This is a genomic window from Sphaerisporangium sp. NPDC049457, assembly GCF_055586705.1.
Genome location: NZ_JBVJHR010000011.1, coordinates 57,672 through 114,814 on the forward strand (window position 1 = coordinate 57,672; position 57,143 = coordinate 114,814).

Genomic DNA, 57,143 nt, shown 5'->3' on the forward strand with positions numbered 1-57,143 from the left:
TGGTCCATGTAGAAGTCGAGGAACACCGGGCCGCGGTGCGGGGCGACGGCCGTGCGGAAGGCCATCTCGACGTCCTGGCCGATCGAGTCGGCGCCGCCGGCCGTGAAGGCCAGCTTGGTGATCGTCTCGAACAGCGGAGGGTGGTCCATCTCCTGGAGCGCGCCGGACCCCCACCGGGAGGCGGGGGCCCTGCCGCCCATCACCACGACCGGCGAACCGTTGAAGTGGGCGGTGGCCACGCCGCTGACGCCGTTGGTGATGCCGGGGCCGGCGGTCAGCACGGCCAGGCCCGGCCGCCGCGTCAGCCGGGCGGTGGCCTCCGCGGCGAACACCGCGCTCTGCTCGTGCCGCACATCGACGATGCGCATACCCTCGTGGACGGCCCCGTCGTACAGGGGAAAGACATGGCCGCCCGACAGGGTGAACATGACCTCGGCGCCATACGCTCGTGAGACGGCGACCGCGACGTCGCCGGCGTGCTTTGCAGACTCCATGCGGTGAACCTACCTGTTCTCGCCCCGGTCAATCCTTGGAGCCCCATCTCTGCCGATCACCGGGACCGGGCTGGAGTCACAGAGCCTGCGACAGCGCCTTGATCGGCATCTTGAGGTCGGCCAGCAGCTCCAGATCCTGTTCCGGGGAGCGGCCCAGCGTCGTGAGGTAGTTGCCGACGATGATGGCGTTGACGCCGCCGAGCATCCCCTCGCGGGTGCCGAGGTCGCCGAGCGTCAGCTCGCGCCCGCCCGCGTAGCGCAGAATCGTGCGCGGCAGGGCCAGGCGGAACGTCGCGACGGTCTTCAGCGCCTCGCGGCCCTCGACCAGGGGGTAGGAGGCGAACGGCGTGCCGGGGCGCGGGTTGAGGAAGTTCAGCGGCACCTCGTCGGGCCGCAGCTCGCCGAGCTGGCCGGCGAACTCGGCGCGCTGCTCCCGGCTCTCGCCCATGCCGATGATGCCGCCGCAGCACAGCTCCATGCCGGCCTCGCGGACCATCTCGCAGGTCTGCCACCGCTCTTCCCAGGTGTGGGTGGTCACCACGCTGCCGAAGTGGGAGCGCGCGGTCTCGAGGTTGTGGTTGTAGCGGTGCACGCCCATCTCGGCCAGCTCGTCGACCTGCGCCTGGGTGAGCATGCCGAGCGAGCAGGCCACGTTGATCTCGACGGCCTCGCGGATCGCCTTGACGCCCTCGCGCACCTGGCTCATGAGCCGCTGGTCGGGCCCGCGCACGGCGGCCACGATGCAGAACTCGGTGGCGCCGGTGGCCGCCGTCTCGACGGCGGCCTCGACCAGCGAGGGGATGTCCAGCCACACCGACCGGACCGGGGAGGTGAACTGACCGGACTGCGAGCAGAAATGGCAGTCTTCAGGGCATCCGCCGGTCTTGAGGGAGATGATGCCCTCCACCTCGACCTCGGGCCCGCACCAGGCCATGCGCACCTCGTGCGCGAGCGCCAGCAGCTCGGGCAGGCGGTCGTCCGGCAGTTCCAGGCAGCTCAGGGCCTGCCCCGCGGACAGTCCTTGGCCCTGTTCGAGCACCTGGACCCGGGCGATGTCGAGGATGTCCTTGCTCATCTGCTCTGCTGCTCCCTCATCGGCTGCGTCACAGACTAAGGGTTGCCCGGAACTCGGCGGCGTCGAACCCTCCGCCGAGGAGGGGCCCGAGCCCGTCATGGGCGACCCGGGCGAAGTCGGCGCGGCCGAGCGCGGCGGCGCCCTCGGGCAGCGCTCCGGCGAGCGGCCGGGCGGCCAGGGTCTCCAGGTCGGTGACGTTGCTGCACTCCGCGAGCCCGGGGTCGCGGGGCCAGGACCCGATGACCACGCCCGCCAGGTCGAGCCCGCGGCCGGCGAGCGCCTCCAGGGTGAGCGCGGTGTGGTTCAGCGTGCCGAGCCCGGCCCTGGCGACCAGCAGCACGGGGGCGCGCACGAGGCGGGCGAGGTCGGCGATCGTGGCGCCGTCCTCGTCGAAGCGCACCAGCAGCCCTCCCGCGCCCTCGACGACGACCAGGCGGTGGGTGTCCGCCAGGTCGGCGACGCGCTCGGCGACCGACACGAGCGAGACGGGCGGCAGGCCGGAGGCGCGCGCCGCGGCGGCGGGGGACAGCGGGTGCGGGAAGCGGCCGAACTCGAAGGTCGTGGTGGCGCCGCTCAGCCGGATGACCTCGTCCAGGTCTCCCGCCTCGCCGGGCGCAACTCCGGTCTGCGCGGGTTTCACCACCGCGACGGAGGCCTGGCGTCCCAGCGCCAGGGCGGTGACGGCGGCGGTCACCACGGTCTTGCCCACGCCGGTGTCGGTGCCGGTGACCACGAGGATGCTCACCGGCCCAACCTTAGGACCCCGGCCTGGTCGGCCGGTGGAGTCGTGTGACGAACTTGTACCGGTCGCCCCGGTACAGCGACTGCGCCCACTCGACCGGGTGGCCCTCGGCGTCGAAGGCGTGCCGGGTGAGCAGCAGCATCGGCAGGCCCACGTCGACGCCGAGCACCTGCGCGTCGTACGGGGTGGCCAGCACGGTCTCTATGGTCTCTTCGGCGTCGGTGAGCTGGACGTTGTAGGCGTTGTGCAGGGTCTCGTACAAAGAGGAGTGCATCTCGAGCTCGCGACGCAGCCGCGAGAAGCGCCGGGCGGACAGGTGGGTGGTGTCGATCGACATGGGTTCGCCGTTGGCCAGGCGGAGGCGGTGGATGCGCAGCACGCGCCCGCCGGGGTTGATGCACAGGCGGCGGGCCAGGGCCTCGTCCGCCGTGACGTAGTTGATCTCCAGGATCTTGGTGTCCGGTTCCAGGCCCACCGTCCGCAGGTCGCCGGTGTAGGACGTGAGCTGCAGCAGCTGGGCGACCTTCGGCTTGGCGACGAAGGTGCCCTTGCCCTGGATGCGCAGCAGGCGTCCTTCGACGACCAGTTCGGTGAGCGCCTGCCGCACGGTGGTGCGGGAGGTCTCGAAACGCACGGCGAGAGCGCGTTCGGGCGGCAGCGCCGCGCCGGCCGGCAGAGACTTGGTGAGTTCCAGCAAGTTCCGTTTGACGTCGTAGTACTTGGGAATTCGGGGAGAGTCTTCCGTCACACGTTCACCTTCATCTCGGCCACGGCGGTGAGCGCGCGTCCGATCACCGCGAGATCATCCGAACCAAGATTGGCCCGAGCGGTCAATCTCAGACAAGAGCGGCCTGGTGGCACCGAGGGCGGGCGGAAGCACCCGGCGCGCACTCCATGCTCCGCGAAGATCGCGGCGGCGCGGAGCGCGGCCTGCGGAGGGCCGAGGACGACCGGCACGACGGCGGCCGCGGGGTCGGTGGCGGGGAGACCACGATCAGCGACCGCGCCGGCCAGCGCCGACGCGTGCCGCCGGGCCTGTCCAGGCAGGTCAGGATGGTCGCTCACGATATCAAGCGCCGTGAGCGCCGCCGCAGCGGAGGACGGGGCGAGCCCGGTGTCGAAGATGAACGCCCGCCCGGCGTCGACCAGCGTCTCCACCACCTCGGGCGCCGCGAGCACGGCCCCGCCCTGGGAGCCGAGGGCCTTCGACAGTGTGACGGTTATCACAACCGACGGGTAACCCGCGAGGCCGGCCGCGTGCACCGCTCCCTGCCCCCGCTCGCCGGCCACCCCCAGGGAGTGGGCCTCGTCCACCAGCAGCAGCGCGCCGTGCCGGACGGCGACCTCGTGCAACTCGCGCAGCGGGGCGAGGTCGCCCTCGACGGAGAACACGGCGTCGGTCACCACGATGGCGTGCTCCTCGCCGCGGTCGGCGAGGGCCTTCTCCACCGCGTCGACGTCCTTGTGCGGGGTGACGACGACGCGCGCCCGGGACAGGCGGCATCCGTCGATGATCGAGGCGTGGTTGCCCGCGTCGCTCACCACCAGCCCGCCGGCGCCCAGCGTCGCGACCGCGGCGAGGTTGGCCAGGTACCCGGAGGAGAACACCAGGGCCCGCGCGGCGCCGGTGAAGGCCCGTAGCCGGTCTTCGAGGTCGGCGTGCAGCGTCGTCGTCCCGGTCACCAGCCGGGACCCGGTGGAACCGGCGCCCCACTCGCGGGCCGCGCGCGCGGCGGCCTCGGCCAGCCGTTCGTCGCGGGCGAGCCCCAGGTAGTCGTTGGACGCGAGGTCCACCAGGCCGTCGTGGTCGGGCGTGCGCGGGCGCAGGACGCGGCCGAGCCCGGCGGCCCGGCGGGCCGCCGTCGCGGCGCGCAGCCGCGCCAGGGGATCGGGCGGCGTCGCGCCTCCCGGACGACCCTCGCCGCCGGCCGCGCCTGCGTCCATGCCTGTGGCCGGGCCTGTGACCATGTTGATCGGGCGGTCCATCGGGCGCTCCACGGGTCGGCGGGCACTTCTGTGTGCCTCATTAGGGGAATCTTCCCAGTGTGGCCGCCCGCGATTCGCTTTGAGGCAGGGTTAGCACGCATGATGCACAGGTGCCGACTCTCAGCGAACTGGTGGCCCGTCACACCACCTGCGACCCCGCCGATCTTGAGTGGATGCACTCGCTGGTCTCCGACTGGCAGCTCCTCGCCGACCTCTCGTTCGCCGACCTGATCCTGTGGATCCCCCTGCGCGACGAGTCCGCGTGGGTCGCGGTCGCCCAGATGCGCCCGACGACCGGTCCGACCGTCTACCACGACGACGTGGTCGGCTCCGTCGTGGCGGCCGGTGAGCGCCCGCTGATCGACACCGCCTGGCGCGAGCACCGCATCTGCCGCGAGGGCGACCCCGACTGGTCCAGCGGCGTGCCCGTCCGCGAGGAGACCATCCCGGTGCGGCGCGCCGACCACTTCGTGGCGGTCATCCAGCGATCCACCAACCTGTCCTCGGCGCGCACCCCGTCCCGGCTGGAGCTCACCTACCTGCAGAGCGCCTCCGACCTGGCGCAGATGGTCGCCGAGGGCCGGTTCCCCTTTCCCGACGAGGGGCCCATCCTGGTGCGCTCGCCGAGGGTCGGGGACGGCCTGCTGCGGCTCGACCGGGCCGGGCGGGTGACCTACGCCTCCCCGAACGCGCTGTCGGCCTACCGGCGGCTCGGGCTCCACGCCGACCTGGTCGGCACCGAGCTGGGCAAGACGACCGCCGCGCTGTGCTACTCGGGCGAGCCCATCAACGAAGACCTCATGCTGGTGGCCAGCGGCCGCACGCCGCGGGAGACCGAGGTGGAGGCGGGCGCCATCGTGGTGCAGCTGCGCGCCATCCCGCTCATCGTCGGCGGCGGGCGCATCGGCGCCCTGGTGCTGGTCAGGGACGTGACCGAGCTGCGCCGCCGCGAGCGCGAGCTGCTCACCAAGGACGCGACCATCCGCGAGATCCACCACAGGGTCAAGAACAACCTGCAGACGGTCGCCGCGCTGCTGCGGCTCCAGGCGCGGCGGCTGCGCGTCCCCGAGGGCCGCGAGGCGCTGGAGGAGGCCGTGCGGCGGGTCGGGTCCATCGCGATCGTGCACGAGACCCTGTCCCACACGCCGGAGGAGATCGTCGACTTCGACGACATCGCCGACCGCGTCATCGCGATGACCGGCGAGGTCTCCGCGGCCAACGTGGCCGTCCGCCGGGTGGGGTGCTTCGGCGTGCTGCCGGCGATGATCGCCACTCCGGTCGCCATGGTGCTGACCGAGCTGCTGCAGAACGCCGTCCAGCACGGCTTCTCGTACGGCAGCGGCACCATCAAGGTGATCGTGTCGCGCACCGAGGAGCGGCTGGACGTGGTCGTGGCCGACGACGGCCAAGGGCTGCCCGAGGGGTTCGACCTGGAGGCCTCGACCAGCCTGGGGCTGCAGATCGTGCGCACGCTGGTCGTCGGCGAGCTCTCCGGCCGGCTGGCCGTCAGGCCGGGTCAGGAGGGGGGCACCGAGGTCTCGGTCGCCATCCCGGTGCAGCCGGCGTAGTGGCGGGGTGACCGGCGGCGTAGACTGCTACGCCCGGCCGTCGCGCGTGGCGACGCCGGGCGTTCCTCGTTCTGTACGCCGCGACCGCGCGTGGCGGCGCCGACGTATCCTGTGCGGTCCGCCGCGACGCTGGGGCGGTCCGGAAGGCGGGTGAGTGGGGGATGCTTTGCGGGGCGAAGTGCGGTGAGCAGGGGGGTGCGTGGCTGTTTCAGACGCCCGCACGGGCGCGAGCACGGGCGGTGCGGCGCTTGAGCGCCCGACGCTCGTCCTCGCTGAGGCCGCCCCACACGCCGGCGTCCTGGCCCGACTCGATGGCCCACTTCAGGCACGGGTCGCTGACCGGGCAGCTTCGGCAGACCTGCTTGGCCTCTTCGATCTGCATGAGTGCCGGGCCGGTGTTGCCGATCGGGAAGAACAGCTCGGGGTCCACGTCACGGCAGGCAGCGCGGTGGCGCCAGTCCATGCGTTCCACTCCTTCGTAGGTGGAGCTCGCGGCTCCTGTCCGGAGACTGACGGTGTTTGTGAAGGATTTCACTAACCAGAGCGAGCTTTTGCCCGGACCTTAAGGGTGGGGACCGGGAAGCTCCCGCCATGAGCGCAGACCTTTAAGGACCAGGGTCAATCCTCAAACGTCCTACGTTCCGACGTCACGATGAGCTTTTCAGGCGTGCCCAGGTCACGCAAGAGGTTTGGGAGAACGTTTTGCCGGTTATGCATGTCGGATGCATCACACTATGACGGGCTTGTAACAATCTAGACCAGCACTTGTAACGCAGATGGGATGGACCGGAAGGTCACTCTCTCGCGCTCGCCCAGATAGTCGCCGTCGAGCTGGAACGCCGTGGGACGCCGGGCGACCAGCGTGAACTCCTCCTCGTCGTGCAACTGCACCAGGTTGCGGCCGCGCGGCAGGCCGACCGGCTCTCCGATGATCTGCCGGGTCAGCCCCATCATGGTGACGACGCCCATCTTGCGCAGCCCGAGCAGGTCGAGGCCGGTGTCGAACCCGGCCCACGGCGTGGGGTTGATCGGCCGGCTGCCGGCGTAGGTCCACGGGGAGGTGTTGGAGATGATCGCCAGGAAGATGCCGTCCACGGCCGGCTGGTGCGGGCGCTCCAGCCGAAGCGCGGGATGGCGGCGGTCGGTGATGAGGTAGTGCCGCAAGGTCGTGTTGATATAGCGGCTCGGCGACGCCTTGTACCCGGCGCCCCGCAGGCCCTCGACCGCGCGCACGACCTCGGCGTCGTACCCGAGGCCGGCGCAGAAGGTGAAGTAGCGGCGGTCGCGACCCCGCCCCGCCGGCGCGGGCTCGTCGCCGAGCACGCCGTCCTCCCAGATCGCCTGGCCGAGGTTGAGCGTACGGCGGCGGCCCTCGCGAATCGCCTCCAGCACCGCGCCGGTCGCCTCCACCGGATCGTTGGGCAGCCCGAGCGACCGGGCGAAGACGTTGGCGCTGCCGCCGGGGAGCACGATGAGCGCCGGCGCCGGGCGCTCACCGTCCATCATGCCGTTGACCGCCTCGTTGATGGTGCCGTCGCCGCCGAGGACGGCGACGACGTCGAACCCCTTGGCGCGTGCGGTGGCCGCGAGCACGGTGGCGTGCCCGCGATGGCCGGTCTCCTCCACCGACAGATCGACGGCCGCGCCGAGCGCGCGGACGAGGACGTCTCTGGTGCGCCGGTTGGTCGACGTCGCCGCGGGGTTGATCAGGAGGAGTGCGCGCATGCCGCCCAGCGTATCCACCGGCCGCGGACCCGGGACCTGGGTCAAGTAGGGTGACCGGATATGTCGAACCGTCCGGTGACGCTGACCGTCGCCGCCAGCATCCTCGCGGTCGAGGGCGCCGCCGCCTTCGTGCTCGGCGGGTACGTCGGGGTCGAGACGATAGTCGGATCCCCCGACGACGTCACCAGTTCCTTCTTCGTCGCCGCCTTCGGCCTGCTGGCGGGCGCGGCGCTGCTGTGGGTGGCCTGGGGCGCGCTGAAGGCGGCCCGATGGAGCCGGGCCCCCGGCGTGGTCACGCAGATCTTCGCGCTGCCGGTGGCCGTCTCGCTGGTCCAGTCGGACCAGGTGGTCATCGGCGTGCTTCTCGGCCTGCTCGCGCTGGCCGGGCTCGTCGCGCTGCTGGCCCCGCCCACGACGCGCGCCATGATCGGCGAGTGACCGGGCCGGCGGACGGTCGCCGCGGACGGCGCGCACCGGCGTGGTGCGCGCGCTCGGCGGGGCGGGGTGCGCGAGATCGGCGGGATGCGCGAGATCGGCGGACGGCGTCGACCGGAGCCGGGCCGGTCACCGGCCCGGGGCTACGGCCGCGGGCCGCGTCGGGCCCGCTGTGGTTCAGTCGTCCGCGGTGAGGCCCTCGCGCAGCTGCGCCAGGGTGCGGGCGAGCAGACGTGAGACGTGCATCTGCGAGATGCCCAGCTCGGTGGCGATCTGCGACTGCGTCATGTTGCCGAAGAAGCGCAACAGCAGGATGCGCTTCTCACGGGGCGGCAGGCGTTCGAGCAGCGGTTTGAGCGACTCGCGGTATTCGACGCCTTCCAGGGACTCGTCGACGATGCCGAGCGAGTCGGACACGGCGGGCGCGTCGTCGTCGCCGGAGTCGGGGGCGTCCAAGGAGACCGTCGAGTAGGCGTTGGCGGACTCGAGGCCTTCGAGCACCTCTTCCTCGGACATCTGCAGATGGGCCGCGAGTTCGGCCACGGTCGGGGCCCTGCCCTGACGCTGGGACAGCTCGCTGATGGCCTTGGTGAGCGAGAGCTTGAGCTCTTGCAGGCGGCGCGGTACCCGCACCGCCCAGCCCTTGTCGCGGAAGTGGCGCTTGATCTCGCCGACGATGGTCGGCGTGGCGTAGGTGGAGAACTCGACGCCGCGCTCAAGGTCGAACCGGTCGATCGACTTGATCAGGCCGATGGTGGCGACCTGGGTCAGGTCGTCGAGCCACTCGCCCCGGTTGCGGAAGCGGCGGGCGAGGTATTCGACCAAGGGAAGGTGGAGCTCGACAAGCTCGTCTCGGATGCGCTGGCGGCGCGGGTCGTCGGGGGCCAACTCGGCCAGCTCGCCGAACAGCCCACGGGCCCGCACCCTGTCGGGAACGGTGCTGTCACTGCCGGCCACGGCCCGGGTCCTCTCCGTCACGGCAGCCTCGCAGACCCTCGGCGCTTACGCAGCACGATCGCCATGCGGTCGGGGGAGTCGGTCACGGCGTCCACGTCGTCGGCGAGCGCGGTGAGCACCATCCACGCGAAGTCGTCGCGCTTGGGCTCGGCCTGGCCCACCGTGCTCACCTCGACCCGGACGATCATCTCTTGGCCGGTCAGCTCGAACTCGGCGATCAGGTCGGTGCCGGGCACGGCGTGGCCCAGCAGCATGGCGCACGCCTCGTCCACCGCGATGCGGAGGTCTTCGATCTCGTCCAGAGTGAAGTCGAGCCGTGCCGCCAGCCCGGCGGTCGCCGTGCGGAGCACGGACAGATATGCGCTGGCGGCGGGCAGGCGCACGCTCACAGCGTCACGGATCCCCGAGAGGCCACCGGGGATGTCGTCCGCGCGCGTCGCTGTCTCGTCGGTCACGTTCCTCCTCGCACAGAGCTGCTGATTAGCAACTTACCGCCCCGTGCCCCATGGTGCAGGACTGGGACGCGCCGATAGTCGTGATCTTGTGGAAATGCGGCCGGTTTCCCTGACGTCCCGCTGCCCATTCCTTGACATACCGGTGCCCTGGCGGGCTCGCGAGGGCGCGAAAGGCCTCTGGCCTCGCGCGCGGAACCGCCGCGCGAGGCCAGAGAACGGGTTCGCAAGGCTCAGGCGGCCTTGGTCTCCCAGAAGATCTTCGAAATCTCGTCGATTTTCCCGAGAAGGCCCTCGGCCTTGCCCACGTCGACCGTGCCCTTGGCGCCGGCGGCGCCGGCGAGCTTGGTCGCCTCCCAGAACAGCTGGTGGAGCTGGGGGTACTGCTCAAGGTGCGGCGGCTTGAAGTAGTCGGTCCACAGCACCCACAGGTGGTGCTTGACCAGCTCCGCGCGCTCTTCCTTGATCGTCAGAGCCCGCGCCCGGAACACCGGGTCGTCGTTGTCGGCGTACTTCTGCATGATCGCCTTCACGGACTCCGCCTCGATGCGAGCCTGTGCGGGGTCGTAGACGCCGCAGGGGAGGTCGCAGTGCGCGGAGGCGACATGGCCGGGCCGCAGCAGTCGTGCGAGCATCGGTTTCCTTCCTTGATGCTGATAACAGACAGCACTATCCGGTTCCCAACTTACTCGCCTTGATTCGCGGAGGCGGAGGGGGATGTCGTTCATGAGGGTCCGCGTCGAAGGGGAGTCGATGCTGCCCGTCCTGCGGCCGGGTGACTGGCTCGTCGTACGGCGCGGCGCGCCGATCAGACCCGGGGACCTCGTGGTCGCCCGGCTGCCCGCCGCGCCCGAGCGGATGATCGTCAAGCGGGCGGCGTGGCGGGACGGCGACGGCTGGTGGCTGGAGAGCGAGAACCAGCGGGCGCCCGGGCGCAAGGACAGCTGGGACTTCGGCGCGGTCTCGTCCGCGCTGCTGGTCGGCCGGGTGGTGCTGCGCTACTGGCCGCTGCGGGGCGGCCCGCGCCCGCGGTGACCGGACGGAGGCAGGCGTCCCGGCCGGCTCAGCTCATGGTGACGCGGTCAGGCGTGCCGGCCGCTCAGCTCGCGGCGGCGCGCGCGGTAGGCCGCCACGTTGGCCCGGGTGGCGCAGCGTTCTGAGCAGTAGCGGCGCGACCGGTTGGAGGAGGTGTCGAGGTAGACGCGGTGGCACCGCGCGGCCTGGCAGACGCCGAGCCGGTCGACGCCGAGGTCGGTGACCAGCGCCGTTAGCCCCATGACGGCGCCCGCGGCGTACTCGTCCGACAGCCGGCCGCCCTCGGTGAGGTGCAGGTGCCAGCGCTGCCCGTCGTGGCGGGAGATCTGCGGGCGCACAGAGTGCCGGACGAGCAGTGCGTTGAGCCGGTCGACGGCGCCGTCCTCGTCGTGGCGCGCGGCCGCGGCGAACACCGCGACGAGCTCGCGCCGCAGTTCGCGCAGGGCCTCAAGGTCGGCGCGGGTCAGGCGGCCGGCCTGCTTCGCCCGTCCGGCCTCGGTGAGGAAGCGCCTTGCCCCCTCAAGGGAGTCGAGCGCGTCCTCGCTGTTGACCAGCAGCACCGCAAGCTCGGCATAGGCGGTCAGATCCATGTCGACCCCGGAGCGGTAAGAGACGATTCGGCATACCGAGTATTACACGCGCGACGGTGGGGGGGCCGGAAACCGCGTACGGGTAAGGGTTGGCGAGCTGTCGGGTACGGCCGGGGGAATCACGGCGGGAGCGGCCGGGTATCAGTTTCGGATAGGGGGCGAAATAGCGATATGTCCGTCTTGATCCGTCTGGCGGTCGGGCGCGGCCCACGGATCCGTGGCGCCGCGGCCATCGGCAGCCGTCTCGACATGTGGCACAATCAAGCAACGGGTGACCCCCGTACCCCCTCCAAGGACGACCGTCAACGACGACGGCCGCCGGGCGGCTACAGAAGCCTGGGCCTCGTTCGCCTGCGGCGTCTACAGAAGGAATCCGTCCTTAGACACAGGGGTCGCTGTGGCAGTCACGCCATTCTCCGCTTCTCTCGAATCACTCGATCTTGATCCAGCGTTCGCCATGCACCGCGGCGGCAAGCTCGAGGTCCGCTCCACCGTCCCGGTCCGCGACGCGGACGACCTGTCCCTCGCCTACACGCCGGGCGTCGCCAGGGTCTGCACGGCCATCGCCGACCAGCCCGAGCTCGTCTCCGAGTACACCTGGGTGTCCAACCTGGTCGCCGTCGTCTCCGACGGCACCGCCGTCCTCGGCCTCGGCGACATCGGCCCTGCGGCCGCCATGCCGGTCATGGAGGGCAAGGCGCTGCTGTTCAAGGAGTTCGGCAACGTGGACGCCGTCCCGATCTGCCTGGACTGCACCGACGTGGACGCCCTGGTCGAGACGGTGGTCCGGCTCGCGCCGTCGTTCGGCGGCATCAACCTGGAGGACATCAGCGCCCCCCGCTGCTTCGAGGTGGAGAACCGCCTGCGCGAGGTCCTCGACATCCCGGTCTTCCACGACGACCAGCACGGCACCGCCATCGTGGTGCTGGCCGCCCTGCGCAACGCCGCCCGCCTGACCGGACGCTCGCTCGCCGACCTGCGCGCCGTCGTCGCCGGGGCCGGGGCGTCGGGCGTGGCCGTCACGCGCATCCTGCTGAACGCCGGCATCGGCGACATCGCCGTCTCCGACTCCAAGGGCATGATCCACCAGGGCCGCGAAGGCCTGAACCCCTACAAGGAAGCCCTGGCCAGGGACACCAACCGCGGCGGCCGCACCGGCTCCACCGAGGAGGCGCTGGTCGGCGCCGACGTCTTCATCGGCCTGTCCGGGTCGACGATCTCAGAGCGGGCCGTGGCCTCCATGGCGAGCGACTCCATCGTCTTCGCCCTGTCCAACCCGACGCCCGAGGTGCTCCCCGAGGTGGCGCGCAGGCACGCCCGCGTGGTCGCCACCGGCAGGTCGGACTTCCCTAACCAGATCAACAACGTGCTCGCGTTCCCGGGGGTCTTCCGCGGCGCCCTGGACGTCCGCGCCTCCACGATCACCGAGAACATGAAGGTCGCCGCCGCCGACGCGCTCGCGGCGGTCGTCGGGGCCGATCTGTCGGAGGACTACGTCATCCCGAGCCCGTTCGACCAGCGCGTCGCGCCCGCGGTGGTCGCGGCCGTCGCCGACCAGGCCCGCCTGGACGGCGTGGCACGCGCGTAGTCCGCGCGGCAACCCCGAACACCAAGGCTCCGGCCCTCCGAACACCAGGGCTCCGGCACCAGGGCTCCGGCACCGGGGCTCCAAGGCTCCGGCACCAGGGCTCCGGCACCGGGGCTCCAAGGCTCCGGCACCGGGGCTCCGGCGCTCACCCTGCGACTTCGAAACGCCACCACCTCAGAACTTCACGTTCCCACGACTCCGGGGCTCCGGGGCTCCGGATTCCAGGGCGCCGGGACGCCGCCGTACGCGGCGACCCGGCGCCCTGGGCTTTCATCGGCATGCCTACCGAACATCCCCGCCGAAATGACGCCCCTTCGTCATGAGCTACCGCTCCTAGGGTCAAGTCTTGGGAATTCCCACACCGGGTCACGCATCGTGCTATAACAAAAACCCTCCGTTATCGGCCGGGTGGCAACGCGCACGCAAACTGCGCGCAGCAGGGTTCGCGGCGGAGTGCCGACCACCGATCCGCCGTAGTCCTCCCTGGGGAAAGAGCGATGCGACGCGAGCACAACCTTCTTCTTCGGCACCTCATCGCCGAGGCCGGCTTCTCCCACAAGGGGCTGGCCCGCAGGCTCAACGACCTCGGAGCCGCGCGGGGCCTGACCGGCCTGATGTACGACCACAGTTCGGTGTCGCGCTGGATCGACGGCCAGCAGCCGCGAGACCCGGTGCCGGCGCTCCTCGCCGAGATCTTCGCCCTGCGGCTCGGCCGGCCCCTCACCGCGGAGGACCTCGGTATGGCGGGGGGAGCCACGCCCCTCGACCTGGGACAGGAATTCCCACATACGTGGCAGGAGGGTGTCGAGACCGTGACAGCACTATGGAGGGCGGACCTGCAACGGCGCAGGTTCCTGATCGACTCCGCCTTCGCCGTCGGAGCGGGCTCGTCAGGGGCCCTGCGATGGCTCACCTTTCCCGTGGAGGACAAGCCCCGAGCCTCCGGCGCCCGCAAGGTCGGCGCCCACGACATCGCCGCGATCCGCGAGGTCACCCGCTCTTTCGGCGAGCTGGACAACCGCTTCGGCGGCGGGCGGGTGCGCCCGGCGGTCGTCAGATACCTCGACTCCGCCGTCGCGCCCCTGCTGAAGGAGGGCGGCTACGGCGAGGCCACCGGCAGGGCCCTGGCGTCCGCCGCGGCCGAGGTGACCCGGCTGGCCGGGTGGATGGCCTACGACATGGAGCAGCACGGGCTCGCCCAGCGTCACCTCATCCAGGCGCTCAGCCTGGCGCGCGGCGCGGGCGACCACGGCTTCGGCGGCGAGATCCTCGCCGGCATGGCGCACCAGGCCATATATATAGGGCGGCCCCGGCACGCCCTCGATCTTGCGCGGGCCGCCCAGGTGTCGGCCCGGCGGGCGGAGGTCCCTTCGCTGCTGGCCGAGGCGTACGTGCTGGAGGCGCACGCCCACGCGGGGCTGTCGGACGGCCAGGCGTGCGCCCTCGCGCTGCATGAGGCCGACCTCGCCTTCGACCGCCGGCGTCCGGAGGAGGAGCCCGAGTGGATCCGCTACTTCGACGAGGCGTACTTGGCGGCCAAGTACGCCCACTGCTTCCGTGACCTCGGCGACGGCGCTCAGGCGGTGCGATACGCGCGCCGCTCCCTCGACATGGACGGGCGCTTCGTACGCGGGCGCATGTTCAACCTGTCCCTGCTGGCGTCGGCGCACGCCCTGTGCGGTGACCTCGACCAGGCCTGTCACGTGGGCGGCTCCGCGCTCGACCTCGCGGCCGGCCTTTCGTCCGTGCGCACCAGGTCCTACGTCGCCGACCTGCGCCGACGCCTGGAGCCGCTCAGCCGGGAGCCCGCGGTGGCCACGCTGGTACGCCGCAGCAGGGAACTCGCACCCGCCGCCTAGCCTGGGTCCCGGTGAACGGCTCGGCCCGGCCCCGGACGTTCCGGGGCCGGGCCGGCCGACATGCCCGGCGAGGTGGAGTCTCACCGGGCGGGTGGTGCGCCGCTCAGCGGATGGAGCCCGACCAGAGGTTGGCGGCCTTGCGGTAGACGGCGTAGGTCTCGCTGTCGAAGTACGCCGAGGTGCTGAAGTCGTACCGGCCGTTGCCGTCGGAGTCGCCGATGAGGCTGGTCACCCCGTTGACGTAGCCGAGCCGCTTGGTGCTGCTGTACTTGGCGATCCACGGGCCGCCCGCGGAACCGGCGGTCATGGAGCACTTGATCGCGATCTGCGCCTCGGCCTTGTAGGCGGCCGCGACGCCCGCGGGCTTGGTCTTGCCGTAGCACCACTTCGGCGTGACACCGGTGAACGGCTTGTCGCCGTCGGGGTGCCGGCCGGCGGGGTAGCCGAACGCGTAGACCTGCTGGCCGATCTTCTGGTTCCAGGCGAAGCCCTGGCCGCCGACGTTGTCGCCGAGGCGGCCGGCGTCCTTCCAGTTCCGTACGTTGATGCCGTTGTAGACCGTGACGAAGGCGTAGTCGCTGTCGTAGTCCTCGTAGTTGGCGAAGTCGAAGTGCGTGTAGGCCGACTTGCCGACGTAGATGCCGTACGGCGCCTTGCCCTGGTAGTAGGCGGGGATGAACACCCAGCGGTCCAGGGTGTCGCGGTTGCGGTCGGTGTCGTAGACGCAGTGACCGGCGGTCGCGACGAGGTTGTGGTACTTCGACTGGATCGAGGACGCCGAACACCAGTAGGGCCTGCCGTCGACGCGGAAGAACACCTTGCCGATGGTGCGCGGCAGGTTGACGTTCTTCACCTTGGTCGGGGTGACCTTCTCCTGGCCGATCGGCGGCACGACGCCGGTCTTGCCGTCGGGCTTGGCGTCGCTTCCGCCGAACTTGACCTTGCCGCTGACGGAGGAGTCGTTGGAGTAGCGGGTGGCGGCCTTGAGCTGCCTGCCGCCGTTCGCGCTCCAGAACTTCGCGGTGCTGCTCGCCTTGGCCTTGCTGGAGGCGAGGGAGACGTTCGTCGGCGAGGGCTTGGCCGTGGCCCCGGCTGACGAGGTGAGCGCGGCGCCGATCATGCCGGTGGCGGTGACGGCGGCGCCGAGGGGGAGGATGAGGTGTCTTGCTCGGATGCTCATAAAGCTCCTCTTGTTCTGACATGGAACATCACATATGTCCCATGCGTCCCAAAGGGGATGACTTGAGCCTATGTCAATTCTTTACTCGCACCGTATGGGGCATCCAGCTAATCGGACATGAACCCACTTAATGGGATATTCAGTAAGGATATTCTGGCTAAATAGTGAGATTAACAAAACGAAGGGCCCGGCCGGAGCCGGGCCCTCGTCACGCCCTGCTCAGCGGGCGCCGGATGTCACGTCACGCTCGGGCGGACGCGTGCGCGACGCGCGCCGAGCGGACGCGGTGGTCGTGCGAGGTCACTTGCCGATCTTGCCGGAGGCCAGGTTGGAGGCCGCGCTGTAGATCGAGTAGGTCTCGCTGTCGAAGTACGGCGAGGTGGCGAAGTCGTACCGGCCGTTGCTGTCGGCGTCGCCGACCAGGCTGGTCACGCCGTTGATGTAGCCGACGCGCGCGGTGCTGCTGTACTGCGTGATCCAGGGGCCGCCGGAGGCGCCCGGGGTCATGGAGCACTTGATCGCGATCTGCGCCTCGGCCTTGAACCCGGACACGGTGCCGGCCGCGGAGGTCTTGCCGTAGCAGTACTTCGGCGTCAGACCGGTGAACGGCCTGTCGCCGTCGGGGTGCGGAGCGGCGGGGTAGCCGAACGCGTAGACCTGCTGGCCGATCTTCTGGTTCCAGGCGAAGCCCTGGCCGCCGACGTTGTCGCCGAGGCGGCCCACGTCCTTCCAGGTGCCGAACTCGATACCGTTGTAGACCGTGACGAAGGCGTAGTCGCTGTCGAAGTCCTCGTAGTTGGCGAAGTCGAAGTGCGTGTAGGCCGACTTGCCGACGTAGATGCCGAACGGCGCCTTGCCCTGGTAGAACGCCGGGATGAACACCCAGTGGTCGAGGGTGTCGCGGTTGGCGTCGGTGTCGTAGACGCAGTGACCGGCGGTCGCCACCAGGTTGCGGTACTTGCCCTGGATGGACGACGCGGAGCACCAGTAGACCTTGCCGTCCAGGCGGAAGAACACCTTGCCGATGGTGCGCGGCAGGTTGACGTTCTTCGCCTTGGTCGGGGTGACCTTCTCCTGGCCGATCGGCGGCACGACGCCGGTCTTGCCGTCGGGGGCGGCGTCGCCGCCGCCCAGCCGGACGCGGCCCTTGACCGCGGCGTCCTCGGTGAACTTCGTGGCGGCCTTGAGGGCCTTGCCGTTGGAGGCGGTCCAGAACTTGACGGTCGCCATGGCGGCGGCCTTGCTCGTGGCCAGGCCGTCAGAGGCGGGCGCCGCGGCCGCGGAGGCGGTCGCCCCGCTGGTGAGGGATGCCGCGATCATGCCGGCGGCGACGGCGGCGCCGCCGAGAGGGAGCACGAATCGCTTGACTCGGGTGTTCAATGAGACTCCTTGTTCTGCCGCAGGAGATATCTCCTGCCCCACTGACCCCAAAAGGGACAGTAAGAACCTATCGGTCTGATCATGAGAAACGGGCCGTAAGCATCAACAGAAGGTGGGTCTGGCCGTCCAGGCGAGCGTCGGCGAGGCGGCTGGAGGGAGCGTCACGGGCGTAGTTCCACAGGTGGAAACGGTCCAAAGCGCCCAGGGTGCGTGTCATTAAATATGGTCGCAACGCGCCCTGTGTGACGCATATCACTTGGCCGGTCCAGTGGCGCTCACCTGGGAGATGACCTGAATGGTGAAGACCCGTAAATGCCGAAGACCCGTAAACAGCGCAGGACCCGGCACGAATGCCGGGTCCTGCTAGGCGTGGCTGTGTTCTAACTGGCTAGAACTCAGGCCTTGGTGACGAGCCCGCCGTCCTTCTTGACGATCGAGCCGGACCAGAGGTTGGAGGCCGACTTGTAGATCGAGTAGGTCTCGGTGTCGAAGTACGGCGAGGTGCTGAAGTCGATGCGGCCGTTGGCGTCGGCGTCGCCGATGAGGCTGCTGACACCGTTGATGTAGCCAAGGCGCTTCGTGCTGCTGTACTTCAGGATCCACGGCGCACCGGAGGAGCCGGCGGTCATGGAGCACTTGAGACCGATCTGAGCCTCGGCCTTGAACGCGGCGGCGGCCTTGGCGGCGAAGGTCTTGCCGTAGCACCACTTCGGCGTCACACCGGTGAACGGCTTGTCACCGTCGGGGTGCGGGGCGGCCGGGTAGCCGAACACGTAGACCGGCTGGCCGACCTTCTGGTTCCAGGTGAAGCCCTGGCCACCGACGTTGTCGCCCAGGCGACCCGCGTCCTTGTAGTACTCGATGAAGTAGACCGTCTTGTAGTACTTGATCGTGGAGGTCTTCTCCACCGCGTACGCCAGGTAGTAGTGCGTGATCGTGTACGCGGAGTCCACGATCTTCTTGTAACCCGGGCCGGTGTACTTGGTGTAGGTCTCCTCGTCGACGATCTCGGTCTTCGTCAGCTCGGGAGCCTTGTGGTAGTTCACCTTGGCGTCGGCGGCGGGAGCCGCGTCGTACACGTCCTTGGTGACTTCCTTGGACGCGGCCACGGCGCCGGGGGTGCCCCAGGGCACGACCTTCTCGGTGGCCGAGTCCTTGACGGTGACGGGAGCGTCGGGGCCGAACTCGTCACGAAGCTGGTCGTACTCCTTCTTCGTGATCTCGACGTCCTTGGCGTACTTGTAACCTTCCCAGTCGTCGAAGGTCTTCTTGGTGACCTGCTTCTCGCCGGCGTAGGCGATGCCGTTGTAGACGGTCACGAAAGCGTAGTCGCTGTCGTAGTCCTCGTAGACCGCGAAGTCGTAGTGGGTGTAAGCAGCCTTACCCACGTAGATGCCGTAAGGCGTCTTGCCCTGGTAGTAGGCCGGGATGAACACCCAGTTGTCGAGCGCGCCGTTCTGGACACCCTCGTCGAACACGCAGTGCCCGGCGGTGGCCACCAGGTTGTGGTACTTCGACTGGACGGAGGACGCGGAGCACCAGTACTCCTTGTCGCCCACCGAGAAGAACACCTTGCCGATGGTCTTCGGCAGGTTGACGTTCTTGACCTTGGTCGGGGTGACCTTCTCCTGGCCGATCGGCGCGATCACGCCGGCCTTGCCGTCAGGCTTGGCGTCGCCGCCACCGAGCTTGACCTTGCCCGAGACCTGCTGGTCGCCGGTGAACTGCGCGGCGGCCTTCAGGTTCGCGCCACCGTTGGCCTTCCAGAAGTTGGCGATCTTCTGGGCGCTGCTGGCCGAAGCCAGGCTCACGGTCTTCTTGGCCGGGGCGGTCGCCGCGTTGGCCGAGGTGACCAGGGTGGCGCCGATCATGCTGGTGGCGGCGAGAGCGCCACCGAGCGGGAGGGCGAGACGCTTGACTCGGGTGTTCAAGGAAACTCCTTGGGCTGTCGTGGAACGCATCTTGCGTCCCATGCGTCAGTAAAGGGATAGCCATGAAGATAGCGAGTAGATCTTGGCCTGTGGGGCCGATTCGAGGGGAATTTTGACCTTCGCCCCGGCGTGACCTTTTCGTAACCCTGCCGCCAGGGAAGCTTCCCCTGTCGGGCCGGTGGACGATCACGACTTACTCCCAGGTCAGCGCGATGTCATGACCTTTGGTTCATATGTGGCCGAAGTGGTTCGCAGGCACCCGAGCCGGATTCAGTGTGACGCAGATCACACCGCTTCGATGGAGCCAAATCGGGGACCGCGTACGTCTAAGCGCTCCACCGCGGCCGCCGGCGCCCCCGAAGCCCTCCAACGACGCCCTCTGCGCGCGACTCGCGCCACCGATTCGGCGCCCCTCGGAGGATCCCGCTCCTGGCTTCCGCTCGACGCTCCCGGCCGAGCTCCTCGCGGGTGCCCCACGCCGCTTCTTTCAGACGACCCACGATGGGGAACCCCGGACGAACGCGAAGCGGGGCCCGGCACGAATGCCGGGCCCCGCTAAGGACTGCTGTGCTCTAGCTGGCTAGAACGTCAGGCCTTGGTGACGACGTCGCCGTCCTTGGTGACGATCGAGCCGGACCAGAGGTTGGCGGCCGACTTGTAGATCGAGTAGGTCTCGGTGTCGAAGTACGGCGAGGTGCTGAAGTCGATACGGCCGTTCACGTCGGCGTCGCCGATGAGGCTGGTGACACCGTTGATGTAGCCGAGACGCTTCGTGCTGCTGTACTTGAGGATCCAGGGGCCACCGGAGGAGCCGGCGGTCATGGAGCACTTGAGACCGATCTGAGCCTCGGCCTTGAACTTCGCGGAGGCGGCCGCCGCGAAGGTCTTGCCGTAGCACCACTTCGGCGTCACACCGGTGAACGGCTTGTCACCGTCGGGGTGCGGGGCCGCGGGGTAGCCGAAGGCGTAGACCGGCTGGCCGACCTTCTGGTTCCAGGTGAAGCCCTGGCCGCCGACGTTGTCGCCCAGGCGACCCGCGTCCTTGTAGTACTCGATGAAGTAGACCGTCTTGAAGTACTTGGTCGCGCCCGGGGAGACGATGGCCTTGTACTCGACGAAGTAGTGCTGGATGGTGTAAGCGCCGTCCACCATCTTCTTGTAGCCAGGACCGGTGTAGGCGTCGTACTGCTCCTTGGTCACGATGTCAGCCGCGACCTGCGGGTAGCTCTTGTAGTTCGCCTGGTTGAAGTTGTGGTTGCCGTTGCCGGCAGCCTCGAACTGGTCCTTGGTGACTTCCTTGGTGTACAGCTTGACGATGCCGCCGTCCTTGGGGCCGAGCGGCGTGCTGTAGGGGACGACCTTCTCGGAGTTCGGGTCGGCCTTGGCGAAGACGGGAGCGTCGGCGCCGAACTCGTCACGGAGCTGGTTGTACTCCTTCTCCGTGATCTCGACGTCCTTGCCGTACTTGTAGCCGCCCCAGGCGTCGAAGGTCTTCTTGGTGACCTGCTTCTCGCCGGCGTAGGCGATGCCGTTGTAGACGGTCACGAAAGCGTAGTCGCTGTCGTAGTCCTCGTAGACGGCGAAGTCGTAGTGGGTGTAGGCGGCCTTGCCGACGTAGATGCCGTAAGGCGTCTTGCCCTGGTAGTAGGCCGGGATGAACACCCAGTTGTCGAGCGCGCCGTTCTGGACACCCTCGTCGAACACGCAGTGTCCGGCGGTGGCGACCAGGTTGTGGTACTTCGACTGGATGGAGGACGCGGAGCACCAGTACTCCTTGTCGCCCACCGTGAAGAACACCTTGCCGATGGTCTTCGGCAGGTTGACGTTCTTGACCTTGGTCGGGGTGACCTTCTCCTGGCCGATCGGCGCGATCACGCCGGCCTTGCCGTCAGGCTTGGCGTCGCCGCCACCGAGCTTGATCTTCTGGGTGGTCTGCTCGGCGCCGGTGAACTGCGCGGCGGCCTTCAGGTTCGCGCCACCGTTGGACTTCCAGTAGTTGGCGATCTTCTGGGCGCTGCTGGCGGAGGCCAGGCTCACGGTCTTCTTGGCCGGGGCGGTCGCCGCGTTGGCCGAGGTGACCAGGGTGGCGCCGATCATGCTGGTGGCGGCGAGAGCGCCACCGAGCGGGAGGGCGAGACGCTTGAGGGTGTTCAAGGGAACTCCTTGGGCTGGCGTGGAACGCTTCCTGCGCTCCATGCGTCAGTAAAGGGATAGCCATGAAGATACAGAGAAGATCTTGGTGGCGGTAACCGGAATCGTGGTGATTTTGGGGCTTCGTCCCTCGTGATCTTCCTGTGATCACTGACGCGCTCGACAAGCTCTGTCAAGTTCGCCCGTCCTGGCCCCATTTCCGCTGATCAGACGGCGTGTGGGGTGGGTGGGGCATATGTGACGGCAGTCAACCGACGGCCGACCACGTTCCAACGGGTGTGACGCAGATCACATGGATCCTGTGGAGCCAACTCGGCGACTGCTCGCGTCTAAGGGGCTCGCGCGCGGGAGAGAACGGCGAAACGCCCATACGTTCGCACCGATCGCGGCATGGAACGGGCCACATCCGCATGCCCGTCCCAGGGGAACGCGCCAAAGCATCGAGATCTGCGACAGGCGCCTGCCGCCGTGGTGTGGGTGGGAGCGGTACACCGCTGGGGAGGCCGGTTCCATCAGGCTCTCGGCCCCGGCGGCGCCGCCAGGGAAATGAGTCGATCGCGATCGATCAGGTTCCCGGTGCGGCGGCGGGACGAGAACGCGACCGGATCAGCCCGGTCGGCCGATCAGCCGGGTTACCGGCACGGCAGCGTGAACGAAAGATGACCGCATCGGCCGAGGAGTCTCTGGCACGCCGGCCTGAAACGCGGCCGGATCAGCTGGTCTTCTGGCGGGACGCGTAGGAGTAGACGAGGTAGGTGGCCTTGTCGAAGTAGGGCGAGGACACCCCGTCGTAGCGGCCGTCGCCGTCCAGGTCCCAGGTCAGGCTGTTCACGCCGTTGAGGTAGCCGATGCGCTTGATCCTGCTGAACTTGATCACCCACGGGCCGCCGCTGGCGCCGGCCGTGAACGCGCAGCCTCGGAACAGCACGCCGCCGTTCAGCTCCCACTTCTCGGTGGAGATCTTCTTGGTGGCGCGGGTGAGGCAGGACTCCATCGTCCGGCCGTCGTACGGCCTGGTGCCGTTCGGGTGCGGGCCGGCCGGATAACCGAAGGCGTACGCGGCGACGACGTACCCCTTGTTCCAGGCGAAGCCCTGGCCGCCGACCTTGTTCTCCAGCACCCCGGTGTCCACGCGCGTGTACATCGGCAGACCCTTGGCGTCCTTCTTCGGGGAGCCGTTGGCGTCGTAGTCCGGGTCCCACCGGTAGCCCCGGTGGACGGTGACGAAGGCGTAGTCGAAGTCGAAGTCGCCCGTGGCGGCGTAGGTGTCGTTGAGGTACAGCGTGTGCCCGACGTAGACGCCGTACGGCGTCCGCCCGTCGGAGTACGACGGGATGAAGATCCAGTTGTCGACCGGCCTGCCATGCTTGACGTCGTAGGCGCAGTGCCCGGCGGTGGCGACGACGTTGCCGTACTTGGAGTGCACGGACGAGGCCGAGCACCAGTACTCGGTGGTGCCGTTGCGGAAGAACACCTTGCCCACCGTCGGCGGCAGGTTGACGTTGCGAGAGTTCAGCGTCCGCGAAGCCGTCTTGGGCGGGACCACGCCGGACACCGCGCTCGTGCCGGCCGGCGTCCTGATGGTGGTGTCCGCCTTGGCGGCGGCGCGGCTCGCCGCCGGTGCCGTACCGCCGGCGGTCTTCGTGCCGGTGGCCGCACCCGCGCCGCTCGTCCCGCTCGTGCTCGGGCCGGCGGTCGAGGTCTGGGGAGCGTAGCTGCTGGCGCGCTTCAACCGGTCGGGCGTCCACCAGTCGACGACCTTCTGCATGTCGGCGTCGTTCTGGGCGAGGGGAACGGACTTGATGCCGGCGGGCGCGGAGCGGGCCTCGGCCAGCGCCCCGGCGGACCCCGGACCCGCGGACAGGATCACGCTCGCGGCGGACAGAGCGCCGCAGAGAGTGAGCGCGAACCGCCTCGCTCGGGGGGGCATTTCGTACCTTCCTAGGCTCAGACGTCAGCAGACAACAGTGAAGGGCGATTTTTCCAGATCATCTGCCCTGCGGCACCGTACTTGGCTGACCTGGGTTCACTTCGTTATAGGGCATTGGACCGACAGACTGCCCGGTAGGGGGCCGGGCACACGCCCGGGCCCCCCACCTTGCCGCAGGGGCGGTCAGCTCGTCGTAAGCTTCCCGGTCCACTGGTTGGCGGCGGCCTTGTAGACGCCGTAGGTGTCGCTGTTGAAGTACGGCGTCGTGATGTGGTCGTAGCGACCGTTGCCGTCGGTGTCGAGCGTCAGGCTCACGACACCGTTGAGGTAGCCGGTCCGGTTCACGTTCTTGTACACGATGAGGAACGGGCCGCCGGTGGCGCCGGGGGTGAAGGCGCACTTGATGGCGAGCTGCTCCTCGGCCTTGTACTTGGCCACGGCGGGAGCGGCGGCCGTCTGACCGTAACACCACTTCATGGTCTCGCCGGTGTAGGCCTTGTTGCCGTCGAGGTGCGAGGCGGTCGGGTAGCCGAAGCTGAACTGCTTGGCCTTCGTGCTGCGGTTCCAGGTGAAGCCCTGGCCGCCGACGTTGTCGCCGAGACGGCCCGCGTTCACGAAGGTCTTGATGGTGAACACGGTCTTGTAGTACTTGACCGTCGTCGCCTTCTTCACCCAGTACTTCACGTAGTAGTGGGTGATGGTGTAGGCCGAGTCGACGATCTTCTTGTAGCCGGGGCCCTTGTAGTTCTTGTACGTGACCTCGTCCACGATCTCCGTCGCGGTCTTGGCCGGCGCCTTGGCGTAGTTCACCTTGGCGTTGGCCGCGGGGGCCTTGTCGTACTCGTCCTTGGTGACCTCCTTCAGGACCCGCTGGCCGCCGGCGGTGCCCCAGGGGAGAACGGTCTCGGAGCCGGTCGACTTGGACCAGGCGTCGGCGGTCTCGCCGCCCTTCTCGTCGACCTTCTTCTGGTACTCGTCCTTGGTGATCTCGACGTCCTTGGCCCACTTGGGACCCTTGTAGGCGTCGTAGGTCTCCTTGGCGACGGTCTTCTCGCCGGTCTGCTTGATGCCGTCGTAGACGTTGACGAAGGCGTAGTCGTAGTCGTAGTCCTCGTAGACCGTGAAGTCGTTGTGGAGGTTGACCTTCGCGCCGACGTAGATGCCCCACGGCGCCTTGCCCTTGTAGTAACCGGGGATGAAGACGAAGTTGTCGACGTAGGTGTTCTTGTCGGTGTCGTACACGCAGTGCCCGGCCGTGGCGACCAGGTTGTGGTACTTCGACTGGACAGAGGTGCCCGAGCACCAGTAGGGCTTGCCGTCGACCTGGAAGAACACCTTGCCGACGTTGGTCGGCAGGTTGACGTTCTTCGACTTGCCCGCGGACTTGTCACCGTCGCCGGTCGGCGCGATGGCACCGGCCCTGCCGTCGGCGGAGGCCTTGCTCGTGCTCTTCTTCAGCTTCGCCGACAGCGAGGAGTCCTCGTTGTAGTGCGTCGCCGCCTTGAGCTTGGTGGGGGTCCAGGCGCCCGCGATGGCCTTCGCGTCGGTCCCGTTGTGGGCCAGCTTGCCGGACTTGACCGGGGTGGGCTTGGTCTCGGCGCTGGCGGTGGTGGTGAGGGTCGCGCTGATCATGCCGGTGGCGACGAGGGCCCCACCGAGAGGGAGGATCAGGCGCTTTGCTCGGGTGTTCATTGAGCTCCTTCTATGTCATGGGTTGCCCGGGAGGGACCCATGCGTACGTAAAGAGACCCGAAGACGTTACTGCGACGATCTTGGTCACCGACTCCCAAATGGGACAAATCGGCCAGTGTGTTACCGGTTTGTTATGAAACCGGTGGAACCGGAGAGATACCTGATACGTCGAAATCTGCTCGTCGACCAGCTCCTCCGGACCCGTGCCGCGGGCCCGAGGCGCATGGCCGGCGCCCCCCCGAGCGTGAGCGTGACGGCACGGCACAAAAACGACATCGACCATCAGGCGGGAGGATGCCGACCGCCCAACGTCACACAAGAGATCGGGGAGACACATGCGACGCCTCGCAATGGGCCTGACCTGCGCGGTCCTACTTCTGGGCGCGGCGGCGGCCCTGTCGCCGACGCCAATAGCCGACACGGCCGACACCGCCGCCATTCCACGTCCCCTCCCGGACGGCCCGGCGACCAGCGCGATCTTCCAGCTCCCGATCCAGGAGACCGCCTTCGGACCCCCCGTCCGCGAGGCTCCGGATGTTCGCGAAGCACCAGACGTCCGCGAAGCGCCGGCCGTCCGTGAGGCGCCGGGCAAGGGCGTGAGCCGTGTCCTCCTGCTGACCGTCGCCCGGGGCGAGTCGCCCACCCCCGCCGACAAGGCCGTCCTGCTGCAGTGCTCCCCGTCCGCCGGCTCGCACCCGAAGGCCGCCGACGCCTGCAAGCAACTCGAACGCGTCTCGGCCGACCTCAACGAGCTGCATGTCGCCCCGGACACCAAGTGCACCAAGGAGTACGACCCCGTCACCGTCTACGGCGCCGGCCTGTGGGACAGCAGCCGCCTCTCTTACGAACGCACCTTCGGCAACCGCTGCGAACTCAAAGCCACCGCCGGCGCCGTCTTCGACTTCTGACACGCGATTTGCAGAGTAGGGGTCGACGAAGATCGGAGTATGAGTCACATTCCCTGTGTGTCGACAAGTTCGACAGACATGGGTGTGCGCAATGTAGTGCCGCATGTTCGACTCGTCATTTCCGCTGGCGTGTAGGAAGGTGTGGCGCTGTTGTTGCGCTGTGTGCGGTTATCGGTCGGCTTTGCGCTTCAATCGCCTTATCGACGTAGGCCATGAATGGCGTAGAAGCGCCGACGGCGCGTGCGGCCGCGTCACTCTGTGACATCACAAACGCCGCGCCAGCAGATGGGGTCCGCGGCAGCCAGACTGCTGGGGAGGGTGATACGTGTTGGCCGATGCTTTCCGTTCCATGGCTGTTCGCGCGATAGCACGGAAAGTCGCACTTGAGGGTCTGGCCAGTCTGCTCAGTGAGGTGGAGAGGCTTCTCCGCTTTCTTTGAGAGTATGAAGCTGATGATGTCCGACTCATATCGATTCGCCTCCGCAGGGGATCGCGGGCGCTGGCACTCGTCGATATGGCTGAAACGGAAATAGTCTTCTGGTCGGATGTCTGGTGTTTAGATGCATCTACTGGTAGATGACTCGGCGTGATTCTCGGATGGAGACATGGCCGGACGAATGATGGCCGCGGGTTATCTGGTGGGGTGGCTCTGTCGTGATTTTAGGGTGCGGCGTGAGGCCTGGTCGGCTATGCGGATGGGCTTGGGGATGCGGTAGTGCGGTGTGCTGTTCAGTGTCACCTCGCATGCGCTTTCCAGGCTCATCATGTGGCCGATGGACACGAACACTGGTTTGACCTGGTCGGCGGTTCTGAGGACGGTTCCGATCAGCTCTCCCTCGTCGGTCAGCGGTGACCGGTCTCCCTTCGCGGGTCCTGGGTCCTCGTACTGGCCGATGAGCGCCTGTTTGGCGACGCCGATGGTCGGTAGTCCGGTAACCACGCCGAGATGGCAGGCGAGGCCGAATCTGCGGGGGTGTGCCAAGCCATGGCCGTCGCACATCAGCAGGTCGGGCAGCGGGTCGACTTTCTCCAGAGCGGCGAGGAGCGGGGGGAGTTCGCGGAAGGAGAACAGGCCGGGGAGGTAGGGAAAGCTCGGCTTGTCCTCGTGTACGACGACGTCCTGCACCTCCAGTGTGGCGGCGTCGAGCACGACCACGGCGGCGATGAGCCGGTCGTCGTCCTTGCTGTAGGTGACGTCGAGGCCGGCCAGGCGCCGGATGTCGGAGACGGCCGGGCCGGTGTGCGTGACGGAGCGGCGGAGCCGGGACTGGAGGACGGTGGCCTCTTCCGCGTCGGCGGGCCATGGTTCGTCGAAGTTCATGTCGGATCACAGGGCCAGGTGGAGGCGCAGGGCGGCGTCGATTCTGAGTCCGCCGAGGGTGGCGTTTCCGATCTTACTGGTGGAACAACCGATGCCGGGGCTTGGTCGCCACCAGGCGGCGCGGCTACCCACGCGTCTCCCACGGTCAGGGGTGGAGCGACAGGCCCTTGAGGGTTTTGTCCAGCAGGTTTCGGGGCGCGTGGAGGGCGAGGCCTACCAGGGGGAGGGTCTCGGCTGGGTGAGCCTGGACGGTGGCGCGGTTGGCCTCGTCGTGGCCGGTTTTGAACATGTCCTCGATGTAGACCGCTGTGGGGATACCTCGGCTGAGAGCGCGGGTGTGCACCAGGGTGAGGCCTTCGGCGTCGGCGGCGTAGACGAGGACGGGCTGGCGGAACATGGCCAGGTAGGCGTTGCCGGAGGCGTCCGCGTACGGCTCGCCGATGACCTCGTCGGAGGCGGCGGCGACGGCGCTCGCCAGGAACGCGGTCACGTTGAGCTTCTGCCAGACGGCCAGGTCCCCGCGGACGACGATGGCGATCTTCGTGTCGAAACGCATGGTGAGCAGCTTGGCGGTCGCCACGGCGCCGCGTCTTGTACGCCGGTGCGGGCCGCCGGACGAGGACCGGACGGGGAAGGGACGAGGACGTCGTCGGTACGGGGACGTCGCCATGGGGCGTCCGCATGGGGCGTCCGCATGGGGCGTCGGCATGGGAGGTCGTGGGATAGGTGGGGATCGTAGGTGGGCGGATACAGAATGGGGGTGTGGGAGGGGACTGGTCGCGGTACTGGCGGGCGGCGGATCGGCCGCTGGAGGGGATGCACGCCCACTTCGAGCGGCACGTCTACCACCGGCACAGTCACGAGACGTACTCCTTCGGTGTCACCGAGGAGGGCGCGCAGAGCTTCACCTGCCGGGGTGCGGCCCGCACGAGCGCGGCCGGCATGGTGATGGTCTTCAACCCCGACGACGCGCACGACGGGCACGCGACCGAAAAGGCGGGCTTCACCTATCGGATGCTGCACATCGGGCCCGAACTGGTCGCCGAGGTGCTGGGGGAGGCGGTGGGGCGGAGCGTCGGCCTGCCGCTGTTCACCGAGCCCGTCGTGGCCGACTCGGCCATGGCCGCCCGGTTGCGGCGGCTGCACGCCGCCCTGGTGGGCGAGGGGAACGCGACGGCGTTACGCCGGGAGGAGTTGCTCGACTCGACCGTGCTCGCCATGGCGCGCCATGCGACCGGACGCCTGCCGGTGACCCTGGGGAGGTGGGGACGTCTCCCGTTCGACTCGGAGGCCGGGCGATCGGACGCCGCAGGCATGGCGCGGCGGGGCGAGATCGGCACGGCGCGCGTGGTGCGAGAGTTGTTGCACGACCTGGACGGCGGAGCGGTCTCGGCGAATGATCTGGCCGTCGCGGCCGGGCGCAGCCGGTTCGCCGTGTACCGGTCGTTCCGGGAGACGTACGGGATGGCGCCCAGCGACTACCAGCGGCAGCTCCGGCTGCGGGCCGCGCGGCGGTTGCTCGCTCAGGGACGCTCGGCGGCGGACGTCGCCGCGGCGACCGGTTTCACCGACCAGAGCCACCTCACCCGATGGTTCACCCGCTGCTACGGAGTGACCCCCGGCGCCTACCGCCAAGCGGCTACGGCCACCTGATAAGGCGTGATACGCCGATCCTTGCTTCCTTGTGCGTTGATTTGGCCGCTGACTGGTGCGGGGAGGGGGGACGGTGACAGGCTGGACGCCGTAAGGTGGCGCCGGCCTCGCCGTACATCGTCCCGCCGCCGCGGCGCCAAATGTGCTGGTCCGGGATGGAGCGGGGGTATGTGCTGGTCTCGGTTGGGGCGGGTGTGGTGATGGCTCGGCGGACGCCGCGACGACCATGGACATACGCCCAGCACCCGCCGCCGTCGGCACGGTCGCCGGCATGGCTCTTACATCAGGTCTTGGGTGGGATGGGTCATTCGGTTATGAGGATCATGGTGCCTAGGGGGAGGTGGGTTACGGCGTCCAGGGCTGCTTTGGGGAGGCGGACGCAGCCGTGGGAGACGGCTTGGCCGAAGACGCTCTTGTCGGGCCAGCCGTGCAGGCCGACGGTGCCGGGGCCGCCGTCGAAGGTCTTCAGCTTTTCCGAGTGTGCGCCGAGCGGCAGGATCACCGGGCTGTAGTCCACGTCGGCCGGGGAGAGCGTCGCCAGCAGGAAGGTGCGGCCGACCGGGGTGGGCGTCTGCTTGGTGCCGATGGCGACCTGCCATGACCCTGTCTCCTGGCCGTCCTTGAGCACGGTCAGCTTCCGTGCCGACAGGTCGATGCGCACCTGGTAGGGGCTGCGGGACTCCTTGGTCCTGCCGTCGCCGGTGTGGATCCAGCCGGTGGACCCGTTGGGCCTGCTCGGGAGCAGGACGCGCATCCAGCCGGGACGCGACTCCACCACCGGGAGCCAGGTCGGGTTGTCGAGCTGGGTGGTGGGGAGGACGGCGATGGCCGGGCCGCCGGGCTCGGCGTAGACCACCTTGGGCGCGCGCGGGTGGACGACGCGGCCGTCGCCGGGGGCGAAGCGCTGCGGGTCGGGTTCCGCCTTGCTGATCGTGGTCCACGTCGTCGACCGGGGCAGGGCGGCGAGCTGCTTGGTGGTCACCTTCGCCGGGGGGATGGGCTTGGCCGGCGTGGGCGTGGCCGGGGGTGTGGCGAGTTCCCGGTCGAACTTCCAGTTGGTGAAGATCACCAGCATCGCCAGGCCCAGCAGGACCGTGGTGACGACCGCGGCGACGATGACGAAGGTGCGCGTGGATCGGCGGCGAACGTACATGGGACCCCCGGAAGTACTGGCTGCTGCTCTTCGCGGTTCGCAAGAAGGACGGGATCGGCCGGGTCGGGGCCGGCCGGGTGTTGCTCGGTCGGGGCCGGCCAGGTGATGGCTGGTCGCGGGGGCGGTGCCCGGTCGAGGCCGGCGTCGGGTTCAAGGGCGGTGCCGTTTGAGGCGTTGCCTGGTTGAGGACGGCGCCCGTGAAGGGTGGTGTCGAGGCTGGGGCGGTAGCGGGTGGAAGCGGTGTCCGGTCAAGGGAGGTGGGTGGAGGGGGTGGTGGTCGGTGTGGTGTGCGCGGCAGCGCGGGGAGTTGGCAGAGGTTCGGGACTTCTTGCGTGTTCTCCGTGGGCTTCGCGTACAGGGGTGGGTCTCGGCCGGATGTCCGAAGTCGCCGGAGGCGGTACGGAGGGCGGGTTCGGGGCGGGCGAGCGATGGGGGGCGAGCCGGAGGGCCCGTCCGCGTTGGTGGACAGGCCCTCGTGGCCCCGAAACGGTGGATCAACCCGTGACGGCGAAGTGCTGGACCGGCCGCGGCCGCTCCTTCTTGTAGTGCTTCTTGTGGTACGGCTTCTCGTAGTGGTGCTTGTGCATGGGCACCCACCTGTGACGGCGGGAGTCCCAGTACTCGCGGTGGCCGCCGCCGTGGTCGAACCAGCCCTCGATGTGCCGGCGGATGCCCTTGTCGAGCAGGATGGTCCTGTCGTCGTCGTGCCACCACTTGTCGCAGCGGCGACGGAGCCGCTCCCACTCCTCCTTGGTGTGGTGCGCGGAGATGTTGTGACGGTCCTCGGCGTCCTTCAGACGCCGGCAGTGGTGCTCGTCGTCGTCCTCGTGGTGGATGACCTTGGGACTGTCCTGCTCGTCCCAGTCCTCATCGTGGTCGGACTTGTCCTCCCCGTCCTTCTTGCCGTCAGCCTTGCCGTCCGCCTCGACCCGCTGGACGAGCGTCGCGACCGTGCTGGGGTCGAAGGAGGCGTTGCCGAGGTACTGGGCGGTGATGGTGTGGCTGCCCTCGGCCAGGGTGCTGGTCGTCAGGGTCGCCTGGCCCGCGTTGAGCAGGTCGGCGGTGCCGAGCTCCACCGTGCCGTTGCGGAAGACGACCTTGCCGGTAGGAAGGATGGCGGTGCCGGTCGCCGTCACCGTGGCGGTGAAGGTGACCGACTCGCCGCGGCGGGACGGGTTGTGCGACGAGGTCAGGGTCGTGGTCGTGGCGGTGGCCCGCCGGACGGTGACGGTGAACCCGGGCTTCACGGGCCCGGCCGGAAGCAGGGATGCCGCCTTCGTGCCGAGGTCCTGCGGGGCGGTGATCGCGCTCGCACTGCTGGGTGCCGCGGCGAGTGCGCCCATCGCGAGAGCGCCCGTGAGAGCTGCCGTCAGCCATGAACGACCGACATTACGTTGGAGAGACCGTGGGTGACCGACGTCTATCATAAAGCGGTCCTTTTCTTTCTGCAGTTCAAAGTAAAGGAGCACCTCGATGCTGGCGCGCCTGCATGTCCGACCCTACTCATGGTCGACCTCAATACCGTTGTCCGACATGCGGGAGATTCGCGCAAGCGGCGCGGTAATTGTAAAAAACAGCGGGCGGCTACTCGGCCATTTTTCATGATAAATCGGGCGGCTGTCCTGACTCGTCGCACGTCGGAAGCCCTGCCACAGCGCAGAAAGCGGCTCCGGGTAAAAATCGGGCGACCTGCATCAGTGATTCAGCGCGGCGGCGTGAATTTCCCGAGGTGTCGGCGTGTCGGCGGACGCGCATTGTGATGCTCTGTCCCGTTTCGCGGGCTTGTTCCGATAATCGCCGCAGGCGTCGGCGATCACGCGGAAGCGAATCGGACGGGCCCGAGGCGGCCTTTACCGGATTTCGCGGCGGTGCCGCCGGTTTTCCGCCGCCGCGGGGAACGGCGATCCCGGGACGCGCGGTTCCCCGCGCAAGGGTGTGGGGGCGGGGGGAGGAGGCGGGCCCCGGGGGTAGGGTGCCGCCATGTTCGCCGTGACATGCACAAGCACCGACCCGGACAACCCGCTCGCCGGGCTCACCCTCGGGGAGCGTCCCGAGCCCGAGGTCCCCGACGGGTGGACCGCGGTCACCGTGAAGGCGACCGCGCTCAACCACCACGACCTGTGGACGCTCAAGGGCGTCGGCATCCGCCAGGACCGTCTCCCGATCGTCCTCGGGTGTGACGCCGCCGGCGTGGACGAGGACGGCGACGAGGTCATCGTCCACTCGGTGATCGGCACTCCGGTCGACGGTGACGAGACGCTCGACCCGAAGCGCTCCCTGCTGTCGGAGGTCCATGACGGCACGTTCGCCCAGCGGGTCGTGGTGCCGCGCGCCAACCTGGTCCGAAAGCCGGCCGCCCTGTCGTTCGAGGAGGCCGCCTGCCTGCCGACGGCGTGGCTGACCGCCTACCGCATGCTCTTCGAGAAGTCGGGGCTGGAACCGGGGTCCACCGTGCTCGTCCAGGGGGCCGGCGGCGGGGTGGCCACCGCGCTCATCGCACTCGGCCGCGCGGGAGGCTACCGGGTGTGGGCGACCAGCCGCTCGGAGGAGAAGCGGGCCAGGGCGCTGGAACTCGGCGCCGACCAGGTGTTCGCGCCGGGGGCACGCCTGCCCGAGCGCGTCGGCGCGGTGATGGAGACGGTGGGGCAGGCCACCTGGGACCACTCGCTGAAGTCGCTGCGCCCCGGCGGCCGCATCGTCGTCTCCGGGGCGACCAGCGGCGCGGTTCCGTCGGCCGACCTGAACCGCGTCTTCTTCCTGCAGCTTTCGGTGGTCGGCTCGACGATGGGGACGCGCGACCAGCTCGGGCGGCTCGCCACGTTCCTGGAGCAGACCGGCGTGCGTCCCGTCGTGGACCGCGTGCTGCCGCTCGGCCGGGCCGAGGAGGGGTTCGCCGCGCTGGAGCAGGGCGAGGTGTTCGGGAAGATCGTTTTCACGCTGCCCGCGGGCGGCTGAGGGGGCCGGCGAGGCCGCCCTGCCCGGCGGCCTCGTCTCGCTGGACGGCTTCCGGCTGTTCGTCGCGGGGCGCGCACGGCTGTGGGTGGGCGCCGAGACGGAGCAGCGGGGGGCGGAAGCCGTACAGGATCATCATCGGAGCGCGGAGCGGATGCGGGTGGCCGCCTCGTACAGGGCGTCCTGCGCGGTGGCGAGGGTCTCTTCGCTCACCGAGGACGCCGACGCGGCGCCACGGATCTCCTCGACGAACTCGGCCAGCATGCGGCCGAGCTCGGCGTCGCGGTCGCGGTCGCCTCGTCCCTGCCAGGCGCCGCCCCACACCCCGCGCAGCCAGTCCTGCTTCCAGCGCTGGGTCTCTTCCTTCCAGACCCGCCTCTGGCGCTCGAACTCCTGCTTCTGCTCCTTCCACGCCTGCTTCTGCTCCTGCCAGGCGTGACGGTAGTCGTCCTTGGCCGCGCGCAGGTCGTCCTTGGCGGAACGCTGCTCCTCGCGGCCGCTCTGGCGCACCTCGCGGGCCATCTGGGTCAGCTCGTCGCGCAGGGAGCGGACGGTGTCGCGGACGTCCTCCTTGACCTCGCGGGCGATGTCGCGGACGGACTGGGAGATCTCCTGCTCGAGGTCGGCGAGCTCGTCCATGCGCGCCTCAAGCTCGGCACGGCCCTTGTCGGTGATCGTGAAGATCTTCTTGCCGTCCACGACCTCGTGGGTGACCAGGCCCTCCTCCTCCAGGCGGGCCAGCCGGGGGTAGATCGTGCCGGGCGAGGGCGAGTAGACGCCGAGGAAGCGATCTTGCAGGAGGCGGATCACCTCGTAACCGTGCCGCGGGCTCTCCTCAAGCAGCTTGAGCAGGTACAGCCGGAGGCGTCCATGGGCGAAAACGGGGCTCACTGGTCTCTCCTCAGAAGCGTCACATCGGCCGAAATCGTGGTCGCCGACAGGGAGGCCATGCCTCCGCCGAGCCGGCCGGACACCGATCGGGCGCCGGGGCGGCTGGTGTCGTCAAGGCCCGGGTACGCGCTTTTCAGCCTGCCGGACGTCGAGCGCAGCGACACGTCGGCGTCGACGGCCCCGGGAAGCCGCACGACGATGGCGCCGGAGACGCTGTGCAGGGTGACGTGGCCGGTCGGCGGCAGCTCAAGGTCGGCGGTGATGCGGCCGGACACGGTGTTGGCGCGCAGGCGGCGCGGCGTGCCGCCGGCGACGGTCAGTTCGCCCGCCACGCTGGTGAAGGACAGATCACCGGCCAGGCCCCGGGTCTCGACCGGGCCGGACACCGTCTCTGCCTCGATCTCGCCGCTGACGCCGTCGAGCACGATCTCGCCGGACACGCTCTTGACGTTGGTGCGCCCCTCGAAGCCGGCGACGACCGCGGAGGCGGAGATCACCCCGGCCTGGACCCTGCACTCTTTGGGCACGGTGAGGGTGAGCGTGGTGTCGCGCCGGCCGGGCCGCAGCCAGCCGAGGATGCCGTCCCAGGTGAGGTCCTTGTAGGCCACCGTCAACCGGCCGTGCTCGTCATGCTCGACGATCAGCGGTGGCGTCTCGATGTCGCTCACCTCCAGGCTCGGAGGCCCGTCGCTCGCGAGCACGGCGAGGCGGCCGGCGACGATGCGGACGTTCAGCTCGCTCACCGCCCCGAACGTCAGCTTCTCCGGCTGGTCGATGGTCCACTTGGGCATGGTCTCGCCCTTCGACGATGTCGTGGTGAATACCTTCCAGTAGACACGATATATCGCGATGACGAGAAGTCAAGATGTATCGCGTTCGCGGAAGCACCTTCGCCGTCGGCCGGGCGCCTCGGCCGGGCGCCTCGGCCGGGCGTGTCGGTGGGGCGTGTCGGTCGGGCGCGTCAGTCGTCCTCGTCGTCCAGGCGGGCCAGCCACGTGGCCAGGCGCTCCACCGGGACCTCGAACTCGGGGTTGAGGTCGACGAACTCGCGCAGCCGCTCGGCCAGCCAGACGATGCCGACCTCCTCCTCGCCGCGCCGCTCGACCAGCTCTTCGATGCCCCTGTCAGTGAAATACATCGCAACCCTCCATGCCATAGGCGGACATATGGGGAAGTCCCCCACAGGACGCCTGTGGGGGACTTCCGTGATACTGCTGACCGGCGCGACCCGTCAGCCGAGGGCCTCGGTGATGATGTGCTCCACCTCGGCGTCGTGCGCGGCGTGCGAGCCGACCGCCGGGGAGGAGTTGGCCGCACGCGACACCCGGCGCAGCCGCCGGCCGTCGAGCAGACCGGGGTCCTCGGTGAGCTTCAGGGTGAGGTACGGCCACGGGCCCATGTTGATCGGCTCGTCCTGCGCCCAGACGAGCTCGGTGTCGGAGCCGTAGCGGGACAGTTCGGCGCGCAGCTCCTCGGCCGGGAACGGGTAGAGCCGCTCCAGCCGGACGATCGCCACGTCCGTGCGCCCTTGCTTGTCGCGGGCCGCGGCCAGGTCGTAGTAGACCCTGCCGGAGCAGAGCACCACGCGCCTGACGTTCGACGGGGTCACGGTCGCGTCGCCGATCACCGCGCGGAAGGCGCCGGAGGTGAACTCGGCGGTCGCCGAGGACGCTGCCTTGTGCCTCAGCAAGGACTTCGGCGTGAAGACGATCAGCGGCCTGCGGCGGTTCGACAGCACCTGCCAGCGCAGCAGGTGGAAGTAGTTCGCCGGCGTGGTCGGCTGGGCGACCGTCATGTTGTCCAGCGCGCACATCTGCAGGAACCGCTCGATGCGGGCGGAGGAGTGGTCGGGACCCTGGCCCTCGTAGCCGTGCGGCAGCAGCAGCACGACCGAGGAGCGCTGGCCCCACTTCTGCTCGCCCGACGAGATGAACTCGTCGATGATCGACTGCGCGCCGTTGGCGAAGTCGCCGAACTGCGCCTCCCAGGCCACCAGAGCGTCCGGGCGCACGACGCTGTAGCCGTACTCGAAGCCCATGGCCGCGAACTCCGACAGCAGGGAGTCGTAGACGTAGAACTTCGTGGTGCCCTGGTTGAAGGACTTCAGCGGTGTGTGGTCCTCGCCGGTCACCCGGTCGACCAGCACGGCGTGCCGCTGGCCGAAGGTGCCCCGGCGGGAGTCCTGCCCGACGAGGCGGACCGGGTGGCCGTCGATCAGCAGGGAGCCGAAGGCCAGCGTCTCGCCCATGGCCCAGTCGACGGCGTCCTCGGTGATCATCTGGCCGCGGCGCTGCAGCACCGGGGCGAGACGCGGGTGCACCGTGAAGCCCTCGGGCAGAGTGAGCTGCGTCTCGACGACCCGCTTGATCGTCTCTTCGCTGATGGCCGAGGGGGTGTCCTCGTGCGACCACGGCACCACCTCGTCGGGGGCCGGCTTGACGACCGCGCCCGGCTCCAGGGGCTTCTTGCCGGCCTCACGCGTCTCGGTGAAGGCCCGTTCGAGCTGCTCCTGGTAGTCGCGCAGCGCCTGCTCGGCCTCCTCGACCGTGATGTCGCCGCGCCCGATCAGCGCCTCGGTGTACAGCTTGCGGATCGAACGCTTGGCGTCGATCAGGTCGTACATCAGGGGCTGGGTGAAGCTCGGGTTGTCGGCCTCGTTGTGGCCCCGGCGGCGGTAGCAGACCAGGTCGATGACGACGTCCTTGCGGAACCTCTTGCGGTACTCGTAGGCCAGCCGGCCCACGCGGACCACGGCCTCGGGGTCGTCGCCGTTGACGTGGAAGATCGGCGCCTGGATCATGCGCGCCACGTCGGTGGCGTACACGCTGGACCGGGAGGAGGCGGGGGAGGTGGTGAAGCCGACCTGGTTGTTCACCACGACGTGCACCGTGCCGCCCGTGCGGTAGCCGCGCAGCTGCGACAGGTGGAGCGTCTCGGCCACCACGCCCTGGCCGGCGAAGGCGGCGTCGCCGTGCACGAGCACCGGAAGGACGGTGAAGCCCTCTTCGCCGCGTTCGAGCAGGTCCTGCTTGGCGCGGACGACGCCTTCGAGCACCGGGTCGACGGCCTCCAGGTGGGAGGGGTTCGCCACCACGGAGGCGGCGATCTTCTTGCCGCTGGGGGTGGTGAAGTCGCCCGACGCGCCGAGGTGGTACTTCACGTCGCCGGAGCCGTGGGCGCTGCGCGGGTCGAGGTTGCCCTCGAACTCGCCGAACACCTGGGCGTAGGACTTGCCGACGATGTTGGCGAGGACGTTCAGCCGGCCGCGGTGGGCCATGCCGATGACGACCTCGTCGAGATCTTCCTCGGCCGCGTCGCTGATCACCGAGTCGAGCAGCGGGATCAGAGACTCGCCGCCCTCCAGCGAGAAGCGCTTCTGACCGACGTACTTGGTCTGCAGGAAGGTCTCGAACGCCTCGGCGGTGTTCAGCCGGCGAAGGATGTGCAGCTGCTCCTCGCGGCTCACCCTGCCATGCGGCTTCTCGACCTTGCTCTGGATCCAGGCCCGCTCTTCGGGGTTCTGGATGTGCATGTACTCGATGCCGACCGTGCGGCAGTAGGAGTCGCGCAGCACGCCGAGGATGTCGCGCAGCTTCATCAGCGGCTTGCCGCCGAAGCCGCCGGTGGCGAACTCGCGCTCGAGATCCCACAGCGTGAGGCCGTGCGACTTGATGTCCAGGTCGGGGTGCTTGCGCTGGTTGTACTCGAGCGGGTCGGTGTCGGCCATGAGGTGGCCGCGCACGCGGTAGGCGTGGATCAGCTCGATGACCCTGGCCGACTTGGCGACGTCGTCGTCGTGGGTGGCCGAGATGTCCTGGACCCAGCGGACCGGCTCGTAGGGAATGCGCAGCGACTGGAAGATCTCGTCGTAGAAGCCGTCCTGGCCGAGCAGGAGCTGGTGGATGCGGCGCAGGAAGTCGCCCGACTGGGCGCCCTGGATGATGCGGTGGTCATAGGTGCTGGTGAGCGTCATGACCTTGCTGACAGCCAGGCGGTTGAGCGTCTCGGGGGAGGCGCCCTGGTATTCGGCCGGGTACTCCATCGCGCCGACGCCGATGATCGTGCCCTGGCCGGGCATCAGGCGGGGGACCGAGTGGACGGTGCCGATGGTGCCGGGGTTGGTGAGGCTGATCGTGGTGCCCGCGAAGTCGTCCACGCCGAGCTTGCCGCCCCGCGCCTTGCGGACGATCTCTTCGTACGCCGTCCAGAACTGGCGGAAGTCGAACGACTCGGCGTTCTTGATCGAGGGGACGAGGAGCTGGCGGGAGCCGTCGCTCTTCTGCACGTCGATGGCCAGGCCCAGGCCGACGTGCTCGGGCTTGATCAGGGTCGGCTTGCCGTCGACCTCGGCGTAGGAGTGGTTCATGTCGGGCATCGCCGCCAGCGCCTTGACGATGGCGTACCCGATGATGTGGGTGAAGGACACCTTGCCGCCGCGACCGCGCGACAGGTGGTTGTTGATGACGATGCGGTTGTCGATGAGCAGTTTCGCCGGGACCACGCGGACGCTCGTGGCGGTGGGGACCGCCAGGCTGAGGTCCATGTTCTGCGCGGTGCGGGCGGCCGCCCCGCGCAGCCGCACCTCTTCAGCGCCGGACGGGGTCGCCGGGGCGGGCTTGGCCTTCTGGGGCTGCGCGCTTGGAGCGGGAGTCGTCTTGGCGGCTTGAGGAGCGGCTTCCGCCGGTGCGGGCTGCGGCGGTGCGGTCGTGGTCGCGGCGGCGGCCTTGGCCGTCGCACCGTTGGACCCTTCTGGCGCCTGCGTGCGGCTCGTACCGGAGTTGGGGTTGTAGTCAGCGAAGAAGTTCCACCAGGCACGGTCGACAGACTCGGGGTCCTGGAGGTACTTCTGGTACAGCTCGTCGACAAGCCACTCGTTCTGGCCAAAGTTGGTCAGTGGGTTTGTCCGCGACGACTCAGACGACACGGCGGAAATCGCCCTCTTCCGCAGATCGGCGTTGTTGATTAGAGAACCTGTCCAAGGCTACTCGCCCAAATAAGTGGAGCGTGCGGTCTGGGACGGGCTCACGGCCCGATCATCCCAGGACCGTTCAAACTGGTCACGCGCGGGTAGTCAGTCCGGGGGGTGACGCCATGCTCACCTCCAAGGGCGGGTGCTCTCTCCACCACGCTACAAGCGTGTCCCACGCGGGCGCGGCGGGGCTCGGGACGGCGTCCAGGTGCCGGGGTCGGGGGGACGGCCTGCGGGGGTCAGACGGAGAACCGGTGGGGCCTCAGGCGGGGTTCGGGTGAGGGCTCAGGCGGGTCCCACGAGCCGTGACTCGACGCGAACGCCGGGCGCGATCTCGCGCAGCAGGCCGGTGAGCTCGTCCCCGGCCGCGGAGAGCTCCTCCAGCGTCATCGGCGCGAGCCGCTCGAGCAGGAACAGCGCGTCCACGGTGCTCTCGGTGATGCGGGTGCGCACGCACTGGCGCCAGTTCCACCTGCGGCAGGTGACCCCGCGGTCGTCCCGCCAGACCACCTCGCCGATCTCGGGGTGGTCGATGACCGTCTCGCCCTTCTCGACGGCGTCGAACGGCTCTTCGCCGCTCGCCCGGACGAGCCTGGCCGTGCCCTCGTAGTGCGCGAGGTCCTCGCCGCCGATGGGCAGGACGTGGCGGACGCTGACCGCGTTGTAGGCGTCCACGACGAGGTTGATCTCCGGAGGCGGCATCCGGCGCACCAAAGCGTCGACCGAGGGGCGGGTGCGCTGCGGCTTGGCGCCGAACGCCCGGTAGGCGTCCTGCCAGGCCAGGATCTTCTCGTGGTCGGGACGCACGGCGGTCGAGGCCGCCTCGGCCAGCCAGGCGCGCGAGCGCTCGTCGGAGGGCCCGTTGCCCAGGCCGTACGCGCCGATGGCGAGAACGTGGAAGTCCGGCCGCAGGCGGATGACCGCCTCGTCGACCCAGATGGCTCCGATCATGCGCACACCTTAATCGGGACGATCGGGCGGCCGCGCTCGCGGCGGGGCGGCCGGGCGTGTGCGGGTGATCGCAGCCGGAGGCGTCCGGCGTCAACGCGGCCGAGGCGCCTCCGGGTGAACGCGGCCGGGCCGCCACCTGTGCGGTGGCGGCCCGGCGTTGAGCCGTGGTCCCCCGGCCGGCCCGGCCAGGGTCCGAGGTGGGGTCAGGAGCAGGCGGCGCCGTTCAGGGTGAACAGGTCGGGGTTGGGGTTGGCGCCGCCGGGGTTGGTGCCGAGGAAGCCGAACGTGACCGACTGCCCCGGCTTGATCTTGGCGTTGGAGGCCACGTTCTTGGCGGTGACCGTCGCGCCGCTCTGGGTGATCCCGGCGTTCCAGGTCTGCCCGGCCTTCTGGCCGCCGAGGAACGACCACTTCAGGTTCCAGCCGTCCACCGGCGTGGCGCCGGTGTTCTTGATGGTGACCTGGGAGGTGAACCCGTTGGGCCACTGCCCGTGCGTGATGTAGGTCACCTGGCACTTGCCGGGGGCCTTCACCGTGCCGTCGCCCTGGTCGGCCACGAACGCCGAGACCCACGACAGCGGCGAGTTCCAGTTGATCGTCAGCTCGTTGGTCGACCAGGACTCGATGTCGTCGATGTAGCAGAACTGCGGCTTGCAGCCTGTGAGCTTCGCCTGCGCCACCGGGTCCTCGACGCCGGAGTTCGGGCCGCCGGACAGGGTGCCCTTGGGCGGGTTCGGCAGGTCGGGGTTGAGCTGGTGGGAGTACCACCGGCTGTGCTGGTTGTGCGAGTTCACCTCGCCGTACCCGGTGACGTACGACTGGTTGAGCGCGTTGCGGCCGAAGATGTAGTCGATGCCCTGCAGCACGCCGTCGCGGTACTTGCGGTCGCCGGTGAGGTCGTAGGCCGCGGCCATGACCACCGCGTTGTTCAGCACGAGGTTGTTGGAGCCCCAGTCGTAGGTGGGCGGGTTGTACGGCACGCCGTACGGGTGCGCGGTCAGCGTCGCCAGGTACTTGTCGGCACCCGCGACCACGGACTGCCGCACCTCGTCGCGTCCGGGCAGGGCGTTGGGCACGGTCGCCAGGTCGAGGCGGCCGAGCTGCGCCACGTTGCCCCAGTCGAAGCCGCGCGGGCCCCAGATGTCGGCCGTGTGCTGCGGCGAGGCCAGCACGTAGTCCTTGAACTCCGCCTCGCCGGTGGTGATGTACAGCTCGGCGGCGGCCCAGTAGAACTCGTCGCTGACGTTGGAGTCGCTGTAGGTGCCGCCGCCGGTGCCGTCGCTGGGGGAGGCGAGCAGGCCGGGGTTGGCCTTGGCCGCGGCCCACGCCTTGCGGGCGGCGGTCAGGTTCTTGGCGGCGAACGCCGCGTCGTACGGGGCGAACAGCCGGGCGGCCTGGGCGGCGGTCGCGGCCAGGTTCAGCGTCGCGGCGGTCGAGACCGGGTGCAGCTCGCGCTTCTGCGGGTCGAGGTGCGGCAGCAGCGGCAGACCGGTCCAGTTCTGGTCATGGATCTTGTGGTGGGCCATGCCCGCGTACGGCTTGCCGTCCGGGACCTGCATCTTCAGCAGGAACTCCTGCTCCCAGCGGGCCTCGTCGAGGATGTCGGGCACGTGGTTGCCGCTCTCGGGCAGCTTGAGCGCGCCGTCGCCCATGGGCTTGGCCGTCGGGGCGTTCTTGGTGCGCTCGAACTCGCTCATGAGCTGGGCGACCGAGATGCCGCCGTTGACGACGTACTTGCCGTGGTCTCCGGCGTCGTACCAGCCGCCGGAGACGTCCAGGGTGTAGTCGCAGACGCCGGGCTGGCAGGGCACGTCGGTGTCGCCCTGGTTCGGCGCGACGCCGACGTGGCCGGCGGGCCGTCCGTAGCCGGGGCGCAGCTCGTCGCTGATCGCGATGCCGCTGCGCTGCGAGTAGTAGAACTTCAGCGCGTCGGAGCGCAGGGTCTCGTACGCGCGGGCGTCGATGTCGAACGGCCGGCTGGTCTCGCCGTCCGCCGTGAGCGTGTAGCCGGCGCCCGGCTTGGTGTAGGAGCCGAAGTCGATGGAGTGGACGTTCTGCCCGGAACTGGCGTCCACGCCGCGCGGCGTGGAGGTGCCGGAGGCGACGACCGCGCCGGCGGCGTTCTTGAGCTTCCAGGGCAGGGCCGTGGTCGCCTCGGTGACCACGGTGGCGTTCTTCGGGCCCTTCGGCAGGTAGGCCACCTGGTTGACGCGGACGCGCGGGCCGGTGTCCGGCACGTACACCTCGGGATCGGCGCCGCCCTTGAGGCTGATGTCGTCCACGCAGAACCGCCACGGCGTGGAGCTGCCGCCGATCTGGAACACCACCTGCCCGTTGTCGAGGTCGACCGGCGAGGTGAAGGTGTAGGCGAACGTCCCGCCGTCCGGGGTGAGCTCCGGGTTGACGCTCAGGTACGCCGTGTACGGGTCGACGGGCATCTGCACCAGCGCCTTGCCGACCTTCGTCGGGTCGCCCGACGCCGAGAAGCCGAACGCGTAGGTCTCGCCCTCGACCAGGGGGATGTCGTTCTGGCCGATGATGACGTCCCACGGGTTCACCGTGCCGCCGGGGATGTCGGCGCACAGCCGGCCGCCGGTGGCGTCGAAGGTGATGTTGTCGGTGTGCCACCAGGGGTCGGTGCCGTTGTCGAAGGTCCCGTTGCGGATCTGCTCGGGGCCCTCCGGGTCGGCGTTCGCGGCGGCGGCCAGGGCCTGAACGGGTGGCGCATGCGTACCGGCCGCGCGCGCGGCCGGAGCGGACAGGGCGGACGCGGCCAGCGTGGCCGCCGCGGCGACGGCCAGTGAGGCCGCCCACCGCCGGGATGGTCTGATCACGCGATTTCCCCAGGTGTCAAAGTCGGAGCGTCTGCGGGCGCGCGTATGGGAGCGCTCCCAAGACGACGGTTCCCGCGATGTTTCCAACGCGTGTCCGGACCGTCAATGGACCGGCGCCGCCGTGGTGGCCCTCGCCCGGCCGAGCGTGGACGGCGCGGGCCGCCCGCGCGGGTCCCGCCGGTCGCCGAGGTGTGCCGATTGCCGCCGAGGGGCGCTTGCGGGTCGTTTCGCCGCTGGTCGGCGGTCTTCGGCCGCTCGGCCCGCTTCCCTGAAACTTTCAGCCTTCCGGAGGCGAGGCGGAGGCGAGGGGAGGGAGGAAGCCGGTGGCGATCCATTCCGCAAAGGGGTCTTTGCAAATGTAGCTTTGCAAAGCTATCTTTGCGGTATGAGCGAGGACTCCGACACCTACCGCGTGAGCGATCCGCGGGCTCTGAAGGCCGTGGCCCACCCGCTGCGCGTACGGCTGCTCGGCGCGCTGCGCCTCGACGGCCCCGCCACGGCCACCGAGCTGGCCGCCAAGTTCGGCGAGAGCTCCGGCGCCACCAGCTACCACCTGCGGCAGCTCGCCAGGTACGGCTTCGTGGAGCAGGACCCCGAGCAGCGCGACGCGCGCGAGCGCCGCTGGCGGTCCGTCCACCGCTACACCTCCTGGAGCGAGCTGGAGATCGGCGGCACCCCCGAGGGCCGCGAGGCGGCCGGGTTCATGCGCGACCGGCAGATCGAGGTGCTGCTCGCCGAGCGTGAGCGGTTCGAACGCGAACGCGACTCCTGGGGCCCGGAGTGGATCGACGCGGCCGGCATGTCCGACGACATGGTCCGGCTCACGCCCGCGTCGCTGAAGCTGCTGTACGAGCGCGTCGAGGCGCTGGTCCACGAGATGGAGGCCGCCGACGCCTCCAGCGCCGGCGCCGAACGGGTGATGCTCCACCTCGCGGCCTTCCCGAGCAGGGGGTACGGCGGATGAGCGCCCACGTTGGTTCAGAAGTGCTGTCCGCGCGGGCGGCGCTGCGGCGCTACCAGACGGTCAGCTTCCTGACCTGGTTCCCGCCCGGCCTGATGCTGGCCTCGATGGTCCTGCTGATGACCTCGCGCGGCCTCGATCTCGCGCAGGTCGGCGTCGTGACCGCGGTCTTCGGAGGGGTCGCCGCCGTCTTGGAGCTACCCACCGGCGGTCTGGCCGACGTCGCCGGCCGGCGGGTCGTGCTGGCCGCGTCCGCCCTGTTCAGCGTCGTTGCGATGAGCCTGATGGCCGTGGCCGGCTCGCTCTGGGTCTTCGTCGCGGCGGCGGTGTTCAAGGGCGTGGCGCGGGCGCTGGCCAGCGGGCCGGCGGCGGCCTGGTACGTCGACACGGTGCACGCGGCGGAGGGGCCGGAGGCCGATCTCAAGCCGGGCCTCGGCCGGGGAGAGGCCATGGGGTCGGCCTCGCTCTGCGTTGGCACGCTCATCGGCGGCTTCCTGCCGCTGCTGATCCCCGGCGGCCTGGCGGTCTCCATGGTCGCCTCGGCCGGGGCGGCGGCCGTGCTGTTCGTCGTCGTGCTCTTCGCGATGCCCGAGCCGCCGCACCCGCGTCCCTCGCTCAGGTCGGTGCTGCGGGACGTGCCGGTCACCGTCGGCTCGGGCCTGCGGCTGGCGTTCACGCGCGCCGGGCTGCGCCGCCTGCTGTTCATGGCGTTCGTCCTCGGCGTCGGGCTCAACGCCATCGAGATGCTCACCCCGGGCAGGCTCGCCGCGCTGACCGGCACGGTGGAGTCCGGAGGCTCGGTGTACGCGCTCGTCGCGGCCGCCGGGTTCGGCGCCAGCGGCCTCGGGTCGTGGCTCGCCCCCCGGGCGGCGCGGCTGCTGCGCGGCCCGGTCGCGGCGGCGGTCGCGGGCACGGTGGCCGGCGCGGTGGCGTTCGCCTCGCTCGCGGCCTCGGTGGCGCTGTCCGGGCCGGCGGGCATCGCGGCGGCGTGCGGCGCCTATGCGGTCATGTTCGCGGCGGTCGCCGTCGCCGAGATCATGCGCGCGGAGATGCTCCACCGGCGGGTCGCCTCCTCGCGGCGGGCCACGCTGATGTCGGTCGACTCGCTGCAGCTCATGCTCGGCGGCGTGCTGGGCACGCTGTTCCTCGGCCTGCTGGCGTCCCGGGCGGGCACGGCCGCCGCCTGGTGGGTCGCGGCCGGGGTGCTGCTGCTCTCCGCCCCGCTGTACCTGCGGCTCCCGCCGGCCACCGCCGAGCCGAGCTCCGGCCTGGACACCGAACCCGGACGGGAGCCGGAGCCGGCCGTCATCCACCCCGAGTAGAACAACATTCGGTGACCGGTGCACAATCGGGGACGTCGGTCGCCGGTCGTCGGCGCCGGCGGTGGCGCGATGGCGCGGTGGCTTCGAAGGCCGGAGGGAGCGCGAATGGGCGAGCAGGGGGCGGGGCCGGCCGTCGAGGCGGCGCGGGACGCGGCGGCGGCCGAGCCGGGCAGGCGGGTGACCCCGGCCAACCCGGCGCAGCGGGACGCCTGGCTCGGCGGCGCCATGCCCGAGGTCGAACAGGTGCGTCCGGGGCTGTGGTCCATCCCGGTGCCCATCCCGATCAACCCGCTCAGGTACGTCCTGGTGTACGCGCTGGAGGTCCCCGGCGGGGTCGCGATCATCGACGCGGGCTGGAACACCGAGGAGGCGTACGCGGCGCTCGCCGGCGGGCTCGGCGTGGCGGGGTACGCGATGACCGACGTGCGCGCGGTGCTGGTCACGCACATCCACCCCGACCACTACGGCCTCGCGGGGCGGGTGCGCGAGGCGTCCGGCGCCTGGATCGGCCTGCACGCGGCGGACGCCGCACTGCTCCACGAACGCTACGACGAGTCGAGGATCGACGCGCTGGTCGATCGTGAGCGGGCGCAGCTCGTGCGCGGCGGCGTGCCGCCGGTCAGCGTGGACGAGCTGAGCGGGGCGTCGATGATGATCCGCCAGTACGTGACGATGGCCGGGCCCGACCGGCTGATCGAGGACGGCGAGGTCCTCGACCTGCCGGGGTGGGACCTGCGCGCCGTCTGGACCCCCGGGCATTCGCCGGGGCACCTGTGCTTCGTCTCCCCGTCCCGCAGGGTGCTGTTCTCCGGAGACCACGTGCTGGCGAGGATCACGCCGATCGTCGCGGTGCACCCGCAGTCGGCGCCGGACCCGCTCGCCGACTATCTCGGCGGCCTGGCCGCCGTCAGGGACCTGGAGGTGGACGAGGTGCTGCCCGCGCACGAGTTCCGCTTCCTCGAACTGGCCGACCGGGTCGACTACGTGACCGCGCACCACTCCAGGCGGCTGGCGGAGATCGAGGCGGAGGTGGCCAGGGCGGACGGCGCGGCGTGCTGGGACATCACCACCCGGCTCACCTGGTCGCGGCCGTGGGAGACGATCCCGGCGTTCATGCGCAGGGCCGCCACGAACGAGACGCTCGCCCACCTGGTGTACCTGGAGGCGCGAGGGCGCGTCCGCCGGATCCGCGCCGCCGGCGCGGACGAGCCCGACCTGTGGCACCCGGCGCCGTGACCCGGGAACGGTGAACACCGGGCGCCCTGTGTCCGTATCCCACGGAGGAGGCGATCGTCCTTCCAGCGTGAGGTGGATGAGGTGGCTGTGGTGGACGCGAGGGGAGTCGCGGCGGTGGGTTTGGCCGCCGTTCTGGGGCTGGTCACCATGGTCTCCGCGAGCGGCTGCGCCGCGGCGCCGGACGGCGGGGCGGTGAAGGTGGCCGCGTCCTTCGACGATCTGCCCTACAACCTCACCGACGTGCTGTTCCGCCGGGAGATGATCCTGCACTACCGCCAGGGGGTCACGCTGGCGCGGCTGGTCCCCGGCCGAGGCCGCGATCCGTACGTGCGGGGGCTGGCCGGGCGCCTGGCCGGGGAGGAGGCCGCGCAGGTCGAGGAACTGGCGGTCTCGCTGCGCGCGTGGCGGTTCACGGTGCCCGACTCCGACAACCCTCCGGTGCACCAGATGGAGGGAATGCTCAGTCCGGCCCAGCTTGTGGCGCTCAAGGGACGGTCGGGCCCGGCGTTCGACCGCCTGTGGCTGACCACGTTCGCCCGGCACACCGACTACGGCGCGCGGCTCGCCGACAAGGCCGGCGCCGAAGGCAAGGACGCCGCGACCGTCTCCCTCGCCCGCCGCACCGCCACCGCCCAGAAGACCCGCCTCACCGAGATCGTGTCCCACTTGTCCTGACAGTGACGGGATGGCCCGGTATCCCGCCGTACGGCGGCGCCGGTCACGCCGTACCCCCTTCCTTCCGGCGCGGCGCCGATCATGAGCCTCGGCGGGTGGCGGAAGAGATGCGGGCCGCCGGAGGGGGCGGGCCGTTGGAAGGGTCAGGGGAGGCGGGTGGTGTTGCGGCCGGTGGCGAGGGGGAGGTCGAGGAGGGTGCGGATGCCGGGCGGGGCCGCGCACACCGAGGCGATCGAGTTGACCGCGTGCGCCGCGGCGCCCGCGAGCCCGTGGGACACCTCGTCGATCTTGAGCATGAGCTGCGGGCGGCCCTCGATGTGGATGGCGAAGCCCGGCGCGGGCCACCGGCGGACCCTGGCGGCGTCCGACTTGTAGACGCATTCGACCGTCATGAACGGCCGCCCTCGCACGAGCCCGGAGAAGACCCACCTGGACGCGCAGACCGTGCCGGGCCGGATGACGCCGGCGGCGATCTCCAGCTCGTCGGCCGCCAGCTCGTACTCGTCGGTCTCCTCCACCTCGTCCAGCTTGACGCCGAGCGCCTCGGCCACGAGCTGGACGCTCTCGGAGAACAGCGCGCGCTGGACGGCCCTGAACGGACGCACGGTCATCGCGTAGTCCTTGGGCTCGCGGCCGAACCCGATCAGGTCCATGACGATCTGCCGTGACGGGTGCCCGAGGTAGTCGGACGACTCGCGCACGTAGATGTGGTCCAGCCGCGCCGACAGGCCGGTGAGCGCGAGCGGCAGCAGGTCGCTCATGAACCCGGGGTTGATGCCGGTGCCGTACACCGAGGTGCCCCCGGCGGCGCACGCCGTCTCAAGCTGCTCGACGACGGCGGCGCCGTACACCTGCGGGTAGATGAAGCCCGTGGTGGTGATGACGTTCTTGCCCGAGGCCAGGAGCGCGCAGACCGTGCGCAGGTCGGCGGCGTAGTCGCCGCCGAAGTAGGCGGCGGGCAGGGGCATGTGCAGCACGCAGTCGGCTTCGGTGGCAAGGACGCGGTCGACGTCGTCGCCGCACAGGACGCCGGTCTCCGGCAGCCCGACCAGCCCGCCGGCGTCCAGGCCCACCTTGCCGGGGTCGTACACGAGCACACCGGCCAGTTCGAACTCGGGCCGGGTGATCAGGCTGCGCAGCGCGTAGCCGCCGAGGGCGCCCGTCGCCCACTGGATCACACGGAGAGGCGGCTGTGCGGGCATGCGAGCCTCCAGCCCGAGGGGGGTATCGGACGGGGGCATGCGGAAACGGGGTCGACGCTGACCCTCGCCCTGGGGGCAGAAACTATAGCAGGATCTGACCTGTCTGATCACTGTCTGCTATGTACGGGTGTGCGTCGCCTGCGGGGTATGGGGCATGACGGCGTCGCGCGATATTGTGAGGCCAGCTTTCCAGAATCTTATTCTCCTGGATCCTCCTCGACTGATTCTCCTCGAAGGGTGGGCGGCATGTCGGAACTCAGGTTCGACGGGAAGGTCGCGGTCGTCACCGGGGCCGGACACGGTCTCGGCCGGTCGCACGCGCTCCTGCTCGCCGAACGCGGCGCGAAGGTGGTCGTCAACGACCTCGGCGGCGCGCTCGACGGCTCGGGCGCGTCCACGGGGCCCGCGGCCGAGGTGGTCGAGCTGATCGCCAAGAACGGCGGTGAGGCGGTCGCCAACGCCGACAACGTGGCGACGCCCGAGGGCGCCGAGGCGGTCGTCCAGACGGCCCGCGACGCCTTCGGCCGGCTCGACATCGTGATCAACAACGCCGGGATCCTGCGCGACAAGTCCCTCGGCAAGATGACCGTGGAAGAGTTCGACGCCGTGCTCGCCGTGCATGTGCGCGGCTCGTTCCTGGTCAGCCGGGCGGCGTTCCCGCACATGAAGGAGCAGCGGTACGGCCGCATCGTCAACACCACCTCGCCCGCCGGCCTGTTCGGCAACTTCGGCCAGGCCAACTACTCCACCGCCAAGATGGGCCTGGTCGGGCTGACCAAGACCCTCGGCATCGAGGGCGCCCGCGCCGGCATCAAGGCCAACGCGATCGCGCCCATCGCGTGGACGCGCATGACGGAGTCCCTGCTGCCGGCCGAGTTCGAGCAGAGGTTCACCGCCGACCGCGTGAGCCCGCTCGTCGCCTTCCTCGCCCACGAGAGCTGCGAGACCAGCGGAGAGGTGTTCAGCGTGGGGGCCGGGCGGGTCGCCCGCGTCTTCGTGGCCGAGGGGCCGGGCTGGCGGACCGACGACCTGACGATCGAGTCGATCCGCGACAACTGGGAGGCCATCCTCGCCGAGGAGCCCTACCTGCGCCCGACCACCCTCGGCGAGCAGGCCGTCGCGTCGATGAAGGCCATGCTGTGACCGCGCAGGAGGCTCCGCGCTGACTGCTCCGCGCTGACTGTCGCCGGGGCGGGGCTCCTCAGGCCGCGCGATCACGGGTACGTCCCGAGACCGCGCGGCTTTCGCGTTCCCGCGCATGGACAGCGGCCGTGACCTGCGTCACAGGCTTTTGTTGATAACGACGAAAGTTGAGGATCGTCATCAAAAAGTGCTTTTCACCATGGCGAATGTGAACTAGCTTCGGCGTCACATCACTCCGCACCGGAGGCGCTGTGAAACGCATGCCCGTACGGCCGGACAACGTGCACCAGGCGACCCTGCTTCGCCTGCTGCGCGACGGCGGCCGCTCGCGCGCGGAGCTGGGGGACGACGTCGCCCTCTCCCGCTCGAAGCTCAACCTCGAACTGGACCGCCTCATCGAGACGGGCCTGGTCGAACAGGCCGGCCTGGCGGCCTCGCGCGGCGGGCGGCGGTCCGGCATGGTCAGGCTGCCGTCCCAGATGAGGTTCGCCGGCATCGACATCGGCGCCACCTCGGTGGACGTGGCGGTGACCACCGGCGAGCTGGAGATCCTCGGCCACGTGAGTGAGCCGTGCGAGGTGCGGCGCGGTCCCGCCGAGGTGCTCGGCGTGGCCATGGAACTGCTCGCCAAGCTCCGTGAGCAGGGGCTGTTCACCCAGCTCCACGGAGCCGGCATCGGGGTTCCCGGCCCGGTGAGCTTCCGCGACGGCGTGCCGTTCGCACCGCCGATCATGCCCGGCTGGGACCGCTTCCCGGTGCGGGAGGCCGTCAGCCAGGAGCTCGGCTGCCCCGCCATGGTGGACAACGACGTGAACCTCATGGCGCTCGGCGAGCTGCACGCCGGCCTCGCCAAGCAGGTCGACGACTTCCTGCTCATCAAGATCGGCACCGGCATCGGCTGCGGCATCGTGGTCGACGGGAAGATCTACCGGGGCGTGTCGGGCAGCGCCGGCGACATCGGCCACATGCGGGTCGACGACCAGGGGCCGATCTGCACGTGCGGCAACACCGGCTGCCTGGAGGCCTACTTCGGCGGCGCGGCGCTCGCCCGCGAGGCGGTCAGGATCGCCCCGCGGTCGCCGTACCTGGCCGAGCGGCTGGCCCTCGGGGTGCAGCCGACCGCCGAGGACGTGGCCGCGGCCGCGACCCTCGGCGAGCCGGCCGCCATCCAGCTCATCAGGGACGGCGGACGCCAGGTGGGTCAGGTGATGGCCGGCCTGGTCAGCTTCTTCAACCCCGGCCTGGTGATCATCGCTGGAGGCGTGGCCCGCTTGGGCCACGTACTACTAGCGGAGATCAGGAGCGTCGTCTACCGCCGGTCGCTGCCGCTGGCCACCGGGAACCTGCCCATCGTGCTCTCGGAGCTCGGCGACACCGCCGGGGTCATCGGGGGCGCACGGCTGATAAGCGACCACGTGTTCAGCGCCCCATAGCCCCCCGCCCGCCCCTCGGACCGGCCGGCCTCCGCCCACCGCTTCCGACCTGCTCCTCATCCTGTGCCGCCGTTCCCCCCACGGCACCCTTTTTCCACCCAACCCCACCCGAACCACTTCGGAGGCCCCGTGAGCGACCTGCTGGTCATGCGAGGGATCGTGAAGCAGTTCCCCGGCGTCCGGGCCCTGGACGGCGTCGACCTCGACGTCCGGGCGGGCGAGGTCCACTGCCTGCTCGGGCAGAACGGCGCGGGGAAGTCCACCCTGATCAAGATCCTCGCCGGAGCGCACCGCCCCGACGAGGGCACCATCACCTTCGGCGGCGAACCGGTGCGCTTCGCCGGCACTATCGCGGCCATCAGATCGGGCATCTCGACGATCTACCAGGAGCTCGACCTGGTCGACGGGCTGTCCATCGCCGAGAACATCTTCCTCGGCCACGAGCACGCCGCGTTCGGCTTCACCCGCAGGCGGGACATGAACCGGGCCGCCGCCGTGCTGCTCAACCGGCTCGGCCACGGCGAGATGCGGCCGGCGACCGAGGTCGGGCGGCTGCCCGCCGCCGGGAAGCAGATCGTCAGCATGGCGCGCGCCCTGTCGCACGACGCCCGGCTGATCGTGATGGACGAGCCGTCGGCGGCCCTCGCGCACGACGAGGTGGCCAACCTGTTCCGCGTCATCAAGGACCTGACGGCGCAGGGTGTGGCGGTCGTCTACATCTCCCACCGGCTGGAGGAGATCCGCGAGATCGGCGACCGGGTCACCGTCCTCAAGGACGGCAGGACGGCCGCCGTCGGGCTCCCCGCCCGCGAGACGCCGACCTCAACGGTCGTGTCGCTGATGACCGGCAGGGACGTGGAGTACGTCTTCCCGCCGCGCCCGGCGCCCGGAGCGCACGACGACCGTCCCGAGGTGCTCAGGGTCGAAGGCCTGACGCTCCCCGGCCGCTTCGCCGACGTGTCGTTCAGCGTGAGGGCGGGCGAGATCGTCGGCCTGGCCGGCCTGGTCGGCTCGGGCCGCTCGGAGATCGTCGAGACCGTCTACGGGGCGCGCAAGGCCGCCGCCGGGCGGGTGCTGCTCGAAGGCAAGCCCGTGCCGCCCGGCAGCACCGGGCGGGCCGTGCGGCTCGGCATGGGGCTGGCGCCCGAGGAACGCAAGTCGCAGGCCCTGCTGATGAACGAGACCGTCGCCCGCAACATCACCATCGCCGGGCTGACGAAGTACTCCCGGCTGGGCTGGATGGACCGCAAGGCAGAGAACAGCGCGGCCGCGAGCCTCGTCAAGACGCTCGACATCCGGCCGCACGACCCGAGCCGTCCGGTCAGGACCCTCTCGGGCGGCAACCAGCAGAAGGCCGTGTTCGCCCGCTGGCTCATCGAGGACCGCAAGCTGCTGCTCCTCGACGAGCCGACCCGCGGCGTGGACGTCGGCGCCCGCGCCGAGCTGTACGCCGTGATCCGGCGGCTGGCCGACGAGGGCGTGGGGGTGCTGCTGGTGTCCAGCGAGGTCCCGGAGGTGCTCGGTCTGGCCGACCGGGTCCTGGTCCTCCGTGAAGGCAAGGTCATCCACGAATCGGACGCCCGCGACCTCGACGAGTCGCGCGTCCTCGACATGATCATGGAAGGGAGCGCGCTGTGACGGACGCACGCGCCTCGGACGGCGGCACTCCGCAGGACGTCGGCGACCCGGCTCCGCGGGACGACCGCGCGTCCGGCGGCGGCACGCCTTTGGAGGCCCGGCCGCCCGCCGACGAGCACACCCGAGTCGAGGGCCAGGCGCGGGCCGCCGCGCCGGCCGTCGCCGCAGGACCCGGCATCCTGGGCCGGGTGGGCCAGGCCCGCCACCTCGGCCTGGTCGTGGCGCTGGTCCTGCTGGCGGTGATCGGCCTGGTGACCGCGCCCGAGAGCTTCGCCACCTCCTCCAACTTCGTCAGCATCCTCGCCCTGGCCGCGACGATCGGCGTCATCACCGTCGGCATGACCTTCGTCATCATCGGCGGCGGCATCGACCTGTCGGTCGGGGCGATCATGGCCCTCGCCTCGGTGTGGGCGACGACGCTCGCCACCCAGGAGTACGGGCCGGTCGTGATGGCCATCTGCGCCATCCTGGTCGGCACCGGCGCGGGACTGGTCAACGGCTTCCTCATCTCCTACGGGCGGATGGTGCCGTTCATCGCGACGCTCGCCATGCTCGTGGCGGCGCGCGGCCTCGCGCAGCGCATGTCCGACCGCAAGACCCAGCTCGTGCAGCCCGACAACAGCGCCATCGTGGAGCTGTCCACCACCCGGGTGCTCGGCCTGCCGCTGCTGGTCTACATCTTCGCGTTGGTGGTCGCCATCGGATGGCTCGTGCTCAACCGCACGACCTTCGGACGGCGCACCTACGCGGTCGGCGGCAACCCGGAGGCCGCCCGGCTCGCCGGCATCAACGTGCGGCGTCACACGATGACGCTGTACGCGCTGTCCGGCCTGTGCTGCGGCATCGCCGCGGTGCTCATCATGGCCCGTACGACCACGGGCTCCAGCACGCACGGCGATCTGTACGAACTCGACGCGATCGCCGCGGTGATCATCGGGGGAACCCTGCTCACCGGTGGCCGGGGGACCATCATCGGCTCGATCCTCGGGCTGCTGATCTTCACGGTCATCACCAACCTGTTCATCCTCAACGGCCTCAACACCAGCGACCAGCTCATCGCCAAGGGGCTGATCATCGTGATCGCGGTGCTGCTGCAGCGGCGAAGCCTCGAATCGCGCACATAGCGCGGACCCCGCGCGGCCCGCGCCTCGGCAACCACACTTCGCAGCCCCGGAAGCGCTTCTCGCGCCGAGGCCGGCAACCCCCCGAATCAGAAGGAGAGATTCACCATGGATAAGCGCGTCGCCAGGCGAGGATTCCTCGTCAGCGGAGCCGTCGTCGGCGCCGGCGCCCTCGTCAGCGCCTGCACCAGCAACGAGCCCAAGGCGGCTCCCTCCGCCGCCGCCCCGCAGGCGGCCTCGGCCGGCACCGACAACGACAAGCCGGGCGAGAAGGTCGTCATCGGGTTCTCGGCGCCGGCGGCCGATCACGGCTGGATCGCGGCGATCACCAAGAACGCGCAGGACGCGGCGAAGCAGTACTCCGATGTGGAGTTCAAGCCGGTGGAGCCGACCAATGACATCAACCAGCAGATCTCGGCGGTGGAGTCGCTGATCGCGGCGAAGGTCGGCGCGCTGGTGATCCTGCCGAACGACGGTGAGCAGCTCAACCAGGTCGCGCGCAAGGCGATGGACGCCGGCATTCCGGTGATCAACCTCGACCGCGTCTTCCCCGACAAGCTGTCCTACCGGACCTGGATCGGCGGCGACAACTACGGCATGGGCGTGGCCGCCGGTACTTACATCGGTAAGACGCTGAAGGACAAGGGCGTTTCGAACCCGGTGATCCTGGAGATCCAGGGCATCGCGACGTTGCCGTTGACGCAGGATCGCAGCAAGGGTTTCGCCGATGCGTTGAAGACCTACGGGTTCTCGGTGACCGCTCAGCAGGACGCCAAGTTCACGGTGGAGTCGGGTACGCAGGTGGCGAGCAACCTGCTGCAGGCGCACAAGAAGATCGATGCGATCTGGAACCATGACGATGACCAGGGCATCGGTGTGCTGGCGGCGGTGAAGGAGGCCGGGCGCAACGAGTTCTTCATGGTCGGTGGTGCGGGGTCGGCGAACGCGATGCGTGACATCGCGGCGGATTCGGGTGTGCTGAAGGCGACGGTGACCTACAGCCCGACGATGGCGGCTTCGGCGATCAAGCTGGCGCGGTTGATCGCGCAGGGCAAGGGGCTGAGCGATCTGGTCGAGCAGCAGGTGCCGCAGTCGATCACGCTGACGTCGGAGACCATCGTCAAGGACAACGCGCAGAAGTACCTGCCGCTCGGCTTCGAATCCTGAAATCGGAGGAAGTTTCGTGACTGACACCAGGGCCGCACTCGGGGTCGGCATGGTCGGGTACGCGTTCATGGGGCGCGTCCACTCCCAGGCGTGGCGCAGCGTCGGGGCGTTCTTCGACCTGCCGGTGAGCCCGGTCATGGCCGCGTTGTCCGGCCGCAGCGGCGACCGCACGGCCGCGGCCGCCGCGAGCCTCGGCTGGGCCGCGGTGGAGACCGACTGGAAGGACCTCATCGCCCGGGACGACGTGCAGATCGTGGACATCTGCACGCCCGGCGACTCCCACGCTGAGATCGCCATCGCCGCGCTGGAGGCCGGAAAGCACGTCCTGTGCGAGAAGCCGCTGGCCAACACCGTCGCCGAGGCCGAGACGATGGTCGCCGCGGCCGAGCGCGCCGCGGCCCGCGGCGTGCGCAGCATGGTGGCGTTCAACTACCGGCGGGTCCCCGCCGTCGCCCTCGCGCGGCGGTTCGTCGCCGAAGGGCGGCTGGGGAAGCTGCGGCACGTACGCGCCCAGTACCTCCAGGACTGGATCGTCGACCCGGAGTTCCCGCTGGTGTGGCGGCTGCAGAAGGACAAGGCCGGGTCGGGCGCCCTCGGCGACATCGGCTCGCACATCATCGACACCGCCCAGTACATCACCGGGCAGTCGCTGACCGGCGTGTCGGCCATCACCGAGACCTTCGTCAAGGAGCGGCCGCTCGCCGAGGAGTCGGCCGGGCTGGCCGCGGGCGCGGCCGGTGACGCGGCGACCGGCACGGTCACCGTCGACGACGCCGCGCTGTTCATCGGCAGGTTCTCCGGCGGCGCCCTGGGGTCGTTCGAGGCCACCCGGTTCGCCGCCGGACGCAAGAACGGCATGCGCATCGAGATCAACGGCGAGCTCGGCAGCCTCGCCTTCGACTTCGAGTCGATGAACGACCTGTGGTTCCACGACCACACGCTCCCCGCCGAGGAGGCCGGGTTCCGGCGCATCCTGGTCACCGAGGCGGGCCACCCGTACGCGGGCGCCTGGTGGCCGCCGGGGCACGGGCTCGGGTACGAGCACACCTTCACCCACGAGGTGAAGGACTTCCTGGAGGCGATCGGCGAGGGCACCGACCCGGCGCCGTCGTTCGCCGACGGCCTGCGGGTGCAGCGGGTGCTGGCGGCGGTCGAGGAGAGCGCCGCCAACGACAGCCGCTGGACCGCCATCCCGTAGCCGCTCGTCCCGCGCGAGCGCACCATGGCAGGCGGGCCCGGTCTCGGCCGGGCCCGCCGGACGGGCGCGGAGCGCGGCGAGCGGCGCGGCAAGCATTCGGGCCCCCCACAGGGGCCCCCGAGCATCAGAAGGAGAGCGGAAATGACCAGGCCGATCACGCTTTTCACCGGTCAGTGGGCCGATCTGCCGTTCGAGGAGGTGTGCCGTCTGGCCGGCGAGTGGGGCTATGACGGTCTGGAGATCGCCTGCTGGGGTGATCATTTCGAGGTCGACAAGGCGCTCGCCGATGAATCTTACATTCCGCGCAAGCTGGAGATCTTGGACAAGCACGGGTTGAAGGTGTGGACGATCTCCAGCCATCTGGTCGGTCAGGCGGTGTGCGACAGCCCGATCGACGAGCGGCACAAGGGGATCCTGCCCGCGCGGATCTGGGGCGACGGCGAGCCCGAAGGGGTGCGCCGGCGGGCGGCCGAGGAGATCAAGGACACCGCCCGGGCCGCGGCCAAACTCGGAGTGAACACGGTGGTGGGGTTCACCGGTTCGTCGATCTGGCACACGGTGGCGATGTTCCCGCCGGTGCCGCCGTCGATGATCGAGGCCGGCTACCAGGACTTCGCCGACCGGTGGAACCCGATCTTGGATGTGTTCGACGAGGTCGGGGTGCGGTTCGCCCACGAGGTGCACCCCAGCGAGATCGCCTACGACTACCACACCACGGTCGCCGCGCTGGAGGCGATCGGGCATCGTGCGGCGTTCGGGCTGAACTGGGACCCTTCGCACATGGTGTGGCAGCAGATCGACCCGGTGAACTTCATCCTGGACTTCGCCGACCGGATCTACCACGTGGACTGCAAGGACGCCAAGGTCCGCATCGGTGACGGGCGGCGGGGGCGGTTGTCGTCGCATCTGCCGTGGGCCGACCTGCGCCGGGGCTGGGATTTCGTGTCCACCGGGCGGGGGGATGTGCCGTGGGAGGACTGCTTCCGGGCGTTGAACTCCATCGGCTACGACGGCCCGATCTCCGTCGAGTGGGAGGACGCCGGCATGGACCGCCTCGCCGGCGCCCCCGAGGCCCTGGCCTACGTCAGAGGCCTCAACGCCATCACACCCCCCACCGCCGCCTTCGACGCCGCCTTCTCCGCGGAGTGACCTACCCGGAGTGACCGTCGCGGAGTGCTTTTCGCGGCCGGCCGCCGTGCGCTCGATGAAGCGCGCGGCCGGCCGGCCGGCGTCTCTCCCGCGGACGCCCTCCTAGGCCGGACGGCCGGGCGGAGCGCTACCTGATTCGTCCGCAGTGCTCCGGCTTTCAGGCCGGGGGTGCAGCGGACTCGCCCGCGTAGCGGGGCAGGGAGCCGATTCGCCGCCGAGGCGGATCGGCGTCCAAGCGGGCTCGGACGGGGTGGTTGTGCTGTTCGATGTACTGGCGTAGGACGCTGATCGGTGCGCCGGCCATGCTTGCGGCGAAGTAGGAGCCCGGCCACAGCTTGTTCGCCCGGTAGTAGTGGTGGTGGGCCAGTTCGGGGGACTGTTGTCGCATCCGGCGGGAGGAGACGCCGCTTGAGGCTGTTGACAAGCCGGGACAGGGCGGGTTTGGGCGGGGGAGTTCACCAGCAGGTGTACGTGGCCGGCCTCGTCGTTGGACTCG

48 protein-coding genes (2 of these 48 cut by a window edge) are annotated in these 57,143 nt (G+C 69.7%); 19 read left to right on the forward strand and 29 right to left on the reverse strand.

The window, feature by feature from the left end; translation table 11 throughout:
- The 5 genes from ACZ6QO_RS18415 to ACZ6QO_RS18435 all read right to left on the reverse strand — a co-directional run.
- Positions 1-494, reverse strand: partial view of an acetolactate synthase gene (locus ACZ6QO_RS18415; protein WP_465852086.1) — the 5' portion only. Its footprint begins 1,153 nt before the window's first position; the window shows 494 of its 1,647 coding nt (coding positions 1-494); it begins with the start codon at positions 492-494; the stop codon falls past the left edge of the window.
- 76 nt (positions 495-570) lie between these two features.
- Complete coding sequence (bioB, locus tag ACZ6QO_RS18420) at positions 571-1,569, reverse strand: biotin synthase BioB (protein ID WP_465852088.1); 999 nt, start codon at positions 1,567-1,569, stop codon at positions 571-573.
- Between the two features lie 28 nt (positions 1,570-1,597).
- Positions 1,598-2,314, reverse strand: a complete 717-nt coding sequence (bioD, locus tag ACZ6QO_RS18425; RefSeq protein WP_465852090.1) for a dethiobiotin synthase — start codon at positions 2,312-2,314, stop codon at positions 1,598-1,600.
- Between the two features lie 10 nt (positions 2,315-2,324).
- A complete protein-coding gene (locus ACZ6QO_RS18430; RefSeq protein ID WP_465852092.1) occupies positions 2,325-3,059 on the reverse strand; it encodes a GntR family transcriptional regulator in 735 nt (244 codons plus the stop codon).
- On the reverse strand, positions 3,056-4,297 hold the full coding sequence (locus ACZ6QO_RS18435) for an 8-amino-7-oxononanoate synthase (protein WP_465852093.1): 1,242 nt from the start codon (positions 4,295-4,297) through the stop codon (positions 3,056-3,058). The genes ACZ6QO_RS18430 and ACZ6QO_RS18435 overlap by 4 nt, the downstream gene beginning before the upstream one ends.
- Before the next feature lie 110 nt (positions 4,298-4,407).
- Here ACZ6QO_RS18435 and ACZ6QO_RS18440 point away from each other — a divergent pair, with 110 nt between their 5' ends.
- The gene (locus ACZ6QO_RS18440; protein WP_465852094.1) at positions 4,408-5,865 is read left to right on the forward strand and encodes a sensor histidine kinase; all 1,458 of its coding nucleotides are present in this window, start codon (positions 4,408-4,410) and stop codon (positions 5,863-5,865) included.
- A gap of 208 nt (positions 5,866-6,073) precedes the next feature.
- Here ACZ6QO_RS18440 and ACZ6QO_RS18445 read toward each other — a convergent pair whose 3' ends face one another.
- Positions 6,074-6,328: a WhiB family transcriptional regulator gene (locus ACZ6QO_RS18445; protein WP_380849897.1), complete on the reverse strand. Its 255-nt coding sequence runs from the start codon at positions 6,326-6,328 to the stop codon at positions 6,074-6,076.
- 290 nt (positions 6,329-6,618) lie between these two features.
- On the reverse strand, positions 6,619-7,590 hold the full coding sequence (locus tag ACZ6QO_RS18450; RefSeq protein ID WP_465852095.1) for a diacylglycerol/lipid kinase family protein: 972 nt from the start codon (positions 7,588-7,590) through the stop codon (positions 6,619-6,621).
- A 60-nt stretch (positions 7,591-7,650) separates the two neighbouring features.
- Between ACZ6QO_RS18450 and ACZ6QO_RS18455 the strand changes: the two genes are divergently transcribed.
- A complete protein-coding gene (locus ACZ6QO_RS18455) occupies positions 7,651-8,028 on the forward strand; it encodes a hypothetical protein (RefSeq protein ID WP_465852097.1) in 378 nt (125 codons plus the stop codon).
- A gap of 174 nt (positions 8,029-8,202) precedes the next feature.
- Here ACZ6QO_RS18455 and ACZ6QO_RS18460 read toward each other — a convergent pair whose 3' ends face one another.
- The 3 genes from ACZ6QO_RS18460 to sodN form a co-directional block, all read right to left on the reverse strand.
- Positions 8,203-9,003, reverse strand: a complete 801-nt coding sequence (locus tag ACZ6QO_RS18460) for an RNA polymerase sigma factor SigF (RefSeq protein WP_465852099.1) — start codon at positions 9,001-9,003, stop codon at positions 8,203-8,205.
- Complete coding sequence (locus tag ACZ6QO_RS18465; RefSeq protein ID WP_465852100.1) at positions 9,000-9,437, reverse strand: ATP-binding protein; 438 nt, start codon at positions 9,435-9,437, stop codon at positions 9,000-9,002. The genes ACZ6QO_RS18460 and ACZ6QO_RS18465 overlap by 4 nt, the downstream gene beginning before the upstream one ends.
- Positions 9,438-9,667: 230 nt before the next feature.
- Positions 9,668-10,069, reverse strand: a complete 402-nt coding sequence (gene sodN / locus ACZ6QO_RS18470) for a superoxide dismutase, Ni (protein ID WP_465852102.1) — start codon at positions 10,067-10,069, stop codon at positions 9,668-9,670.
- 91 nt (positions 10,070-10,160) lie between these two features.
- Between sodN and ACZ6QO_RS18475 the strand changes: the two genes are divergently transcribed.
- Positions 10,161-10,469 carry a S24 family peptidase gene (locus tag ACZ6QO_RS18475; RefSeq protein ID WP_465852103.1) on the forward strand — a complete coding sequence of 103 codons (309 nt, stop codon included), beginning with the start codon at positions 10,161-10,163 and terminating at the stop codon, positions 10,467-10,469.
- Positions 10,470-10,516: 47 nt separating this feature from the next.
- Here the strand turns inward: ACZ6QO_RS18475 and ACZ6QO_RS18480 are convergent, their stop codons facing one another.
- Positions 10,517-11,059, reverse strand: a complete 543-nt coding sequence (locus ACZ6QO_RS18480) for a CGNR zinc finger domain-containing protein (protein ID WP_465852104.1) — start codon at positions 11,057-11,059, stop codon at positions 10,517-10,519.
- 457 nt (positions 11,060-11,516) lie between these two features.
- Between ACZ6QO_RS18480 and ACZ6QO_RS18485 the strand changes: the two genes are divergently transcribed.
- Both ACZ6QO_RS18485 and ACZ6QO_RS18490 read left to right on the forward strand, forming a co-directional pair.
- A complete protein-coding gene (locus ACZ6QO_RS18485) occupies positions 11,517-12,647 on the forward strand; it encodes an NAD(P)-dependent malic enzyme (RefSeq protein WP_465852429.1) in 1,131 nt (376 codons plus the stop codon).
- Positions 12,648-13,144: 497 nt separating this feature from the next.
- Positions 13,145-14,506 carry a hypothetical protein gene (locus ACZ6QO_RS18490; protein ID WP_465852106.1) on the forward strand — a complete coding sequence of 454 codons (1,362 nt, stop codon included), beginning with the start codon at positions 13,145-13,147 and terminating at the stop codon, positions 14,504-14,506.
- A gap of 103 nt (positions 14,507-14,609) precedes the next feature.
- On the opposite strand, the gene ACZ6QO_RS18495 is transcribed toward ACZ6QO_RS18490, so the two are convergent.
- The 6 genes from ACZ6QO_RS18495 to ACZ6QO_RS18520 form a co-directional block, all read right to left on the reverse strand.
- Entirely contained in the window at positions 14,610-15,686 is a 1,077-nt protein-coding gene (locus tag ACZ6QO_RS18495; RefSeq protein WP_465852107.1) for a trypsin-like serine peptidase, read from the reverse strand.
- A 300-nt stretch (positions 15,687-15,986) separates the two neighbouring features.
- The gene (locus ACZ6QO_RS18500) at positions 15,987-17,066 is read right to left on the reverse strand and encodes a trypsin-like serine peptidase (protein ID WP_465852108.1); all 1,080 of its coding nucleotides are present in this window, start codon (positions 17,064-17,066) and stop codon (positions 15,987-15,989) included.
- Positions 17,067-17,461: 395 nt separating this feature from the next.
- Complete coding sequence (locus ACZ6QO_RS18505) at positions 17,462-18,997, reverse strand: trypsin-like serine peptidase (RefSeq protein ID WP_465852110.1); 1,536 nt, start codon at positions 18,995-18,997, stop codon at positions 17,462-17,464.
- A 588-nt stretch (positions 18,998-19,585) separates the two neighbouring features.
- Complete coding sequence (locus tag ACZ6QO_RS18510) at positions 19,586-21,151, reverse strand: trypsin-like serine peptidase (RefSeq protein WP_465852112.1); 1,566 nt, start codon at positions 21,149-21,151, stop codon at positions 19,586-19,588.
- Between the two features lie 709 nt (positions 21,152-21,860).
- Positions 21,861-23,078 (reverse strand): hypothetical protein, encoded by a 1,218-nt coding sequence (locus ACZ6QO_RS18515; RefSeq protein WP_465852114.1) that lies wholly within the window; start codon positions 23,076-23,078, stop codon positions 21,861-21,863.
- Positions 23,079-23,261: 183 nt separating this feature from the next.
- Positions 23,262-24,770, reverse strand: coding sequence for a trypsin-like serine peptidase (locus ACZ6QO_RS18520; protein ID WP_465852115.1), 1,509 nt, complete (start codon positions 24,768-24,770; stop codon positions 23,262-23,264).
- Between the two features lie 335 nt (positions 24,771-25,105).
- Between ACZ6QO_RS18520 and ACZ6QO_RS18525 the strand changes: the two genes are divergently transcribed.
- Positions 25,106-25,678, forward strand: a complete 573-nt coding sequence (locus tag ACZ6QO_RS18525; RefSeq protein ID WP_465852117.1) for an SSI family serine proteinase inhibitor — start codon at positions 25,106-25,108, stop codon at positions 25,676-25,678.
- A 631-nt stretch (positions 25,679-26,309) separates the two neighbouring features.
- Here ACZ6QO_RS18525 and nfi read toward each other — a convergent pair.
- Both nfi and ACZ6QO_RS18535 read right to left on the reverse strand, forming a co-directional pair.
- The gene (nfi, locus tag ACZ6QO_RS18530) at positions 26,310-26,999 is read right to left on the reverse strand and encodes a deoxyribonuclease V (RefSeq protein WP_465852119.1); all 690 of its coding nucleotides are present in this window, start codon (positions 26,997-26,999) and stop codon (positions 26,310-26,312) included.
- 145 nt (positions 27,000-27,144) lie between these two features.
- On the reverse strand, positions 27,145-27,579 hold the full coding sequence (locus tag ACZ6QO_RS18535) for a DUF2000 family protein (protein ID WP_465852120.1): 435 nt from the start codon (positions 27,577-27,579) through the stop codon (positions 27,145-27,147).
- A 182-nt stretch (positions 27,580-27,761) separates the two neighbouring features.
- Between ACZ6QO_RS18535 and ACZ6QO_RS18540 the strand changes: the two genes are divergently transcribed.
- Positions 27,762-28,652 (forward strand): AraC family transcriptional regulator, encoded by an 891-nt coding sequence (locus ACZ6QO_RS18540; RefSeq protein ID WP_465852122.1) that lies wholly within the window; start codon positions 27,762-27,764, stop codon positions 28,650-28,652.
- Positions 28,653-28,956: 304 nt separating this feature from the next.
- Here ACZ6QO_RS18540 and ACZ6QO_RS18545 read toward each other — a convergent pair whose 3' ends face one another.
- Together ACZ6QO_RS18545 and ACZ6QO_RS18550 are read right to left on the reverse strand one after the other, a co-directional pair.
- On the reverse strand, positions 28,957-29,805 hold the full coding sequence (locus tag ACZ6QO_RS18545) for a L,D-transpeptidase (RefSeq protein ID WP_465852124.1): 849 nt from the start codon (positions 29,803-29,805) through the stop codon (positions 28,957-28,959).
- A 494-nt stretch (positions 29,806-30,299) separates the two neighbouring features.
- A complete protein-coding gene (locus ACZ6QO_RS18550) occupies positions 30,300-31,148 on the reverse strand; it encodes an Ig-like domain-containing protein (RefSeq protein ID WP_465852126.1) in 849 nt (282 codons plus the stop codon).
- A gap of 637 nt (positions 31,149-31,785) precedes the next feature.
- Between ACZ6QO_RS18550 and ACZ6QO_RS18555 the strand changes: the two genes are divergently transcribed.
- Positions 31,786-32,760, forward strand: coding sequence for a zinc-binding dehydrogenase (locus ACZ6QO_RS18555; RefSeq protein ID WP_465852128.1), 975 nt, complete (start codon positions 31,786-31,788; stop codon positions 32,758-32,760).
- A gap of 132 nt (positions 32,761-32,892) precedes the next feature.
- Here ACZ6QO_RS18555 and ACZ6QO_RS18560 read toward each other — a convergent pair whose 3' ends face one another.
- From ACZ6QO_RS18560 to ACZ6QO_RS18585, 6 genes are all read right to left on the reverse strand, one after another.
- On the reverse strand, positions 32,893-33,648 hold the full coding sequence (locus tag ACZ6QO_RS18560; RefSeq protein ID WP_465852130.1) for a PadR family transcriptional regulator: 756 nt from the start codon (positions 33,646-33,648) through the stop codon (positions 32,893-32,895).
- A complete protein-coding gene (locus ACZ6QO_RS18565; protein ID WP_465852132.1) occupies positions 33,645-34,439 on the reverse strand; it encodes a DUF4097 family beta strand repeat-containing protein in 795 nt (264 codons plus the stop codon). Before ACZ6QO_RS18565 ends, ACZ6QO_RS18560 begins: the two co-directional genes overlap by 4 nt.
- Positions 34,440-34,609: 170 nt before the next feature.
- Positions 34,610-34,786 (reverse strand): DUF6104 family protein, encoded by a 177-nt coding sequence (locus ACZ6QO_RS18570; RefSeq protein WP_465852134.1) that lies wholly within the window; start codon positions 34,784-34,786, stop codon positions 34,610-34,612.
- Positions 34,787-34,879: 93 nt separating this feature from the next.
- The gene (locus ACZ6QO_RS18575; RefSeq protein WP_465852135.1) at positions 34,880-38,572 is read right to left on the reverse strand and encodes a multifunctional oxoglutarate decarboxylase/oxoglutarate dehydrogenase thiamine pyrophosphate-binding subunit/dihydrolipoyllysine-residue succinyltransferase subunit; all 3,693 of its coding nucleotides are present in this window, start codon (positions 38,570-38,572) and stop codon (positions 34,880-34,882) included.
- 330 nt (positions 38,573-38,902) lie between these two features.
- Positions 38,903-39,568: a B3/B4 domain-containing protein gene (locus tag ACZ6QO_RS18580; RefSeq protein ID WP_465852137.1), complete on the reverse strand. Its 666-nt coding sequence runs from the start codon at positions 39,566-39,568 to the stop codon at positions 38,903-38,905.
- Between the two features lie 203 nt (positions 39,569-39,771).
- A complete protein-coding gene (locus tag ACZ6QO_RS18585) occupies positions 39,772-42,402 on the reverse strand; it encodes a glycoside hydrolase family 9 protein (RefSeq protein ID WP_465852138.1) in 2,631 nt (876 codons plus the stop codon).
- Between the two features lie 385 nt (positions 42,403-42,787).
- On the opposite strand from ACZ6QO_RS18585, the gene ACZ6QO_RS18590 reads away from it, so the two are divergent.
- The 4 genes from ACZ6QO_RS18590 (at position 42,788) to ACZ6QO_RS18605 (ending at position 46,596) form a co-directional block, all read left to right on the forward strand.
- Entirely contained in the window at positions 42,788-43,366 is a 579-nt protein-coding gene (locus ACZ6QO_RS18590) for an ArsR/SmtB family transcription factor (RefSeq protein ID WP_465852140.1), read from the forward strand.
- The gene (locus ACZ6QO_RS18595; RefSeq protein WP_465852142.1) at positions 43,363-44,685 is read left to right on the forward strand and encodes an MFS transporter; all 1,323 of its coding nucleotides are present in this window, start codon (positions 43,363-43,365) and stop codon (positions 44,683-44,685) included. The genes ACZ6QO_RS18590 and ACZ6QO_RS18595 overlap by 4 nt, the downstream gene beginning before the upstream one ends.
- A gap of 105 nt (positions 44,686-44,790) precedes the next feature.
- A complete protein-coding gene (locus ACZ6QO_RS18600) occupies positions 44,791-45,921 on the forward strand; it encodes an MBL fold metallo-hydrolase (protein ID WP_465852143.1) in 1,131 nt (376 codons plus the stop codon).
- A gap of 81 nt (positions 45,922-46,002) precedes the next feature.
- The gene (locus tag ACZ6QO_RS18605) at positions 46,003-46,596 is read left to right on the forward strand and encodes a DUF305 domain-containing protein (RefSeq protein ID WP_465852149.1); all 594 of its coding nucleotides are present in this window, start codon (positions 46,003-46,005) and stop codon (positions 46,594-46,596) included.
- Between the two features lie 143 nt (positions 46,597-46,739).
- Here the strand turns inward: ACZ6QO_RS18605 and ACZ6QO_RS18610 are convergent, their stop codons facing one another.
- Complete coding sequence (locus ACZ6QO_RS18610; protein WP_465852151.1) at positions 46,740-47,798, reverse strand: NAD(P)H-dependent amine dehydrogenase family protein; 1,059 nt, start codon at positions 47,796-47,798, stop codon at positions 46,740-46,742.
- 246 nt (positions 47,799-48,044) lie between these two features.
- Between ACZ6QO_RS18610 and ACZ6QO_RS18615 the strand changes: the two genes are divergently transcribed.
- From ACZ6QO_RS18615 to ACZ6QO_RS18645, 7 genes are all read left to right on the forward strand, one after another.
- Positions 48,045-48,941, forward strand: coding sequence for an SDR family oxidoreductase (locus tag ACZ6QO_RS18615; protein WP_465852152.1), 897 nt, complete (start codon positions 48,045-48,047; stop codon positions 48,939-48,941).
- Between the two features lie 260 nt (positions 48,942-49,201).
- Positions 49,202-50,374: an ROK family protein gene (locus ACZ6QO_RS18620; RefSeq protein ID WP_465852431.1), complete on the forward strand. Its 1,173-nt coding sequence runs from the start codon at positions 49,202-49,204 to the stop codon at positions 50,372-50,374.
- A gap of 129 nt (positions 50,375-50,503) precedes the next feature.
- On the forward strand, positions 50,504-52,012 hold the full coding sequence (locus ACZ6QO_RS18625) for a sugar ABC transporter ATP-binding protein (protein WP_465852154.1): 1,509 nt from the start codon (positions 50,504-50,506) through the stop codon (positions 52,010-52,012).
- Positions 52,009-53,136 (forward strand): ABC transporter permease, encoded by a 1,128-nt coding sequence (locus ACZ6QO_RS18630; protein WP_465852156.1) that lies wholly within the window; start codon positions 52,009-52,011, stop codon positions 53,134-53,136. The genes ACZ6QO_RS18625 and ACZ6QO_RS18630 overlap by 4 nt, the downstream gene beginning before the upstream one ends.
- 105 nt (positions 53,137-53,241) lie before the next feature.
- On the forward strand, positions 53,242-54,300 hold the full coding sequence (locus ACZ6QO_RS18635; RefSeq protein ID WP_465852158.1) for an ABC transporter substrate-binding protein: 1,059 nt from the start codon (positions 53,242-53,244) through the stop codon (positions 54,298-54,300).
- Positions 54,301-54,316: 16 nt separating this feature from the next.
- Entirely contained in the window at positions 54,317-55,498 is a 1,182-nt protein-coding gene (locus ACZ6QO_RS18640; RefSeq protein WP_465852160.1) for a Gfo/Idh/MocA family protein, read from the forward strand.
- Between the two features lie 141 nt (positions 55,499-55,639).
- The gene (locus ACZ6QO_RS18645) at positions 55,640-56,647 is read left to right on the forward strand and encodes a sugar phosphate isomerase/epimerase family protein (protein ID WP_465852161.1); all 1,008 of its coding nucleotides are present in this window, start codon (positions 55,640-55,642) and stop codon (positions 56,645-56,647) included.
- Positions 56,648-56,804: 157 nt separating this feature from the next.
- Here the strand turns inward: ACZ6QO_RS18645 and ACZ6QO_RS18650 are convergent, their stop codons facing one another.
- Positions 56,805-57,143, reverse strand: the 3' portion of a protein-coding gene (locus ACZ6QO_RS18650; RefSeq protein WP_465852162.1) for a transposase. 108 nt of this gene lie beyond the right edge of the window; only the last 339 of its 447 coding nucleotides appear in the window; the start codon falls outside the window, past its right edge; it ends in the stop codon at positions 56,805-56,807.

Excerpts from the sequence above, each read along its gene's own strand:
- ACZ6QO_RS18435 (WP_465852093.1), bottom strand. The coding sequence starts at position 4,297 with ATGGACCGCCCGATCAACATGGTCACAGGCCCGGCCACAGGCATGGAC.
- ACZ6QO_RS18515 (WP_465852114.1), bottom strand. The coding sequence starts at position 23,078 with ATGCCCCCCCGAGCGAGGCGGTTCGCGCTCACTCTCTGCGGCGCTCTG.
- ACZ6QO_RS18545 (WP_465852124.1), bottom strand. The coding sequence starts at position 29,805 with ATGTACGTTCGCCGCCGATCCACGCGCACCTTCGTCATCGTCGCCGCG.
- ACZ6QO_RS18565 (WP_465852132.1), bottom strand. The coding sequence starts at position 34,439 with ATGCCCAAGTGGACCATCGACCAGCCGGAGAAGCTGACGTTCGGGGCG.
- nfi (WP_465852119.1), bottom strand. The coding sequence starts at position 26,999 with ATGAACTTCGACGAACCATGGCCCGCCGACGCGGAAGAGGCCACCGTC.
- ACZ6QO_RS18590 (WP_465852140.1), top strand. The coding sequence starts at position 42,788 with ATGAGCGAGGACTCCGACACCTACCGCGTGAGCGATCCGCGGGCTCTG.
- ACZ6QO_RS18600 (WP_465852143.1), top strand. The coding sequence starts at position 44,791 with ATGGGCGAGCAGGGGGCGGGGCCGGCCGTCGAGGCGGCGCGGGACGCG.
- ACZ6QO_RS18580 (WP_465852137.1), bottom strand. The coding sequence starts at position 39,568 with ATGATCGGAGCCATCTGGGTCGACGAGGCGGTCATCCGCCTGCGGCCG.
- ACZ6QO_RS18495 (WP_465852107.1), bottom strand. The coding sequence starts at position 15,686 with ATGAGCATCCGAGCAAGACACCTCATCCTCCCCCTCGGCGCCGCCGTC.
- bioB (WP_465852088.1), bottom strand. The coding sequence starts at position 1,569 with ATGAGCAAGGACATCCTCGACATCGCCCGGGTCCAGGTGCTCGAACAG.
- ACZ6QO_RS18595 (WP_465852142.1), top strand. The coding sequence starts at position 43,363 with ATGAGCGCCCACGTTGGTTCAGAAGTGCTGTCCGCGCGGGCGGCGCTG.
- ACZ6QO_RS18475 (WP_465852103.1), top strand. The coding sequence starts at position 10,161 with ATGAGGGTCCGCGTCGAAGGGGAGTCGATGCTGCCCGTCCTGCGGCCG.
- ACZ6QO_RS18550 (WP_465852126.1), bottom strand. The coding sequence starts at position 31,148 with ATGGGCGCACTCGCCGCGGCACCCAGCAGTGCGAGCGCGATCACCGCC.
- ACZ6QO_RS18485 (WP_465852429.1), top strand. The coding sequence starts at position 11,517 with ATGCACCGCGGCGGCAAGCTCGAGGTCCGCTCCACCGTCCCGGTCCGC.
- ACZ6QO_RS18525 (WP_465852117.1), top strand. The coding sequence starts at position 25,106 with ATGCGACGCCTCGCAATGGGCCTGACCTGCGCGGTCCTACTTCTGGGC.
- ACZ6QO_RS18520 (WP_465852115.1), bottom strand. The coding sequence starts at position 24,770 with ATGAACACCCGAGCAAAGCGCCTGATCCTCCCTCTCGGTGGGGCCCTC.
- ACZ6QO_RS18450 (WP_465852095.1), bottom strand. The coding sequence starts at position 7,590 with ATGCGCGCACTCCTCCTGATCAACCCCGCGGCGACGTCGACCAACCGG.
- ACZ6QO_RS18455 (WP_465852097.1), top strand. The coding sequence starts at position 7,651 with ATGTCGAACCGTCCGGTGACGCTGACCGTCGCCGCCAGCATCCTCGCG.
- ACZ6QO_RS18570 (WP_465852134.1), bottom strand. The coding sequence starts at position 34,786 with ATGTATTTCACTGACAGGGGCATCGAAGAGCTGGTCGAGCGGCGCGGC.
- ACZ6QO_RS18490 (WP_465852106.1), top strand. The coding sequence starts at position 13,145 with ATGCGACGCGAGCACAACCTTCTTCTTCGGCACCTCATCGCCGAGGCC.
- ACZ6QO_RS18645 (WP_465852161.1), top strand. The coding sequence starts at position 55,640 with ATGACCAGGCCGATCACGCTTTTCACCGGTCAGTGGGCCGATCTGCCG.
- ACZ6QO_RS18620 (WP_465852431.1), top strand. The coding sequence starts at position 49,202 with ATGCCCGTACGGCCGGACAACGTGCACCAGGCGACCCTGCTTCGCCTG.
- ACZ6QO_RS18555 (WP_465852128.1), top strand. The coding sequence starts at position 31,786 with ATGTTCGCCGTGACATGCACAAGCACCGACCCGGACAACCCGCTCGCC.
- ACZ6QO_RS18610 (WP_465852151.1), bottom strand. The coding sequence starts at position 47,798 with ATGCCCGCACAGCCGCCTCTCCGTGTGATCCAGTGGGCGACGGGCGCC.
- sodN (WP_465852102.1), bottom strand. The coding sequence starts at position 10,069 with ATGCTCGCACGACTGCTGCGGCCCGGCCATGTCGCCTCCGCGCACTGC.
- ACZ6QO_RS18445 (WP_380849897.1), bottom strand. The coding sequence starts at position 6,328 with ATGGACTGGCGCCACCGCGCTGCCTGCCGTGACGTGGACCCCGAGCTG.
- ACZ6QO_RS18480 (WP_465852104.1), bottom strand. The coding sequence starts at position 11,059 with ATGGATCTGACCGCCTATGCCGAGCTTGCGGTGCTGCTGGTCAACAGC.
- ACZ6QO_RS18615 (WP_465852152.1), top strand. The coding sequence starts at position 48,045 with ATGTCGGAACTCAGGTTCGACGGGAAGGTCGCGGTCGTCACCGGGGCC.
- ACZ6QO_RS18635 (WP_465852158.1), top strand. The coding sequence starts at position 53,242 with ATGGATAAGCGCGTCGCCAGGCGAGGATTCCTCGTCAGCGGAGCCGTC.